Below are 57,671 nucleotides of genomic sequence, written 5' to 3' on the forward strand. Positions count from 1 at the left end.
AAAACAAATTAAATTTGGAATATATAGCCGTTACAACCCTACCTATATATATAAGGTGAGCATAAAACATCTTCACAAAAAGCAAAAAAGCGAAAAAACATCCTACAAAAAAACACTCCTATATATAAGAAGAGAATCTAACAACTTTACAAAAAAGCGAAAAAGCAAAAAAACATTCTACAAAAAATCCTTCCTATATATAAGGTGAGCATCAAACATCTTCAAAAAAAAAACAAAAAATCATCCCACAAAAAACCCTCCTATATATAAGGAGAGAATCAAACATCTTCATCAAAAACAAAAAAGTGAAAAAACTTCCCACAAAAAAAGGAGAGCAATGCTCTCCTTTTTTTATATGGAATACTATTAAAGTATTATTTTTTTACAATACGCTCTGTCTTGTCAAAGCCATTGCCTTTTATCTTCACAAAATAAGTACCTGAAGATAATCCTTTCATATCTACTTTCACTTCATTAGAAGAAAGCGTTGGTAAACTTTGTACCAAACGACCTGTCATATCAAATACTTGAATAGACATGCCTTTTACATTAACCTCTTCTGGAATCGTTACATGCAATTGATCCACTACCGGATTTGGCCAAACAGCAAAAGATAAATCTGTCAAATCAAACTCCTCTGTAGATAAATTATTGAAATCATCACTTGTTACAATAAGGGAATACTCTTGACTATCGGCATCTAAAGTTCCTTTATGAGATACTTTAATTGTATAAGTTCCTGCTTCTGCTCCTTCAATCTCAATTTTTTCGATATTATCCACATCATTATCTGCTTGTACCGCTACTAGATTATTGAAATCTTTATTTAATCTCCAAGGCAAATACTCTACTCCATCTTTAAACACTCGTAAATCTAAATCATTCACTAAAGAAGGGTTTCTCATTGCATAATCTTCATTGTAGTTATTTCTACTTACCTCAGCATATGGATCGGTCCAAGCTAAAGTAACAATAACTTTTCCTCCACTTTCTTTTACAATTAGCTCCTTTTCATACATTGCTCCTTGTACTAGTTCATTTTCTTCCAATAGTGCTAAACCTTCTTTTGCACCATATAAAACCTGAACTCCAGCTTTTGCATTGATTAATCCCCAACCAAAAATATGATCAGGCCCTGGTGCACTACCTGTTTCATCAGCAGTATGTGCCATCAACGCACGAACAGATGCAGATTTCAACGGCATTTCTCTATTTTCCACTGCCCATTGTTGCCACAAGGCAATCACTCCTGTCACTGCAGGGGCTGCCATGGATGTACCATCAAATGATGCATAAGCATCGGTTCTAGGTACTCCTGTCAATGGTGTAGGCAACACATAATTAGTTGAAAAAACGCTTACTCCTTTAGCCGAAATATCTGGCTTAATACGAAAATCATTTGTAGGTCCATTACTACTAAAGTTAGCAATGCGTACACTAGCTGGATTTGTATAGTTGGTTACTTGATTTACTGCAGCAACAACAATCACGTTTTTAGATACAGATCCTCCTAAAAGCATATCTACTCCATTTTTAGTAGGATTCAATCTCGTATAATACTGTTGATCATTTCCTGCTGCAACAACGGGTTGATAATATTTATTATTACTTGTCACCCAATCATAAACCTGAGCTGTTCCATCATAAGCACCAAAATAATTGGCTCTTACATATATTGTTCCATCATCGCCAATTGCGGCCATACCATAGGAATGATTTGAAACTAACAGAGCATTAGTAGCTGCCTCCTCATCCATCTCTTCATAATCATCATCCCAATCATAACTTACCACATGGGCTTCAGGTGCAATCCCTTTTGCATTAGGATTTATTCCTCTTGAAGCGATTGTTCCTGTTACGTGCGTAGCATGTGAACGTCCTCTTACAAATCTAGTTCGCTCTGCTTGACTCAATCGAGACAAATCAGGCAAATCATTTTTAAGTGCAATTCTTGAAACTCCATTTATACCTTGTAATTCTACATGGGTATCTAAAGCTGGAGCACCATCCCAAACACCAACTGTAACTCCTTTTCCATCTAAGTTTAAACCGAGACTTCCTCCTGGAGCAATATCATTCACTCTTGCTGTTACACGGCTTCCTGCATTACTTGTCACATAGTAAATATAAGTACCAAACTCATCTACTCGTTGTAACGAATAAGCTCTACCGTCTTTTGTAACTCCTGATATTGGTCTATTATTGGCTTTTGCTAGTTCATGAGCTTCTATTTTTTGCGCCGTAAGCTTTTTCGCAACATTTACGTAACCTTCTTGAGCAACACTTTCTTTATAGCTATTCACTATTTTTCTTTTTTGTTCTTGATTTTGTGCTTGCACACTAAAACTACACAAAGCAGCAAAGCTCAATACTAAAACAATATTTTTTTTCATGATATTTTGTTTAACTTCTATACGTATATTCATTCACGGGTGGAAAGGTAAAATTTTAATCTTACAAAAGTATACGGTTTGGTTAATTTTAACAGAAAAACAATATCTTACTAGCTAATTTTACTTACAACACCTGTAGAGGAGTTATGAATCCAAGGCTAATACGTCCAACACTACCATTTTCTTGACCTAATACCTCTTTTGCATAAGAAGAATACTGATACCAACGACCAACATAAGCAGCATAAAATCGCAAATTCAACTTTTTAAATGGACGATACTGTATCATCGGACTTACTCCATAACTTGTTCGAATATGATGATTTGCTGTTTCAGCTGCAACGTGATGTTGCGCATAAGCATTGCTTGTCATCAAGGTTAAAGAAAGATACAATTTAGTATATACCTGATAATCTATTCTTGTCCAATGATCCATATAAGAAACATCTTCTGCCATCACCGGTTTTTCCTCCTGAAACATAGAGCTAATTATTCCGCGTTTATCTAATGCATCATGACTATATTGGAAATCATACATCCACGTTATATTCTTATGCTGGTATTTATTTCCTAGTGCTATATAATACATTCCCTTATTCTTTGCTTGAGAAAAATAGCTATAACTATAGGACGTTTGAAATTGATCATTCCAAAAACTTCCTCTCCAATTTCCGACGAAAGCCAAAGGTGTTTTTGACTCTTCTAGCCCTTGAGGAATGGCAATTGCTCCTTCTTGTTGCAGTTTATTAGCACTCGTATTGAGTATTTGTACATTGAATCGATGCTTTTCATTGGCTTTATACCCTACTCCAAAACCAACCATATAGTTTTCAGCATGGTCTAAGATATCATTATAAACCAAGACCTCAATAGGATTTAAGTCATATTCATAACCTCCCCAATCCGATGAGAGCTTACCCACAGTAAGGTTTACCTTATCCGTAGCTTTTACATCGATAAAAGCAATGTCGACTGTTGAATTAACATGGTCCAAAGTACCTGTTGTTGGTACTGCAGTCATTCGATTTCTAAATCGAAAACCCACTCGATCATGCACTTTTGCACTTACATCAATACGCAATTCATTACCATTAAATTGACTTGTTGTAGGTTTTTCTTTTTCCACATAAGAATCAAGTCCATATCGCATAAGAAAAACTAAATCAAAATCTTTGAGTAGATTTTGTTTGTTAACGGGGATTAGAGGATTAAAAAGAGAATCACTTACACTCGTTTGCTGTCCAAAAACAAATGTTGACATTCCTACCAATACTAAACTCACAAGTCGTTTCATACCTTCATCATTATTTTAATTTTTAATTCATTTCCTTGTGTTTTTATTGAAACATAAACCGTTTTAAAACTGAATACCTCCAAAAAAAATCACAATTGATTAAAAATCAAATAACATGCCGTTTTTAATTTTTATTTCAAAAACGAATAAATCTTTAATGATTTATATGAATATCATAAAAACAACCACATAAAATGTGAGTTTATCGCTTTTATTTTATCTTTTCAAAAACTTTACTTGTTGTTTTTTCACGCCTCCTTTAAGGGTAAGAAAATACATTCCACTAGGTAAAAAAGACACATTCAAGCTTTGTCTATTTGTTGCTTGCATTGGCATTGTAGCTATATACTTTCCTGAGCGATCATAAATTATCGCTTCTATTGTCGAAAAGACAAATGCTTGTGGTATCTCTATATTCAGGATATCTCCCACTGGATTTGGCCAAGCAACGATTTCTTCTAGCTCTTTATGCTCTTCTACCGATTCTAAGACAACTCCAGAATAAGTGTTTCCGTTTACAATTAAGCTATAGTCTTGCACTTGATTTACAAGTTGCCCTTTATGTGATACCACAATCTCATACACTCCTAATTCAGGGTTGTCTATGTCTATTCGTTCAACATTGTCTACCTGGTTATCTCCTCGTACAGCTTTACTTACCGTATAACCATTCGTAAGTTTCCATGGAAAATGCTCAACTCCATCTTTATACACCCGTAGATCCAAATCATTCACTAGGTTTCTAACACCTTTGTCTTCTGAAAAATTCGCTTCACTATACGTTCCCGCAACATCAGTCCAACAAATTGTAAATGCAAGTTGTTCCATTTTTTCCACTACCTGTACACGCAGTGTATTGGATTTTTTATCCAACAACGTTTCCTCTCTAATAACCGCTTGTTCTTTATTTGCCGCATCTAACAGTTGAATTCCATTCCATGCATTAATCACTCCCCATCCTGTTCTTGCATTGGGACCTTTTTCAATAGCCATTGCATCTGCACTATTAATCATAATTCCCTTGATTGTGGCTGCTTTATACGGAAACTTCTTTTGATTCAGCGCCCATTGTTGCCACAATAATAAAATTCCAGCAACAGAAGGTGCTGCCATAGAAGTTCCACTTAACGTGGTATACAAATTATCCTTCTCAATTTCTCCATCAATAAAACGATATTGATAAGCAGAGGACAATACATCTTTCCCTATTGCAACAATATCTGGCTTAATTCGGAAATCATTCGTTGGTCCATTACTACTAAAATCAGTCTCATTCAAAAAACCTTCTCCATATATTCCTACAGCCCCAACTACAATTGCATTTTTCGCATTCGCATGTCCCAAAAGCAAATCCATTCCTTTCTTATCAGGATTCACAATATTCGCATATAATTTATCATTTCCTGCTGCTACAACAGGTTGTAAATAAGGATACAAATAAGTCAATTGATCCATATGCATCGCATCAATTGAGTAAGCTCCGAAATAATCACGTGGTAAAAGGGGTTGTTTATTTTCATCAATCGCTGCAATTCCATAGGAGTGATTAGATACCAAGATTCCTTGTTTTCCAAGATTTCCCAATTTAACCATATCATTTATCCATTGATAGCTAAACGCTTCTGCTTTGGGAGCCATCCCTTTAGCCTCTGTTTTCCTTCCTTCTGCTAGAATAGTTCCCACTACGTGTGTAGCATGATTTCTTCTTCGTTCTATAGCTGCAAAAACAGTATCGTTGTCTACGTTATTTTCATTCCAAGTATCTAACATTTTTACTCTTGATTGCGCTTGTCCTCCAAATTCTATATGTCGAGCAAAAGCCAAATCCCCATCAATAACCCCAACAACCATCTGTTGTCCCAAAAGAGTATTGAATGCTGGATTACTTGATTCATTCAATTGATTGACCTCACTAACCATTCTTGAAGTTACGTTGTGGGTCTTAAAGTATATTACCGCATTTCGCTCCACGCGTTGTGCCTGATAATAATTGACCTCATCTGTAAATTGAGCTTTAAAATGAACGTTGTCCTTTTGGTATTCACGTAACTTTTCACGTGCTACAGCCTCTTCAGTCGTTATCTTTTGCAGTGTCAACTTTGCCGCATCAGTTGTATATTGTTGTTGCAATTGTTGTCGAACAGCAATTGATTGAGCAGATAAACTCGCTCCTACTAAAAAGAAAAGCATACTCAAAAAGGGAGTCATTTTAATCATAGCCTATATTTACGAGAATCAAAGAACATCATTTTACTGTTTTCTTTGGTTCGAAAGTGAGGTTTAAATTTATAATAAATTAAGTCAATTACAATATATTTTTATCTTTGACATTCATTAAACCAAAAACTACTCTACCTTATGTATGTAAAGAAAGTGATTATGGGCGTTGCATTAGGCGCTGCTGTATTTTCCATCTCTTGTCAAAACCAGTCAAAATGGGATGAAACCAATGCTTTTTTTCACGAAAGCGAACTACCTTACCATACGGCTGATTTTTCAAAAATAAAGAACAAAGATTTTAAACCTGCTTTATTAGAGGGAATGCGTCAGCAAACGGAAGCTATTGAAAAGATAACCTCCAACAGTGAACCACCTACTTTCATCAATACGATTGAGGCTTTAGAACTCTCAGGATCCCTTTTTACTCGAGTAAGCAATGTTTTTAACCTGTTAACGGGGGCACATACTAACGATGAGTTAATTGCTATTAACAATGAACTTGCTCCAAAATTTGCTATCCATACTGATGGCATTTATTTAAATGACGCCCTATTTGAACGTGTAAAAAAACTACATGAAAATAGGACAAATCTAGGGCTTAATGAAGAGCAAATCAGACTTATTGATGTTTATTACGAACGTTTTTTACAAGCAGGAGCTAATTTAAATGCGGCGGATAAAGAACAATTAAAACAGCTCAATCAAGAAATTGCTACATTAACCAATGATTTTAGTGATAAACTTTTAGCGGCAACAAAATCAGGATCCATTTCTTTTACCAAAGAAGAACTAGAAGGATTATCTGAAAATGAACTAGCATCCCTCCCTCAAAAAGAGGGAAAATATACGATCGACCTAAATAATACAACGCAACAACCCGCTTTAAGTCAATTAAAACGAAAAGAAACACGTGATAAATTATTTCATGCTGCGTGGATTCGCGCAGAAAAAGGAGATAAAAACGATACGCGTTCAACGATTATCGCTTTAACGAAAAAAAGAGCAGCTAAAGCTAAATTATTAGGTTTTGATACGTATGCGGCTTGGAGTCTTCAAGGAACAATGGCACAAAATCCAGGCGATGTTTTTTCGATGTTGTCTAAATTAAGTCCCTATGCTATTCAAGCAGTGAAAGAAGAAACAACACTATTAGAAGAAGTTAATAAATCTGGTATTCCGTTAACTGCAGCAGACTGGGATTATTATGCAGAGCAAGTAAGACAAGAAAAATTCGCTTTGAATCAGGAGGAACTCAAACCTTACTTTGAATTAGAGAAAGTACTGAAAGATGGTGTTTTCTTTATGGCCAAATACTTGTATGATATTTCATACATTGAACGTACAGATTTACCTGTTTGGCACGAAGATGTCAAAGTTTATGAATTTTTCAATAAAGATGGAAGCCAATTAGGGTTATTCTATACGGATTATTTCCAACGCGACTCTAAACAAGGGGGTGCTTGGATGAGCAATATTGTAGATCAATCTCATCTAACGAAGCAGTTACCTGTTATCTATAATGTAGCGAATTTCCCTAAACCTGCAGAAGGACAAGCTACGCTATTGACCTTGGATCAAGTAGTTACACTCTTCCATGAATTTGGACATGCACTACACGGTTTATTTGCAGATCAGATGTATCCAACCCTATCAGGAACCAATGTATCTAGTGATTTTGTTGAATTTCCTTCTCAATTTCACGAACATTTTGCTTTCGATCCAATTATTTTAGACAATTACGCTAAACATTACCAAACGGGTTATGTGATGCCTCAAAAATATGCAGACAACATTAAAGCTGTTGCTGGTTTCAACAAAGGCTATAATTTAACTGAATTATTAGGAGCAACTATGTTAGACTTAGCTTGGCACAGTATTGATGCGTCAACTGAGATTACGGATGTAGATCAATTCGAAATTGAAGCTTTGCAAAAACACGGTATTTATTCTGAGCTAGTTCCTCCTAGATATCGTTCTTCCTATTTCAGTCATATTTTTGGTGGTGGATATGCTGCGGGATATTACTCTTATAAATGGTCAGAAATGATTGATTATGATGCATACGCTTGGTTAATGGAAAATGGAGGTATTTCACCAAGAAATGGAGAAATTCTACGCAAAATGCTATTCTCTAGAGGAAATACAATGCCATTAGATAAACTATATCGCGATTTCAGAGGGAAAGATCCCAATATAGATGCTTACTTGCACTATTCTGGTTTTGCTCAAGAATAATAAACGCTAGGACTAAATATAAGACAAGCTACTCCAAGGAGTAGCTTGTCTTATTTTATACGAATCTTTTTCGCGTAACTAGAAAATAGTACCTTTGCACGCAAATAATCCTTTTTCAGATGAATATAAAACTACTGGCTATCGGCAAAACAGATAATAAGGAACTACAAACCTTAATGAATGATTACATGAAGCGTTTGTCTTTTTACGTCAAATTTGACATGGAGATTATTGCCGATATCAAGAATGCTAAAAATTTATCTGAGGCTCAACAAAAACAAAAAGAAGGAGAATTAATTTTAAGCAAAATTAACCCTACTGATTTTTTAATTTTACTTGATGAAAAGGGAAAAGAATTTACGAGTGTAGGCTTTGCAGATGAATTACAAAAGAGAATGAATGCTGGGATTAAAACACTAGTATTTGTTATTGGGGGGCCTTATGGGTTTTCAGAAGAAGTATATCAAAATGCAAAAGGGAAAATATCACTTTCAAAAATGACATTTTCCCATCAAATGATTCGCTTATTTATTATTGAACAACTCTATCGCGGCTTTACTATTTTGCGCAATGAGCCTTATCATCATCAATAGTTTAATAGATTCTATCTTGGTCTACAAATTGATCTCTAATTTTCAATTCTTCTAGTAGCACTCGCATCTGCAAATATTTTTCAAAATCTAATTCCTTGCTAAATCCCAAAAGCAGGCTATCTCGTCCTTGTACTACTTCTGCTACTTGATCGCGCGTGATGGATTTTCCTTCAAAAAACACATCATTAGAGGCGTTAACATACAGTAAATTTGCGGTAGAACTTGGGCGTTCAAAAGCGTAATCTAGGCGTTTAAATGGGAAAAAAGACAAGTGTTTGTGAAGTGTATCTGCATAGCTATAAAAAACGCCTTTCTCATCGGGATGCATGCTATTGGGGTCGTATTTTTTATTTTTAAGTTGAACAACCATTTCCAATACTTCTTTTACATTAAGTTCTCTTTCAATGTGAAAAATAAAATTCGTCCCACCGATTTTATTATTATCATTTAAGTGAGGGTGAATTCCATCCTCTGCATATTCGATGTAAATAGGCGAATGGTCATCAATACCTTCTTCAACAATATAGGCTGCACGTGCTAATTTCATTTCTTTTTTATCACAGCTCATCAATAGGCAAAGGATAGGTAATACAAACAGTAATTTTCTCATATCATCAATTGGTTTAAAATTTTTCTAACTTCATTCGCTTCTTTCACATCGTGCACCCGTATAATTTGCGCTCCTTTTTGCAAGGCAATTGTATTTAAAACACTTGTTCCATTCAATGCCTCTTGTGGGGTACAATCTAAGAGTTTATAAAGCATCGATTTGCGGGATATCCCTACTAACAAAGGCAATTCAAAACAGTGAAAATGCTCTAATTTAGCCATCAACTCGTAATTTTGTTCCATTGTTTTAGCAAAACCAAAACCAGGATCTAAAATAACGTCATTAATTTTAGCAGCTCTAGCTTGTGCTAGTCGTTCTGAAAAATAATAACGCATATCCACTACTAAATCATCATAGGTTGTAAGACTTTGCATGGTCTTTGGGTTTCCTCTCATGTGCATCATAATGTAAGGTACCTGTAACTGTCCTACTACCTCAATCATTCGATCATCTAATAAACCCGCAGCAATATCATTTACTATCGCTCCCCCTGCCTCAATGGCCTCTTGAGCCACTTTAGCGCGAAAAGTATCAATAGACAATTTAATCCCTGGAAAATGATTGACCAATAAGGCTACTACACCAACCAAACGCTTGATTTCTTCCTCTTCACTTACAAATTCAGCACTAGGCTTAGAGGAATAGGCTCCTAAATCAATAAAATCTGCTCCATCCATGAGCATTTTTTCAACTTGATTTAGAAAATCAATATCTGTCTTGTATTTGCCGCCATCGTAGAAGGAATTGGGAGTTACATTTAAAATCCCCATGATTCTAGGCGTAGATAAATCAATTAATTCTCCTTTGCAATTTATTGTCATACAGCACAATTCAATATTTTATCTTATTTTTATTTATATTTAATTTTTCAAAAGGTGTAACATTATTTTCAACACCATAGTATTATTACTATTTTTGAACAATAATCCATTACAAATATAGTTTAAATGAGTACTACTTCTATACAATATGATCAGGTAATTGCTATTTGCAAATCGTTATTCCAAAAAAAGATGCACGATTATGGATGTGCTTGGCGCATCATGCGTTTAAGCTCCTTAACGGATCAAATTTATATCAAAGCACAACGCTTGAGAAGTATTCAAGAAAACACGGTACGCAAAGTTGACGAAGGGGAAATCCCTGAATTTATTGGCATCGTTAACTACTGTGTTATGGCTTTAATTAATGCGGAGATTGGCGTAGGAAAATATCCGGACTTAACAGCGGAAGAAGTGGAAAAACTTTACGACAAGCATGTATTGGAAACCAAAACCTTAATGGAAAATAAAAATCACGATTACGGAGAAGCGTGGCGTGATTTACGCGTTAGCTCGCTAACGGATTTAATTTTACAAAAGTTACTTCGCGTCAAGCAAATTGAAGACAACAAAGGAAAGACGTTAGCTTCTGAAGGCATTGAAGCGAATTATCAAGATATGTTGAATTATGCTGTATTTGCTTTGATTCACCTTGAACTAATAAACGAATAATTAACCATCAACCACTAATTATGAAGATTATCACGCAATTGTCGCGCATTTTTGTAGGCGTATTATTTATTTTATCCGGTTTAGTTAAACTGAATGATCCTACTGGTTTCTCTTTCAAACTAGAGGAATATTTTTCGGAAGCAGTTTTAAACTTGCCTTTTTTAACGCCTTATGCCCTATCCTTAGCAGTTGCATTAGTCATTGCAGAAGTGATTTTAGGTGTAGCCTTATTACTGGGCTTTATGCGTAAATTGACATTGACGTTATTATTTTTAATGATTGTATTTTTTACGTTCTTAACCTTTTATTCGGCTTATTTCAACAAAGTAACCGACTGTGGTTGTTTCGGAGATGCAGTACCTCTAACTCCTTGGGGGTCCTTCACCAAAGATATTGTGCTGTTGATTCTTATTTTGATTCTCATTAAATTCAAATCATTTATTCAACCAATATTTCAAGTAAAAACCAATAACCTCATCATGATGATTACGGTTGTTTTATGTTGTTTTATGGGGTATTGGGTATTGAATCACTTGCCTTTAAAAGATTTTAGAGCGTATAAAGTAGGAACCGATATTCAAAAGGGAATGGAAATTCCAGCCGATGCTCCTAAAGCAGAATACCAAATGACATTCTACTACAACGTAAATGGCAAAGAAGAAAAATTCACCGATAAAGAATTAGGAAATATTCCTGAAGGTGCTGAGTTTGTTCGTAGAGAAGATATTCAGTTGAGCGAAGGTTTCCAACCCGCTATTCACGATTTAACGATGGATTTGGATGGAGAAGAGCACTTAGAACAAATGCTACAAGAGCCTAAACTAATTTGGATTATTTCGTATGATTTAGAGCGTGCAGATGCAGAAGGTTTACAAGCAATGAAAGACTTTGCAAATAAAGCTATTGTCAAAGGCTATGTTGTAGCTGGATTAACTGCTTCGAGCAATGCTATTATTGATGACGTAATTAAGAAATACGAATTGCCTTTCATCTACTATACTTCTGATGCAACAACGTTGAAAACAATTGAACGTGCAAATCCAAGTATAGTTGTATTAGAAAAAGGAATTATTGTCGAAAAGAAACACTGGAAAGACCGCAATCAGGTTACCTTAAAATAAAAAATCTTGTTGACTTATTTCATCAAAAAAATGGGGTATGCCTTACTAACTCTATGGGGAGTTGTAAGTGTAGTTTTCTTTTTATTTACAATTTTACCTGGTGATCCAGCACGTATGATGTTGGATCAAAATGAAAATGCAGAACAGCTTTTGGCTATCAAAAAGAAGTATGGATTTGATCAACCCATTAGCAAACAATATGTGTTGTATTTGAATGATTTGTCTCCTATTTCCTTGCATAGTACACAAGCAGCAGACTATAGTTTTAGACATGAAAATAAGTACACGGGATTCGTCTTGCTTACTGTAGGACAAACTGAAGTGATGCTAAAAGCTCCTTATTTACGAGAGAGCTTCCAGAAAAATGGCAAAACCGTAAGTAGTATTTTAGCAGAAACACTGCCTAATACCGTACTACTTGCAACAGTAGCTATCGGGATTGCGCTTTGTATTGGTGTACTTTTAGGGGTTATTTCTGCCTTGTATGTCAATACGTGGTTGGACCGTCTAATTTCAGTGGTCAGTACCTTTGGAATGAGTATCCCCTCTTTCTTTAGTGCTATTTTATTTGCCTGGATTTTTGGTTACCTCCTACATCGTTATACCCAATTACCCATGACCGGTAGTTTGTACGAAGTAGATGATTATGGTGAGGGTCGTTATTTAGCCTTGCGCAATATCGTTCTCCCCGCTCTAGTTTTGGGTATTCGTCCATTATCTGTTGTAATTCAATTGATGCGTAATTCCCTATTAGAAGTATTGAGTTTGGATTATATCCGAACAGCCAAAGCCAAAGGAATGAGTACTACACAAGTCATCTACAAACACGCATTAAAAAATGCATTAAACCCTGTAGTAACTGCGCTATCTGGTTGGTTTGCCTCCATGTTAGCGGGTGCCGTTTTTGTCGAGTATATTTTCGGCTGGAATGGCTTAGGCAAAGAAATTGTAGAAGCCTTGAATACATTAGATCTCCCTATTATCATGGGAGCGGTACTTACTATTGCAACCGCTTTCGTAATCGTAACAATTTTAGTAGATTTGATCTATGCTTATTTAGATCCTAGAATAAAGCTAAACGAATAAATATTGATTATTATGAAGAAAATTTTTATCACCCTTTCTATACTTGCTTTAACAGCTACAGCTTGTAAGCAACAAACAGAGAAGTTAGAGGTTATCTCAACAGAGGAAGCTACAACAACTTCTACACCAGAAGAAACGCCAGTTGATACCAAACAATTCAAACAAGAAGCGTTATCACAAGTATTCCACAAATTAGATGGAAGTACAATTACTTTTCAAGAAATCCTTGCCCAATATACAGGGAAGAATATCTTAATTGATGTTTGGGCGGCTTGGTGTCCTGATTGTATTAAAGCACTACCTGAGATTAAAGCAATTAAAGCTGAATTTCCAGATGTAGTATTTGTCAATTTATCCTTAGATAAAACACCTGAAGCTTGGAAAGAAGCGATAGAGAAATACGGAATTGAAGGAGAGCAATTTCACCTCAACGATGAGAAACGCATGAAAGGAACTTTTGGACAAGCTATTGAATTGAACTGGATTCCGCGCTATATTGTGATAAACAAAGAAGGAAAAATTGAGCTTTTTAACGCGACAGAGAAAAACTTTGGAGAGATTAAAGCCTTATTAAATACATTACAATAATTATGAGACACCAAATTGTTGCTGGAAACTGGAAAATGCACAAGAATCTTTCAGAAACTCATGTGCTATTAGATGAATTAATTGAACTATTGCCTACAGGTAAAGAAGTGGAAGTTATTGTCGCTCCTGCTTTTACCAATTTAGCTAGTGCAGTAAATCACTTAGAAGGAACTAACATTCAAGTGGCCGCTCAAAATATGCATCAAGCTGAAGGTGGTGCTTTTACAGGAGAAATTTCGGCTCAAATGTTATTGAGCGTTGGTGTTGAAACAGTAATTATCGGGCACTCTGAACGCAGACATTACTTTAAAGAAACCGATGCTATTTTAGCAGATAAAGTAAATACGGCTTTAAGACATAATATGCGCGTAATTTACTGTATTGGTGAAGAGCTAAAAGACCGAGAAAGCAAACAGTATCTCAACATTATTTTCAACCAATTAAGAGATGGATTATTTCATTTATCTAAAGCGCAATGGGAGCATATTGTAATTGCTTATGAACCTGTATGGGCTATTGGAACTGGAGAAACAGCGACACCAGAACAAGCACAAGAAATCCACGCTTTTATTCGTCAAGAAATTGAGCGTCAATACGACAAATCGGTTGCAGAAAATACATCTATTTTATATGGAGGTAGTATGAAGCCGAACAATGCAAAAGAGATTTTCTCAAAACCCGATGTTGATGGTGGTTTAATTGGTGGAGCAGCACTTGTTGCAGCTGATTTCGCAGCTATTGTAACAGCAATCTAATCGAACATTTATTCTATTGATATACTAGCCTATCTCTTGTAGATGGGCTTTTTTTTGCGTCCTTTTTTGCTTATTTATAAAGATTCTAAATAATTTATTATCTTTGTCCTACAAAAGTAAACAACAACATGTCCTATAATCAAGAAATTATAACCTACAGTCAAGATAAATCAGTCAAAAATGGTGTGTTTTTGAAAGAATTGGCTCCTCAAACTTTAGAGGAAGATATACTAGGATTAACCCATCGAGATGATTACTATGTTTTCATTCTCGTATTGAATGGTACGTTCCGCATCAATTGCGAATTGCAAACACATGAACTAAAAACGAGAGATTTATTTCTAATTAAACCTTATCAGATTCACACCATAGAAGAATACAGTGAAGATTTTTTTGGTCATTTTTTAAGTATACAAGACTTTCGTATTCCTGATGATTTGACCTATCTCCTTTTTAATTTACCGAATACACAACAGTGCATTCCTTTAAAAACAGAAGCTTGTCAAACACTATTGGATACCATTCACCTCTTAACCAAATATGAAACAAAACAAGAAGAATACACCACAGAGATAACCAATGGTTTATTTCAGGCGATTATATACAAAATTGGTTCGCTATTTAAAGAAAAGACACGTGTACCTGAAGTTTCGGCTATCAATCAATCGAATGTAATTACGTCTAAATTTAAACGTTTAATTACTACGCAAACTCATTTACGACAGCCTTCCTATTTTGCCAATCTTTTGTTTATTACACCCGCACATTTGAATGATTGTGTCAAAAAAACAACAGGGCAAACCGTAAGTTATTGGTTGAAAAAGTCTATCATTGATGAAGCTAAACGCTTATTGTACTATACAACTAAGTCTGTAAAGGAAATTGCTTTTGAATTGGGATACGAGGATCATACTTATTTTTCTCGTTTATTTAAAAAGCACGTCAAACAAACGCCTTTACAGTTTCGTGGTGATTTTATTGCTATTGTCCATTAAAGCGATTATAAGTAAGTAAACTCTCATAAGGATCACCTATCAATCCTAATAATGTTGCAAATGCGGGTTCTGTTTTGAGTCCTGCGCGTTTAAGTGCGATCACTTGGGCTTTAAACTCGTCACCTTGTTCGAGTAAAATGGCGTGCTCAATCAGCATATGGCGATATCCATATTGTTCTGCTACGGGAATGGTTTGGGCAAAAATTTCGATTGGAACATGATCTAACACAAAATTTGCGACATACGTTTGTTCCGTTCGCAACGTAAAAACCAAATCTGTAAATCCAATATACTGTTTAAAATGAGCTCGGACTTTTGCCTGAAATGCGGCTATATCCTTGCAAGAGCAAGCAATATCGATATCACTTGTTTCAATAGCTATATCCAAAGGAAATGTTCCCACAACAACAGGATTATAATCTTGTAGGCCTTCTAAAATGTTATGGGTCGTTAAGATTTGATATACTTGTTGTTGAACAGTACTGCCAGTTTTTAAATACGCAATAGTAGTGAAATCAATTTCCATCTAATGTGCACTCATTTTAGAAAACAGGTTGATGATTACCACACCCAATACAATGAAGGCCATTCCGATTATTGCTGGTAAATCCGGCTTTTGTCCATAAACAAGAATTGCGACAACCGTCACCAATACGATTCCGATACCCGACCAAATGGCATAGGCAATTCCCACAGGAATGGGTGCGAAGTGTTAAGCTCAAGAAATAAAAGGCTACTGCATACATCACAACCGTTACTACACTCGGAATGATTTTGGTAAACTCATGGGATGCTTTTAACGCACTAGTAGCAATTACCTCACTAACAATAGCAATAAGTAAGAAAAGAAAATTTTTCACGGTCTACGTAATTAAAAGACAAAGGTAAACTAGATTCTTCAAATAGAAAGAATCGCCTTTGTATTTTATTTTCTTTACTCTCTCATATACCAATAGTGATCTACCCCATCTAAATCAAAGGTGTAAGCTGCATGAAAACCAATTTTACCTAACACGCGTTTTGAGCTTTCATTTTCTACTTCGGCAACGGCAAAAATAGGATGTTGTTGAAAGTGATTGGCAGCATAATCTAAACAGGCTAAGGCTGCTTCCGTTGCATACCCTTTTCCCCAGGCATCAAAGCGAAAACGATACGCCAAATCCAAATACTCACGTAATCCATTTAATCCATTTTCAACTAGTTTAAACCCACACCAACCGATAAACTCTTGGGTATCTTTTTTAATAATTGCCCAACGACCGATACCAAAATCGGCATATTGTTTTTGAATAAATTCAATAATTTCATTGGCTTCTTCCATGGAAGTAATTACCATACTTCCTACGTATTTTACCACGCGTTCATCGCTATCTAAGTTGTAAATTCCCTCGGCATCTTCTTTTGTTATTTGTCGAATAATCAAGCGATCTGTTTCAATAATTGTAGTCATAGTTGTTTTGTTTGTTACTAATTTAATAAAATTATTCTTATAAAATAACGAGTATACTAAAAACTACTTGGATATGGGGAGATTGGTGAGATGGTGAGGTTGGTGAGGTGGTGAAATCGGAACGCAGTGTAGATTCATTGAACACCAAAACCAATATAAAATAGGTGAGATAGATGGTGAGGTGGTGAAATCGGAACGCAGTGTAGATTCATTNACGCAGTGTAGATTCATTGAACACCAAAACCAATATAAAATAGGTGAGATAGATGGTGAGGTTGGTGAGGTGGTGAAATCGAAACGCAGTGAAGATTCATCGAACACCAAAACAAATATAAAATAGGTGAGATAGATGGTGAGGTTGGTGAGGGGGTATCGATCTCTTAGATCCTCACGAAGCACACCCCTCGAAAATTGACTTCTCTCTCTTTTCCATCTTGTATTTGCTTTCCTTGGAGATTGCTAGAACAATACTTGGACTTTCCTTCGACAAAACCATCTTTTTCCCTAGGAAACTCCAAGCATTCTCCAAGGAGTGTCGAAGGAAAGCTAAAGAAGAGTTGTTTTTGAAGTTGCAAAAATTTTCGATTAAAGAAAATTTGTTTTCAATCAGAAATTTCTGATCCCATAAATTCTTTTTGATTCACTCTTAATCAAGAAAATATCCAGTTACTTGACAAATTGCCATTTGCCACTATAGTTTTTCATCCTCTACCCCCTTACCAATTTCTCACCTCCTCACCTCACCCTAAAAAAGCACCTCACAATTTCACTCCCTCTCACCTCCTCACCTCCTCACCCCAAAAAAACAACCCACAATTTCACACCGCTAACCGCTTATTCAGCAAATCGCTTAAAAATCACACTTGAGGTATGTCCACCGAAACCAAAGGTATTATTCATAGCGACCTCTACTGTTTTATGTTGCGCTACCTGAGGAGTTAAATTTAATGCACTACTAATAGCAGGATCTAGGGAGGTCAGATTAATTGTTGGAGGTATAATTCCTTCTGTTATACTCTTGATACACAAGATAGATTCAATCGCTCCAGCTGCACCTAATAAATGTCCTGTCATGGATTTGGTTGCACTAATATTCAATTGAGCTAAGTTGTCCTTAAACAAGTGCTCAATAGCCTTGCATTCGCTAATATCTCCCACAGGTGTAGAAGTAGCATGAGCATTGATATAATCAACTGCGGCAGTTGTTAATTTAGCATCCTCCAAAGCTTGCTGCATCGCGGCAATCGCGCCTTCTCCTTCGGGATGTGTTGCAGCCACGTGATACGCGTCGGATGCAGATCCGTAGCCCACTAGTTCGCAATAAATTTTAGCGCCTCTCTTTTGAGCGTGTTCTAATTCTTCTAATAATAAAATACCTGCCCCTTCTCCTGCAACAAATCCTGTTCGATTGGCATCAAAAGGACGAGAAGCTTGAGCGGGATTTTCATTTGCTGTCGACAACGCCTTCATTGCATTAAATCCGGCAATCGCAGATTGACAGATACTCGCTTCCGTTCCTCCTGCTAAGATGGCATCCGCTCTTCCTAGGCGAATAGCATCAAAAGCACTACCTATTGCGTTATTCGCAGCCGCACAAGCTGAGGCAACCGCATAGCTAATTCCCTTTAAACCAAAGCGAATGGAAATTTGACCTGCAGCCATGTTGGAAATCATTTTAGTAATAAAAAAAGGATTGAATTTAGGTTGACTGGTCTCTTTTCCAAAATTCAAAATCTCTTCTTCTAAGGTTTCTAATCCTCCAATTCCCGTAGCAATAATTGCGCCTATGCGATGGCGATTCACGGTATCCCAATTCAATTGAGCATCTGCTAGACATTCCTCACTAGCTGCAATTGCATATTGAGTGAATAAATCCATCTTTCGGGCTTCGGGTTTTGTAAAGTAATCTAAAGGATCAAATCCTTTCACTTCACAAGCAAATTTAGTCTTGAAGTTGGCAGCATCAAAATGAGTAATAGCTGCGGCTCCACTCTGTCCTTGAATGGCATTATTCCAAAAAGTATCTACATTATTTCCTAAAGGGGTGATTGCACCTAGACCTGTTATAACAACTCTCTTCATATTTTTTGTTTTTTATACTTACTAATAAGTAAGTGGTAAGGTTAAAAAAAATTTATCTTATTTTTTAAATAAGGGAGTTCCTTATTTTAACTGTTCCAAAAGGGTATAGCAGTAGCCCTTATAATCCACGTATTTATTTACTCTGGTTAATTGTAAACTAGCAACTAAACTAGATAGAAATAAGAATGCACGTTGTTGTTCTTCCTCTTTAAAATGAAAAACGCCTTGCTCTTTTCCTTCTTTTAATACACTAGTTAGCCAGTTGACAATTAAATCTACAATCTTAGTTACTTCGACTTGTGTTGTAGGAAATAAGGTATCAATATCCGTAGATAAAGCTCCTACAATACAGAGTTTACGTTCTCTTTGGCTCTTAATATAAATCTTGATGAAGGTTTCAATTTTCTTGATTGGATCAAATTGCAAGGCTTCCATATTCGCTATCATTTCTTCAAAGCGCTGGATATTCGTTTTTACAATACTTGTTCCCAAATTCTCTTTACTCGCAAAATAATAGTGAATAGCCGCATTTTTAATTCCCAATGCAGTAGAAATATCTTGATAACTAAATCCGTTAAACCCTTTTGTCAAGATTAATTCTTCGCCTAATTCTAGTATACGTTCTCTTGTCCCCGACATACATATCTATTTAATATCAGGACAATATTACTTACTAATTAGTAAGTAAACAATTTTTTTAACTTTTTGTTTTTGAAGATGTCTCATCAAAAGAGATTCTCAATAAAGAAAATAACTTGTACCTACCCTTTGTTCAACTTTTCCTTATCACTATTAGAATTGAAGTACAGCAAGGGATTTCCTAGTGAAACGACAATCAACTCAAAGAACAAATAACCCCTTGTTCTCCTTTAACATAGCACAAAAAAAAACAATCCTTTAAAAAGGATTGTTTTTTTTTATTTTTACTAATCAACGATAAATAGTCACTGTCAATCGTTAACCATAAACTGTTAACCATAAACCGTTAACCGTTAACTGTAAACTACGACTCCTTCACATATTTTGGTGGAACTGTCGTGTGATTTCCATCTACGTTTCGGCTCACAATAAAATGAGGAGATGCCATTTCAATATTATTTTCTGCAAACACGTCTTGTGCATGCTGACGTAAATCTGAATATATTTTAGCCGTTAATTTTGCTTCTTTGATGTACACATTGAGTTGATAGTCGACATAAAAATCCCTGAATTGATCTTGTAAAATAAATGGTTTTTGACGTTTCAATACGTGTTCTGTACGATTTGCTACTTCATATAACATTTCATGTACTTTTTGCCAGGGTACATCATATCCTACAGCGATTGTAGTGTGTAAAATTAAGCCGTGTTCTTTAGCGGACTGAGAATAATTCACCGTATGAGCCGACATGATGTTGGAGTTAGGTATAGTGATAATCTCATTTTTAGGTGTTTTGATACGCGTCACCAAAGGTGTTTTTTCCAATACATCTCCTGTATACTCTCCTAATTTAATACGATCTCCTATTTTAAATGGACGCATATAAGTAATCACTAATCCTGCTACTAAATTTCCAATAACTGATGTCGATCCTAGTGAAACAACGATACCCGCAAATACCGAAACTCCTTTAAAAATCTCGGAATCTGAATTAGGCAAATAGGGGAATATCAAAATGAACATAAAGATAAACATCAACGCACTGACGATATTATACGTTGGAAATGCCCAATCTGGATAAAATCCTTTTAATGTAATTTTATTATTGGCTATTTTTTCTGCGAGTGAGCGAACAAACTTCTGTATATATCTAAAGATAAAAACAATCACTAAGATTGTGAATAACTTAGGCATATACGACTTAATACTTCTTCCTACCGATTTCAGTGGTGACATCACATAATCCAACAATTGATCAGAAATGTGTTTCGTAAATGGAAACAGCTTGAAGATAATCAGCAATCCAATGTACAAGAATATCAAGACAATAATGAATCGAATCACTTTAGCCATGGTAATTGTCGTAAGCATTGCACGATGATCGTCAATGATTCCAAACATTCCCTTAATCCTCTTCCCGCGTTGTTTCCATATCATTACCTTCGCTCTTCTATAGCAATAGTAGATGTACTTGATGATAAATATTTCGGCGACAATGATTCCAATTGTACCTGCTATTTGCAACAACAATTGTTGCCAGCTCATGCTGTGTTGTTGTACTTCTACCGTTTCAATAATTTGTTCTTTATAAAACTGAGCAGCTTGGATTTTGGTTTTATTCTCTTGTGTTGCCTGAATTGTATCTACGCTCATTAAAATCTCATTCTCATACATCAAATTGAGGTAGTTTCCAGTATCGACAAGTTTAATTGAATCTCCCTCGAACAAATAATTATCCACTAAGGCTGCAATCTTATTTTCAATCGATTTAGCCCGTTGTTTCGAGGTAAAAGAACCAATATTTCCGTATACATTAAACAGCGTATCGTGCATGACAATAACGGGAGTTTTTTCTAAAACGATAAATTCAGGTTGCACCGCTGCAACTTTTTCTGGTGTGGTTGGTTTTTTATTCTTAGCCCATGAAGCACATCCGAAGAGGATTGTAGCAATTAAAACAAGAAGGCGAATATGCGACACATAATATTTCATACGTAAAGAAGTTCTTAATATCCAAGCAAATTTAACTGAAAAATCCGAATATAAAACCTTATTTTACTTCTAAGGCGCAATACTTTTTTTATTTTTTAACAATTAAATCCCACCGTTTTATTTTGTTTCGATTGTATTCTAAAATTTCTATTTCCTCCTCATAGACAAGCATTTATAAAACCCCTATTTCTAGGGATGCTATGAAAAACGAAAATAAAGTACCTTCGTATCATCATTTCAATTGGGTTCTCATGCGTTTATCATTTCTATTACTTGGTATTTTTTCTTTTTTTAGTTGTTATTCAACCAAAGAAAAGACAGTTGATGCGCAAACGAAGCAACAACTCTACCCTTACCTAACCAAAAACCAAACCTATATTTACGTTGATCGCGACTATACCCCTATCATTTCAACAGCGTTTACCTCAGCAGGATTGTTTACTTCCACAGGTTATGCCGTTGTTGAAAACGACAAAGGAGAAACTGCTGTAATCAATACAGCGGGAAAACTAGTGGTTCCTTTTATGGCACGTTATGTTTCCCTACAAGTATTACAGGATCAATTAACTGTTGTATATACCCGAGAAACCTATACAAAAAACTCTCGCTTTTGGGAATGGGAATGGAATATCTTTTCAGGATTAAAAACAGAAGTACAGCGTCAGAAATTTGAGGTTTACATCTTAGAAACCAACCAGGTTCTATTTGCAGAACAATTGAGTGACAAGGCTTCCCTTCCCACTTATGTCGACACAATCGATTCGGAGCACTTTATCTTTAACCAAACCCTGTATAAACGAAAAGGGCAGCGTTTGACTAAACAAAAAAGCAACATCATCCATTGGTTTGATACAAATAAAATTTTACAGCGCAATGGTGATCAATTTTCCATCCTTACTTTGGAAAACAAACAACAGACGCTTTCGAATTTGGAAGCCACTCAACAGGTTGTTTTTGAAGTGAACGGAGAAGAACTGCTCCTTACAGAAGTCAATAAGAGTCGTTATTATTCTGAAATTCCCGAAATATTATACCATCCCAAAACAAAAGAGTACCGAATCGAACCTTTATTCGAAAAGGTACTACCTCGAAAAATAAAAATCCGAAATGAGGCAGATTTGGCCTACCTTCAAAAAGTAAGTTATATTAACTCGGTACCTGATTATCCTTATTTCATTCTTGGCGTGTTTGATTTTGGTCGTTGGGTATTTCAATGGAAATACCTGGCAGAAGATGGTACGTTACTAGATACGATTGATGCACCTGACTTTTTTGTTGTAGATGCGCTTTCAAGGGTACAACGCCCTTATGCAACCGAGTTAATTTCAACCAATCAAATTCCAGCTCCTTGGTCTTTAGGTGCCCTAATGAAATACAAGGGATTTAATCATTTATTTAAAATAACACTCAAACAAGAAGGACAAGACAATCGCTATGGTCTGTGGAACACCCAAACGAAACAATGGGAACTCCAGCCTGTTTATCGCGACTTTTATTGGCTAGATTCGGATCAAGGCTTATTAGCCTTAGCTCAAGAAGACAATCAATATGTGGTGTATAATTACTTAACCAAACAAAATACAATTCCTACTATATTTAAATCCATCGACCCTTCGGGTTGGGTTACACAAGTAGATACAGCTGGAAAAGAAACTTCGTTTTACCTCGATTTTGCAGCAGCCAAAGCTTATATGGAAAATCCAAAATAGAAAAAAAGCTTAAACATGATCTGTTTAAGCTCTTTTGGCTAACTAATTACAAATGAATAACAATAAATAAATTATTTATACGAGTTGATTTTTACTACATTACCAACTGTTCCATCACCTAAATCTTTAATTTCTAACCCTTTTGCAAAGGTTGCAGTCGTTCTATTCAACAAGTAGACGTAAGACTTCGCTGCTGCAGTAATAGGTACAAATACCTCATCTCCTTCTACATAAGGCGTTCCGATTTCAGCAATTAACGCTGGATCTTCTAAACCGTTAATCCATTGGAATTGTCCTGTTTTCGCATTAAATAAAGCTAGTTTATTTGCTGGTGCCATATTCCAAGATTGATCTGTATTCGCGAACATGTTCAAGATAAATTGGTCTTTCCCCACAGCATATACTTTGTATACTTTATGTCCTCCTGATTTTGCTTCTAAATCAAAATAGTATGAACGATCAAATTTCAACGTATTCTTGTCAAATTTCAATACAGCTGAAGGTTTTGTAGAGAAGGCTCCTTTTTCTTGGCTAATCATCGCTGAAGGCGAGAACACATAAATATCACCACTCGCTCCTTTACCAATTGTAGATACACGGCTTGATCTGTAACGTGCAACAGCAAAGCTCATGCGATCGTCTTTTACAACATCTTCTAAGACTACTCTGTTTTCTGGTGCTTGTGACATATCTAATTTAAAGATAGCCAACCAAGCTCTATCTCTAAAAGCAGAGGTATTATCTTGGTCGCTATTGGCAGTTATTTTAAATGGCTCAATAGCCATTACAAAACGGTCATTTCCAATATCTTCTAATCCTGCAAAGTTTGCATATTCTCCTTGCTCTGCAATATTTTCTACATTGACAAATGAAGTAAATTCAATAGCCCCTGTAACTCCGTTAATAAAGTTAAATGCTTGTCCTTTTTTACCATTTTCTAATTCAATTCCCCCTGTTGTAGAGATCATAAAACGTCCGAATGGCTGAATAAACTCCTCTCTATTTGGTAAATCTACTAAGGTATTTTCTTGTAAACGCAAGTCTTTGTTTAACATCCAACTTTGCATTCCAGAAGGATCTCCTTTTCTATATTCAAAGACATACGCGCGTAAATCTTTAAACATATAGATATTTTTACCTAAGGCAGTTTTTCCGTTTCCTCTTACACTGATAGATCCTTCTTTTAGGTTATCAACTTCCAGTAATAAATTTGTTTTTGAAGCACTTGCACCTAAGATATATTTCGTACCAATTAAATCTTCTGGACCTCTTTCTCCATCATCAATTATCTCATCATCATCTCCCCCTCCAGGTTTTGAATTATCATCACTTGAACAGCTTGTCAAAGTAAATGCACTAACTAAAAAAGCTAATACAACTGTAGATAGAACTCTTTTTTTCATTTTAATTTGATATTATAGATTATTATTTTAGTTATTTTTAGTAGCTATAGCGTATTTTAAACATGAAGCTTCTTCCTGGTTTTTGAAAACTATAATTGTCATACGCCAATTTGTCGAAAACATTATTCGCTTCAACAGTTGCGTGTAAACTGTTGTTGAAAAAACTATACGATGCACTAAGATCATGTACTACTTGAGAAGGGATCCAAATTGGGTTTTCTCCAATACTACTAAAATCATAGCTGTAATGATCAATATAGCGCAGGTTGTATCCTACGTTTAGATTGTTCCCTTTAACAATCACATCTTTGAATAGAAAACCTGCATCTAAAGATCCAAAGAAGTAAGGTTCATTGGGAACACGCTCATTGTAGTATGCATTGAGTTCATCGCTACCAATCGCATATTTTTGTTTACTTCGAATACTTTGCGTCGTTAAACTTCCTCCCAGTTGTAAGAAATCATTGTATACATAACGAGCTTCAACATTTAGTCCTACACTTTCTACTCCTCCAATATTCACACTAGATGCTCGTGAACCTGATCCATAGGGGTTGCTACGGATATAATCTTCTGTTTTACGGTATACAAAACCTGCGTCAGCAAAAACAGCGTGTACTTTATCTAACACAGTAGAATAACTTAAATTGAAGTTGTAGTTATTTCCTGCTTCTGGTTTCAAATCGGTATTTCCCCACACCATATCACCATCACCAAATAGTTCACTATCTGTAGGTAGACGATACGTTTTTTCAAAAGAAGATTTCACTTGAAAATCCTTCCATAAATAAGTTGCTGCAATTCCATACCCACTCTTATCTACACTCGTGCTTTCACTTAAATAGGTATGTTTGATGGAATAGTGTTTTCCAAATACAGAGACATTCAAATTGTCTAGAATGTTGTATCGGTATGATAAAGCCGTAATATTTTTTAAACTTCTACGTGTCGTTTCACTTTTCTTCTCACTTTCTGTTTCTTTTACAGCTAGTGGATCTTCGGTTTTTCTATTGAAGTAATAAATCACATTATTCAAACTAAGGGAATGCTTGTCATTTATTTTATAACTTACATTCGCTGTAGTCGATCCGTTGTGGTCAAAAAACTTCACTAAAGAAGGACCTCCTCCAGATTCACCTCTCTTCATCGTTTTGATGCGTTCACCTGCCCAATTGTATTTGTATCGAGAAGTATCTATATTTTGATTATATCCTGCGTTGTAATTTGAAGTCAAGGCAACATCCAGTCCTTCGACAAATAAATTGCGTTTACTATATTCTAAGGAAGGCATAATCGTTACGGAGCGACGTTTTTTCTGACCGAATACTTTTTCCATAATCGTACCAGTTTGAACGCCTTTTTTCCCTTCTCCATAGGTAAAGCCAATCAATAAACGATCCGCATAAGATTTATCTAATACCCCTACTTTCGCCACTACCGTTGCTGTTTGAAAACGATCATTGAATCGTTTTACCCATTTTTTTTCTTTGGAATACACTCCTGTTTTTAAATTGGCAACGGGCACATATACTTTGTAATTATTGTCTGAGTAATTTTGAAACGCATTTACTTGGAAAGTCATGCCATTATCGAATACTTTACTAACATTCAAGTGACTTTTGTATGTATTAAAAGATCCTGTTGTAAAAGAAGCATCAATCTTCGTTTCTTTGGATTTATTGGTAATGATATTGACTGCACCACCTAAAGCATCTGAACCAAATTCTACTGGAACAACCCCTTTGTAAACTTCAATACGATCTACCATCGTAATGGGCAGGTTATTGATTTTAAATTCACTTCCAAATCCTTCCATTGGTACTCCATCCATAAAGAAGCGAATATGACGTCCACTGAAACCGTTCATTGAAAACGTATAATCTGAACCTTCTGCACCATCTCGTCTCACCTTCACTCCTGATACACGATCTAATGCTCCCGAAACGTCTAAAGAAGAATTGTACAAAGGCTTGGCATCAATAGCAATCACATTATAGGCCGATTCTCTTACTTTCTCAATTGGCTTCTTCACTTGGAGTACAACATCATCTAAAATAGCTTCCTTTGCGCTTAAAACAATGTTCTGCTTCACATGCCCTCCATCTTCCACTTTGACAGTCATCTCTTTAGTTTCATAACTTACGTGCTGAACCACAAGCTTATACGTTCCGCCAGAACCTAATTTCAGCCTAAACGCACCTTGCTCATCCGTCAAATCATTTTTCTTGGTATCCATCAAAATAATGGTAGCAAAATCAATAGGTTTTCCTTTTTCATCTTGGACAATCCCAGATATTAGGGTTGGTTTATGTTGCGCTTGAACAGCAAGTATTTGACCAAGTATACAGACTGTTAATAGTAGAAATTTTCTCATTACTAAGAAATTGAAATAGATTATTAAATACGTTTATTTAGACTTATTATAAACAGTAGCAAATATATAGACTTTTTTAACATATCTAAAAATAAATTAGACTAAATTTAAATAAGGTGGTTTTAGCTACAAAAATATTCGGACAGTATTGTCCAAGGAGGTCAAAATAATAAGGAAAAGGGAGGGAAATAATAAAGATGTAACAGCAAAAAACAAAAAAAGAGAATTAAAAATTAATTCTCTCTTCGTCTTGAAATTCGTTCATTTCGCAATGTTGGGCCCGCTTTTTTTGAATTATTTCGCTCTCTGTCGAACTTCTTTTTGGGTCTTCTTTCGCCTTGTTGGCTTGTATTTTCAGTTGAATAAGTATTCGGTTGATCTGTTACTTGTTGTGTAAAGCTCGCTTCTTCTGTTTTACTTGATGGTTCAATTAAGCGATTTAATTCTGCTAATTCCGCAGCAGTAATTTCGCGATATTGTCCTACGGGAACATCCAAACTAATATTGATAATACGGATGCGTTTAAGCGCAACTACATCATAATCAAAGTATTCACACATACGTCGAATTTGTCGATTCAACCCTTGTGTTAAGAAGATTCGAAATACAAATCGACTGATGCGTTCTACTCGACATTCTTTGGTGATGGTGTCCAAGATAGGCACTCCTTGTCCCATGCGTTGAATAAAGCGATCCGTAATGGGTTTATTCACGGTAACAATGTATTCTTTTTCGTGGTTGTTTTTTTGGCGTAGGATTTTATTTACAATATCACCATCATTCGTCATGATAATTAATCCTTCACTGTCTTTATCCAAACGTCCTACTGGAAAAATACGCTTCGGATAATTGATATAATCCACGATATTATCTCTTACCTTCTTGTTGGTCGTACATTCAATCCCTACTGGTTTATTAAAAGCTAAATAAACGAAGTCTTCATCCGTTTGACGAATTAGTTTTCCATTCACGCGAATTTCATCTGCATCGGTAACCTTCAAGCCCAATTCAGGTGTTTTTCCATTCACTGTAATGCGTCCTTCTTCGATTAATCGGTCCGCTTCTCTTCTTGAGCAAAAGCCAACTTCTGATAAATATTTATTTAAACGCGTTTCTTGATTTTCCATAGCGCAAAAGTAAATAATAAATTTCGTTACTTATAAAAAGAAATACATTCTAGCTAAAAAACGCTTGAATTGTTTTAAAAACGGCCTCATCTTGCAGGCTATGCCCTAAGTTTGTCGTTGAAACGACTAGGTTTTTCTTGTGTACTAATGCTTGATGAAAACTTACTGCTTCTTCATAGGATACTTGAGGATCTGCTTTATCGTGGATACACAAAACAGGTACCTCAACAGATTGTACAGCTTCAGCACTACAATAAGAAGCTAAAGGTTTATTAATTAAGTGTTCTATATAATTATGATAGGCTTCTCTTACTCGTCTAGAATAGCCTAAAAGAGCATAATAATGCGAAAGAATAACTTCAAAGCGATCAAAGGCTCCCATGATAACCACTTTTTGAATCCAGGGATACTGACCTTCACTTATTTGTTGAAAGAGGGCAAACGCTCCTAAAGAATGTCCAACTACAAACTGAGGTTGGAATCTTTCCAAAGCTAGATCAATAACTTCTTGATAATTTTTGACGCTCAAATTTTTGCCATAGCTCATACCTAAACTAGGGGCATCAACCGCTACAAAACGAAATCGATTGCCCAAGTAGGTGCATAAGGCTTCCCATCGAGCGCTATTACTTTCCCATCCGTGAATAAGCAAAATTAGCGGCTTCTCTGTCGTTTCTTCGTTCCACTGATAGGTGTAGACCTTTTCATTTTTATACCAGAAGAAACTTCCCTTGGCTTGTTTTAAAAATGGAGGTAGGTGTTTGGGGTTCAGTTTTCCTTTTCGCGGAGTAGCAAAAAGTTTGTGTACCCAATGCAAGGCTGTTTGCATAGAGCATAAGCTAATAACATTTACTAGGGCACCTACTACTTTTTCCATATAAAAAAAGAAAAGCCTCTAAAAAGAGGCTTATACTATTATTTTAAACTTGCAATGATTGCATCAATTTTATCTCTTTCTTCTTCAGCTAAAGCGCTATCAACAAGAATACGTCCACTGTGCTCATCTGTGATGATTTTTTTACGTGCCGCAATTTCTACTTGCGTTTGTGGAGGAATAGTAAAGTAAGATCCTACAGAAGCACCTCTTTCAATTGAAACAACTGCTAATCCGTTTTTCACTCCACCTCTAATTCTCATGTAAGCATTTAATAAACGATCTTCAATATCTTCTTTGAACTCGTCTGATTTAGCCAACAACGTTTGCTCTTCACGCTCTGTTTCTGACATAATGTTTTTCAACTCAGCCTCAATATGAGTTAAGTGTTCATTACGTGCAGCTAAACGCTCGTCTGTTTGTGCAATGTTGCTCTTTTTATTTTCGATACTTACTTTCATTTCACGGATGTGTTTTTCAGCAAGTTCGATTTCTAACTTTTGAAATTCAATCTCTTTTTCTAAAGAGTTGAACTCTCTGTTATTTTTCACTTCGTTTTGTTGCTCAGTGTACTTTTTAATTGCTTCTTTAAACTCTTCAATGGCATTCTTTTTTTCTTTGATACCACTTTCGATGCTATTTAAATCTGCATGAAGTTTTTCTAAGCGTTTGTTAAGTCCAGCAACTTCGTCTTTTAGGTCTTCAACTTCAAGAGGTAGCTCTCCTCTCATATTTCTGATTTCATCGATTCTTGAGTCAATCAATTGTAAGTCGTAAAGCGCTCTTAATTTCTCTTCAACCGTTAATTCTTTTTTCTTTGTCATCGTTATAAGTAGTTAACTGGATTCGTATTTACTGTTGATAAAATAACTGCAAAATTAGGCATTTTTTTTGAAAGAAACTCAACTATATAATTTTTTGTATATCTTTCACTCTCAAAATGACCAATATCAGCTAAAACTAACTGATTTTCAGCCTCATAAAATTGATGGTATTTTAAATCTGCCGTGATAAAGGCATCTGCTTTTTGTTGTAAGGCTGCTTTTATGGCAAAACTTCCTGAACCACCCAACACAGCAACTTTTTGAATGGGTTTGTTTAATAAGGCACTATGGCGAATTCCGCCTGTACCTGTTTTTTCTTTTACCATTTGCAAAAAGGCGATTTCATCCATCGGTTCTTTCAATTCACCAATCATTCCCATTCCAACATTTTGCAAGGTATTGGCTAGATTATAAACCTCATAGGCAACCTCTTCATAAGGGTGTGCCTGAAACAAGGCACTTAGCACTTTTCCTTGTAGGTGTTTTTCATAGGTCACCTCAACCTTGTGCTCTTCCACTATCTCCTCTACTCCTACTTGTCCAATAACGGGATTGCTGTGCTCATTGCCTCTAAAACTGCCTTTTCCTTCTGATATAAAACTACAATGATCATAGTTACCAATAGCTCCTGCTCCCGCAGCAAACAACGCTTGGCGTACCTTTTCTGTGTGTTGTATAGGCACATACGTCACTACTTTCTGAATGTACTGCTCTTTGGGTATCAAGATTCGGGTTTGCTCTAAACCTAAGGTCGTACAAAATATTTTATTCACCCCTTCTTGGTGATTGTCTAAAGCAGTGTGAATGGCGTAAATAGCAATATCGTTTTTTATTGCTTTAATCACCGCGCGTTCAACGTAATTCTTCCCTGTGATCTTCTTTAATCCTGAAAAAAGAATCGGATGAAAACAAACGATGAAGTTACAGCTTTGTGCTATTGCTTCCTCAACCACGGTTTCCAATGCATCGTGACACACGAGAATGCCGCTCACTTCTTGTTCAGGACTACCAACCAAGAGTCCAACGTTATCAAAATCCTCTGCGTAGCCCAAAGGGGCTAATTCTTCTAAAATCGGAATAATATTTTTTACTTTCATATTCAATGACAAGCTGTCTCGTTGTTTATTCTTTTCAAAGATACAAAACCCTTGTTCAAGTTAAAAACAACAAGAAGATCCTTTTTCTATTGAATAAATATTCTACACTTATCTAGTTTACTGTTCATCTCCCTTGAATATAAGAAAAAAACAATACATCAGGAGAATAAAGAAGTAAAACAAAAAATACAACAATGGCTTTATCCTCTATTTATCGCTTACCTATTCATAAAAGGAAGACGAGGTAATCGCGGTATTTCTTTCTAAAAGCTAAAAAAATTGATACTTTCGTAGGATGAAAATACTCCGTCTTATTCTTTTTCCTTTTGCTATCCTCTATGGGGGCATTACCAGCTTGCGCACTTGGTTTTATACGATTGGTCTATTCAAGCGTACTTCCTTTGCTATTCCGACGATTGTAGTTGGAAACCTCAGTGTGGGTGGAACGGGAAAAACCCCCATGGTAGAATACATCATTCGCCTATTGAAAGATCAATACCAAACAACCACGTTGAGTAGAGGGTATAAAAGAAAGAGTGAAGGATTTTTCTTGGCTGATGCGCAAACAACCATGGAGCAAATTGGCGATGAACCTTTTCAGTATCACTGTAAATTTGATAACATCGATGTTGCTGTGGATGCCAAGCGCGTCAATGGGGTTCGTCGTATCTTAGAAGAAAAACCACAAACGGAAGTGATTGTCTTAGACGATGCCTTTCAACACCTCGCTTTTCAAGGTGGGCTTTATGTATTACTCACCACGTATGACGATCCGTATTTCCACGATGTTATGTTACCCACAGGAAATCTACGCGAATCGAGAAAAGGAGCAAAACGCGCCGATATTATTGTGATTACCAAATGTCCAAAAGACCTCAGTGTGGCACAACAAAAAAGCATAACACAAGAATTACATCTAAAGCAAGGACAATTGTCTTTTTTTACGTATATTGATTTTAGTAAAATTGCATATTCAAAGTCTGATTCAGTGGAGGTTACTCAATTAATTCAGGACGACTTTATTTTAGTGGCAGGTATTGCAAAACCGCAATCCTTTTTTGATCATTTGAAAAAGGAGACAACGACATGTTTAACTTTTCCTGACCATCATCATTTTTCGTCTGCTGATATTGACTTAATTTTGAATAAAGCACAAGGAAAGAAAATCATTACAACGGAAAAGGATTACGTTCGACTCCAAGGTCTTCTTCCTGAACGCCAATTATTTTATTTACCCATTCAAACAGCTTTCTTAACGAATAGCGAAGCGTTTGATGCTAAAATTTTAAACTATGTGGGAGAAAGTACAAGAAACCGTTCAATTCATCATTGAAAAAACGAATTTTAAACCCGAAATTGGTATCGTTTTAGGTTCTGGATTAGGTAATCTAACAGCGGATATCGCTATTGAGCATGAGATTTCTTATGCGGATATTCCCAATTTTCCAGTATCTACTGTTCAAGGGCACAAAGGTGCTTTAATTTTTGGTACACTGGGTGGAAAAAAGATTGTTGCCATGCAAGGTCGTTTTCACTATTACGAAGGATATGATATCAAAACAACGGTATTTCCTATTCGCGTGATGAAATACTTAGGTGTAGAAACTTTAATTGTATCAAACGCTTCTGGAGGAGTAAATCCTTCCTTCAAAGTGGGAGATATTATGATTATCAAAGATCACATCAATGCTTTTCCAGATCATCCTCTACGCGGTCACAATGACGAGCGTTTTGGTCCTCGTTTTGTCAACATGAATGAGGTCTATACCAAAAGTATTATTGAACAAGCGAAAGCAATTGCTCAAGCGAAAAACTACGACATCAAAGAAGGAGTTTATTACGGTTTACAAGGTCCTACTTTCGAAACACTAGCGGAATATAAAATGGTCCGTGTAGTTGGTGGAGATTGTGTGGGGATGTCCACCGTTCCAGAAGTAATTGTAGCCCGTCATATGGATATGAAAATCTTCGGTATTTCTGTGATTTCCGATATGGGTAATGAAGATGGTATTGCCGATGTAAATCACGAGGAAGTGCTAAAAGCAGTACAAGCAGCAGAACCTATTGCTCGTGATCTAATCAACGAACTAGTTTCTAAGTTATAATAAAAAAAGGCTATCAATTTGTAATTGATAGCCTTTTTTGGTTTACGGTGTACGGTGAACTGTTTACGGTGAACTGTTCACTGTAAACCGTAAACTAATCAATAATTTGCATTTTCTTCATAATGAAGGTTGCGTTTTTATTCTGACAAATACCCTCTCTAATTTTGTAATCGAAATGTAAGTCGTCATTTTTAATTTCTACTTCAAAGCACTTGTTCATTAAAATCGCTGGATAATCATTCGTTGTATTACACACTTCTAAATCGTGGGTTGCAATCATCCCATACGTTTGTTCGCGAATTAATTTGAGAATAACCCCAATGGTTCCACTTTGTTTATCATCGGAATTCGTACCTCGTAAAATTTCATCCAATAAGACAAAACAAGATTCACTTTGTACTTGTTCGATAATCATCTTCAGGCGTTTAACCTCTGCATAGAAGTAAGACTCACTATCTTCTAAGGAATCCGTTAATCGCATCGAAACCAATAACGGCAAAGGAAAGAATGTTGCTTTTGTTGCGCAAATAGGTGCTCCTATTCCCGCTAAAACGAGATTCACTCCTATTGTTCTCAAGAAAGTACTCTTTCCTGACATATTGGATCCTGTTAGAATAACAAAACGCTGATTCGAAAAATCAATATCATTGGTTACGCGTTTCTTTGCATGTAATAAAGGATGTCCCAAATTTTGGAAAGACATTTGTTTGGTCTCATTCAACACAGGAAATGTATAACTTCTGTTGTTATAAGAATAATTCCCTAATGAGTTAAAAGCTTCTACTTCACCTACAATATCAATAACAGTTAATACTAGTCCTCCTTTTTCTTTCTTCCATTTCAGGAATTTATGCAGAACGTGTACATGAAATTGAAATAAACCATTGAACAAAATGGATACAAACAAATTAGCTACCGTTTCCAACTGTTCAAATAGACGCGATAGTTTTTTCAATTCTGTACTCGCTTTGAAAGAATCTCTTTTGATTTCTTTCAAATACTCCTTCATACGTACTGTAGCGAATTCTTCCTTTTCAATACGTTTGATAATCGAACTATAACTCTCAATGGTTTCGTGTATTTTTTCAACACCACCCAATTCAATTTGAATGGCGCGTACTTTTGAAAGTGCACAAATCAAGTTGAATGAAAAAACAGTGGAAGCAATATACCCCCAAACAATATGGGTTGAATCAAAAAAGAATCCAATCGACGATATAACAAAAATCAAGGGCAGTACATAGGCCAAAACGAGAGAAACCTTACTCAATTCATTGACTTTGGATTCGCTCCATGATTTTAAGCGTTCATAAGCTTCCTTACTTAAGTTAGATAACTTGCTATAGGCATAAATCTCATGTCTCCACTCTATCTTTTGTGATAACTCTTTGATTACTTCTTGATTTTTCAGGATATCTGCTTTGGTGCTTCTACTTTTTAAAAGTGTTGCTAAATACTCTTTTCCTTTATAAGAAGCGGTTCGATTGAGGTATTGGTAGATGGATCGAGGACCAAAAATATCTAAATCATAGGCATAGGGGTGATCTGGAGTATGAAAGGTTGCTCCATCTTCAAATGCCCATTGATCTTCTTTTAGAAACTGATCTTCTTCTTGGTTGATTTGCATTAATGCCTCAGCATAACGCATCTTCCAGGAATAAGAAGCGTGGATACGCAAGAAAATAATAAATACGACAACTAGACCTCCTGTTGCATATAAATACTGGTAATCTGCTCGAGATACCGATAAATAGAAACAATATACAATACCTAAAAAAGCAAGCAAACGCAAAGCGCCTACTAATTTGTATTTTTTTCTAATCTCATTGTATTTATCTTGAAAAAGGGAGTGTCTCTTGGCGTAAATTTCCATTGCTAAAGGGTTTATTTTAAAAAAGGGTTTTTCGTATTGGTGTTAACAAATATACATAATAATGCAAGTGGACTTAGTACAGATGAAAAAGAATCACAAACAATTTTACAGCTTACAGAAATAATGTATTTTTAACTCTTACTGAATCCAATACCTATGAATCCACTCAATCTATATACGACGGAGGGTTATGTTTATCTTCCACAATTTTTTCAACCGAACGAATTACAACCAATTGAACCTATTCTCTACAAGTTTCATCAACAATGGTTAATTGATCATCAAGAAGATTATCAAACGAGATTAATTAATAGTCACAGTTTAACGTCAAGTACCTCCTTAACAAAAGAAGAACGTTTACTTTTATTTCAGTTTATAGTAGGAGATCGCTTTCAACCGCTTCTTTCTGCTCTATTTCCTGACCAAGCCCTTTTTTTAAATACTCAATTATTTTTTGATCCTTTCAACAAGGAACAAAAAAATTACTGGCATCGCGATATTCAGTATACGGGTATGTCTATAGAAGATCAACAGAAAAGCATACTCACCCAAAATGTACTTCACTTCCGCATTCCGTTCCAAGAGGAAGAAGGCATTGAGTTAATTCCAGGGACGCATCGCAGTTGGGATTTAGCAGAAGAACAAGATACCCGTTTGGGTCAACATGGAAAACAACCGAGTGATGCTTTAGCTCGAGGAAAACAAATTCGCCTACAACGTGGGGATTTGTTGATTTTTTCGGCGAATATGATTCATCGTGGGTTGTATGGAAACAATCGTTTTTCCTTTGACCTCATCTTTTTAGATGATACTCCTCAGCTTCGTCCTTTTATTGATCCAAACAATCATCCGACAGAAGCAGAAAAACAACAACTCAACTCCTCTTTATTTCTATAAAAAAAAGCTTCTATCTAGAAGCTTTTTCTTTAATCCCATTGATTTGCTGTGGATAGGGCATATTTTCCACCACCTGTAAAAAATAAACTGACACCTCCTAAAGCATATAAAATCAAGAGTTCAATTTGCCATCCTCCATTTTCATTCAGGCTAAAAATAGCCGCACTTTGAACCAATAAAATAGCGGTTACGCAATTAATTGCAAATACGGCACCTGCTAAGCGGGTTCTCCATCCTAGGAGCAATAAAAGAGGGGCAAGTACTTCTCCTACATATACACCATAGCCCAAGAAACCAGGTAATCCTTTATCGATCAAGGTTTGTTGGATAAATCCAATACCGTGTATGAGTTTGCCGATTCCATAAAACAACATGGGAAATCCAATGGCAATTCTACTAATTAACAATCCGGTGTCTACTTTTCTATTCATCATTATTTCTGGTTATAAAGTTACTTTTACAAAAACGCCATAATTCTCGAAGTGATCCCAACTCATCGCAAACTGTTCTAAATTAGCTGCTACTCCTATTGTTATCTTATCTTTCTTCATTCCTATTCGGATGTGTTGAAAGCCTCGGGTATATTCATGTCGATTGACATTTCCAACAGCAGAAATTCGAAACAATCCCTGCCATTCTTGTGTTATTTGTGGCGTATATTCCACTAAAAGCGATTGTTCTAAAGTGAATCCTTTTTGATAGGTTGTTCCTACTCCGTAAATGAGTTGAAAGTCTTTTCTCTTTACCTGATATTGGAGGTAAACACTAGCAAATTTCCCTGGATTCTTTACCCCAAATCCTGCATTTAAAATGAAGTTTTTTGGTAGTTTATAGGCAATCGTATTGCGGATGAAAAAAATAGTATGGGTGTCTTCTTCATATTCCGCATCGAATAAAACAAGATTTTGAAGGGTGAGTTTATCTGACAGTTTATGGCTGATGGTATGAGTATAGCCATACGCTCGATGTCCTACCATCATATCGGGGGTATAGGTTGTTGATTGCCCCAAAACTGGAAGTGTAAGAAGTCCAAATAGGACCATAAAAAAACGAGCTAATTTCATCTGTCTATGCTTATTTATTTTCATAGGACAAATGTATTAGCTCGCTCTAAGGTGGTTCTTAAGATAACTTAAGAAAGACGATGTGATTATTTTTCGTGCTGTTTTTTCTTGAGGTAACTCAAAAATTCAGGTGTCACGCCTAAATATGAGGCAATCATATATTGAGGTACTCGTTGTTCGATATTGCGGTATTCTTTAATGAATCGCTGATAACGCGTAAAGACATCTGCACTCATGTGCTCAATCGTTCGCTCTTGTAAAGCGACATAAGCACTTTGTATTTTTAATCGAAAGAACGTCGAAATTGCTGGAATCTCAGCATAGAGTTGCTCGAGATTTTCTCTGCTAATTTGAACAATAGTAGCAGGTTCAATGGATTGAATAAACAGCTTGGATTCTTTTTGAGTCAAAAAACTGTATAAATCATTGATCCACCATTCTTCAATCCCGATTTGCAAGGTATGTTCTTGTGTATTTTCATCCAGGTAATAACAACGCGCACTTCCTTGAGCAATAAATCGCATATGCTGTGATAATTGCCCTGGTTGTAGTAAAAGTTCCTTTCGCTTGAGTAAAACAATTTCGGCAACTTCACTTATTCGCTGTATTTCCTTCTCATTTAAAGCAATTGTTTGCTGTAAATGCTGTATCAACACCTCAATGGGATTTACATCCATATTCTTTCTTTTTCTTTTTTATATTACCATCTCCACACTTGTGGTTCTTCTTTCCAAATCAATAGACGGAACTGTTCATACAACTGGCTCGTTCCAATTGTATGGGTATCGCGTATATCTTTTCCTACTTCTAATTTGTGTAAAGCCCCTGAATACGTTCCTACCCAAAGTACTTTTTCATCATCAGATACTGCAATTCCACTAATAGTTCCACCAACAAAAAACTGTCCTACATCTTCTCCTGCTTTATTAATCAAGCGAATGTAACCATAAGCATCTCCTAAAACGTAATAGTCCTGCATAGCAACCCCTTGGTATACGCGCATTCCTTCATCCATATAAATAAAGTCATCACTTTCTTCATACGCTTCTACTTCCATGCCTTCTAATTTCGTTGCATCTACTCCAATCGTTACTCCATTGTAGAAGTGACAAGAATTAGTAATTAACTGTTGATCATCTTTCGAAAATAAACAAAAATGCGGATAAGACGACTGTGGTCCTACGCTTCCTACTTCTTTTCCATCCACATGTAAAATACGGTGATCTCTATCTTGATCTCCTACAACAATATAGGTATTATCCTGTGATAACGCTGCATTTTCCATATCAATATAGAAATCATATCCTTCTGCTGCAGCCTCTTGTTTTTCTTCTTCTGTCAACACAGGGTGAATCAATTGTTTCTTCTGCTCCTCTAAAAGGTAAACTCCTTCTGATGAAACAAATAAAATGCGTTTTCCATCATTGAAAGGAATCAATTTTGAGATTCCTACAGTAGCAAGCTCTCCCAGTTCAACTGTAGCAATCACTGGACCATTCCACCCTTGATGCGTGATAATTTTATCTGCATAAGCAATCGCAAATACGTTGTTGCGCATTGATTTTCCCAATCCTTTGATGGTATCATCTAACAAATTTACGTTGGTACCTGATACCAAATAGGCTGTACGAGGCTCGTACGAAGTTCCTGCTAAGAATGCAACTATATCGGTATCGATAACAACAATATCGCCAATATATTGAGACTTCTCTTCCAAGATAGGAATTAAAGGAGGATAAGCTGGTGGAAACGAAGCTCTAAAAGCATCTACACTTCCTTCCGCATTCGCTTGTTTCAGCAATTCAAATACCGCTGGACCTAAATGATCTCGCTTATCTTCTGGTTCTTCTCCTTTCCAATTTTCCCAACCGTGCTCTTTACCAAAAGCAACCATTTCATTGATCGCTTTGGCATAGCGTTCTCCTTTTGTAAACCATTCTTGTTGAAGGGCTGTTGTATTATTTTCTTCTGATTTCATCTTACTTTTTTTATGGCTTAAAGATACTTCGAATTCTCATTTCTTTTTATCCCTACAATTGTGGATATTCCATAAAAAAACGAGAGTTCCTAAAATAGAAACTCTCGTATATGTTATACTTGCTCGCCTTTCATCATTTTTGACCAATACAAATAAGGCAGGAGATGTTTTTTTAGCATCCACAAACGCCAATGTTCCTTATGACTGGAAAACACCAACATTTGCTTCAATTTAGGATCAGGAATAAATTCATTTTTATAATTAAATTCAGCCAATACCATTTTGCCATAGCCCGTTACCAGTGGACATGAAGAATATCCGTTGTAGTCAGTATTGTTTGCTTCTTGATTATGTAGTAAACGCATGAGATTGTCTACCACAACAGGAACTTGCTTGCGAATAGCGGCTCCTGTTTTCGCCGTTGGTAATCCTGCCACATCGCCTAAACCAAAGATATTCTTATACTTGTTATGTTGTAAGCTATGATGATTCACATCCAACCAACCTGCCACATTGACTAAATTGGAGGTTTGGATAAATTTTGGAGCTGTTTGAGGTGGTGCCAAATGCAAAAAATCAAAAGGCATGGCTACTACCCCATCTGCTAATACTTGGGTTTGTTGGTCATCAGAGGTAACAAAGCAATGATTATCTTGTGCATTGGTCGGTTTAAAGTAAGCCATTTTTTTAGCTGCATCAATGCGAATTGGATTATGCAATGGCATAAAATCAATCTGATAACGATCAATGACTTTCAATAAGGTATCGGCTATTTGCTTTACGCCAAAAATCACACTTCCTGGCATTGGAAAATAGACCTTTGTTTTTTTATCTAATCCTTTCTTTCGAAAATAATCGCAAGCAAGGTACATGATTTTTTGAGGGGCACCTCCACATTTAATCGGCGTACTGGGTTGCGTAAAAATAGCAGTTCCTCCTTGAAAAGCTTGGAGTTGTTTCCACGTATACTCGGGATCAATATAATTACTACATACAACTCCTTGTTCTACTGCTTCCGCTAAGCCTTCAATGAGTGAATAATCATTCACCAAACCAGGGCAGACCACTAAATAATCATAGGTTAATGTTCCGGCTTGCGTTGTTATTGCTTGGTGTTCTGGATCGAATCCCGTAACAGCTTCTTGAATCCACATTACTCCTGGAGGAATCAAAGAAGCCATCGGTTTTATTGTTTTTTTCTTGTCATAAGCACCTGCACCAACCAATGTCCAAGCCGGTTGATAATAATGATCCGTTGCGGGATCCACAAGTGCAATATCTAAACTTGAATCTTTCTTTTTCAACTGAGCAGCAGTCATAATACCTGCTGTTCCAGCTCCTATTATGAGAATTTGATAATGCGTTTTCATGTTGTTCGTTTTTGGTTTGACTCTCCAAAATAGGAATTAATATCGGAGTAACGTGTAACAATTGTTACCGTTTTTTTTAGACTGATCCTTTTTACTGCTGTCACAAGGATACACAACGAATTGTATACGAATAATTTAGCAGGTTTTTTTATTGATACATTTGAATCACCGCTTCTAATTGCTCTTGAATACCCTCATCCAAAACCCCTCCGTGATAACAGATGATTTTTGTTGGTTGCAACTGTTTTATTTTCTTTACTGAGGCAACTGCTTGTCGCATATCCAATGTGAATTGTGGATTGGCAATATTGAGTCTACCTTCTTCAATGACCAAAGCATCATTGGCTATTAGCGTCTTCGTTTGGTGATCAAATAGCGAGAGATGACCTTTGGTATGCCCTGGTGTGTGAATTACTTGAATCTCATCCACTACATAATCTCCATCTTCTAGCGTATGATGTACAGGTATGCGTTTGATGTTGTTTAGTTGACTAATAAAATTTTCCGCCCAAGAACGATATTCCACAGGCATCTGTTTCAACGAAGCTTCCGCTTGTTCCAAACGCTCAGATTTTATCGCTCCTGTAACTGCATCTTGCTCAATAGCACTGCAATACACCTGAATAGTAGGATTTTCTTCTACAAACAATGGCAGTGCTCCCAAATGATCAATATCATCATGACTAATCACTATTTTGGTAATCGCAGCCAATGGCATACCTAATTTCGCCAATTCTACTTTAAATTGAGTGAACGTTTCTTCATACCCACAATCCACTAACAAGACTTCATCTGCTGTTTTAATGACAGTTGGACCTAGCGAAATGATTTGTCCAGCGACTTCTTGCTCGATTGTGAAATTGACTATTTGCATTTTTTATGGGCTTTTTTATGTGAAATATTTTTTGTAGCGCGTTGTTTTGTTCAGTAAAAATACCCTTTTACAAAAACAAAAAGGCAAATAAACGAAATATTACTCTGCCTTTCGTTCGCCTAAGTCTTCGATCAAACGCACTAAATATCCATCGGGATCTTGTACGAGAAATTGTTTTTGTCCGAATTCAATCGTATCAGCTCTATACCAACGTTCTTCTACTGGAAGAAACACCGTATAGTTTGCTTGCTCTAATCGAGTTAAAATAGGGGCTATTGCCTCTACTTCTATTTGGAAATTAATCCCTCTGCCGAATGGTTTCTCCATCGAACCTGTTTGCCAGCTTTGATCCATTGTATCTTCTTGTTCTAACATGAGTTGAGCACCGTCTAATTCCAAATAAGCAAAAAATTCTTCTTTGCGTTCATATAAAATAGAAAATCCGATATACTCACACCAAAAGTGCAAACTAGTGGTTAAATTGGTTACCACGAGTTCAGGAACTAAAGTTGCCCATTTGATTTGCTCACTTCTCATCTATTTTCATTTAAAAGATAAAGGTACAACCTACTTTATTAAAGCACAAAAAAAGGCGTATCATCGATACGCCTTTCTATTCTTATTCTCCTTTTTTTGCTCTTCTTGAACGAGCTAAAAGTGTATTTTTTAGTAACATTGCGATGGTCATCGGACCTACTCCACCAGGTACGGGAGTAATGAATGCTGCTTTTTTGCTTACTTCATCAAAGTCAACGTCTCCAGCAATCACATATCCTCTTGGTGCATTGGCATCTGGAACACGTGTGATCCCAACATCAACTACCGTTACTCCGTCTTTTACCATGTCTGCTTTTAAGAAGTAAGGTACTCCCAATGCAGAGATGATGATATCGGCTTCTTTTGTAATAGCAGCAATATCTTTAGTACGGCTATGCGTTAATGTTACGGTTGCGTCTCCAGGATATCCTTTTCTACTCAACAAAATACTCATCGGGCGACCTACAATATGAGAACGACCAATTACCACGACATTTTTACCTGCTGTTTCTACTTTGTAACGCTCTAGTAATTCCATAATTCCGTAAGGCGTAGCGGGTAAGAACGTTTCCATTTCTAAAGCCATTTTTCCAAAGTTTGTCGGATGAAATCCATCCACATCTTTGTCTGCATCAACAGCCATCAAAATTTTTTGTTCGTCTATGTGTTTCGGTAAAGGCAATTGTACAATATATCCATCAATTGCTGGATTTTCGTTCAATTCTTTAATTTTTGCCAATAGCTCTACTTCTGTTGTTTCTTCAGGTAAAGCGACTAAAGTAGATTCAAATCCAATTTGTTCGCATGATTTTACCTTACTTCCAACGTAAGTTAAACTTGCTCCATTGCTTCCCACAAGCACTGCTGCCAAATGGGGAACCTTTTCACCGCGAGCTTTCATTTGTTGAACCTCAGCAGCAATTTCATTTTTGATATCTTCCGATACCTTTTTTCCGTCTAGTAGTTGCATTAAATCGTAATAATTAGTGTGTTGTTGTATGTAAAATAAAGAAGGTTTAAACTTCATTTTGAACCTTAAACCTTCTTTGTATTCTTATTGCATTCCTTTCATTTGTCCCATCATTCGCATCAAGTTCTTTCCTTTTGCTCCCTGCATCATCTTCATCATCTTGCTCATTTGATCGAACTGTTTCAACAATTGATTTACCTGTTGAATATCTGTCCCTGATCCTTTGGCAATACGTTGTTTTCGCTTTGCATCAAGAACCGAAGGAGTTGCTCTTTCTTTGGGTGTCATCGAGTGAATAATCGCTTCGATGTGTTTGAACGCGTCGTCTTCGATTTCCACATCTTTCAATGCTTTTCCAACGCCTGGTAACATCCCGACTAAGTCTTTCATGCTACCCATTTTTTTCACTTGTTGAATTTGCGTCAAGAAATCGTCAAATCCGAATTCGTTTTTCGCAATTTTCTTCTGGATTTTACGCGCTTCCTCTTCGTCGTATTGTGCTTGTGCACGTTCTACTAAGGAAATAACGTCTCCCATTCCCAAAATACGGTCAGCCATACGCTCTGGGTAGAAAACGTCAATTGCGTCCATTTTCTCACCTGTACCAATAAATTTAATTGGTTTGTTTACTACTGACTTAATTGAAATGGCAGCTCCACCACGTGTATCCCCGTCTAACTTTGTTAGGATTACTCCATCAAAATTTAAACGATCGTTAAATGCTTTTGCTGTATTTACGGCATCTTGTCCTGTCATGGAATCCACAACGAATAATGTTTCGTGTGGAGTAATTGCTTTGTGAATATTAGCAATCTCCGTCATCATCTCTTCATCCACAGCCAAACGACCTGCAGTATCGACAATAACTACGTTGAATCCTTTTGCTTTTGCGTGTTTAATCGCGTTTTCAGCAATTTGAACAGGGTTGTTATTTCCTTCTTCTGAATATACCTCAACACCTAATTGTTCTCCAACTACGTGTAACTGATTAATAGCCGCAGGACGGTATACGTCACACGCTACTAACAACGGTTTTTTATTCTTTTTTGTTTGCAAGAAGTTTGCCAATTTACCAGAAAAGGTTGTTTTACCAGATCCTTGTAAACCAGACATCAAAATAACAGATGGATTACCCGATAGATTAATTCCAGCTGCTTCACCTCCCATTAATTGAGTAAGTTCATCTTTGACAATCTTAATCATCAATTGGCCTGGTTGAAGCGTAGTCAATACATCTTGTCCTAAGGCTTTATCTTTTACTTTATTCGTAAAATCTTTGGCAATCTTAAAGTTAACGTCGGCATCTAAAAGGGCTCTACGCACCTCTTTTAAGGTATCTGCAACGTTTACCTCGGTAATTTTACCATGTCCCTTAAGAATATGAAAGGCTTTATCTAATTTATCGCTTAAATTATCAAACATATCGGTATTATTTAATACTTTGAAGCGCCAAAGATACTATATAACTCGTTAAGTCACAAAAAGCAAAAGCAGGAAAATGGTCTTTTTTGAAAATAATATCCCAAATCAATTTTTCCCTTCTGTTGTTTGTTTTGTAATTTCCTTTGTTTTCCTAGGCTTAAAATGTCTTTAAGCCAATTCAAACCCCACAATTGTTTGTCGCTGTCCTGATGAATGAATAACGTCAATTCCAAAAAAATCAAATCCATTGCTTTTCAATTCTTCTGGTGTAATTCGTTCACCCGAAAGCAAGGTGATGTCCCCGTCCTCATTCAAAAACTCCTCCATTTCTTCCTCGTAATCAATATTGTGATACGCATAGACGATAACTTCAAACTCTGTTTCTCCTTGTAAACACAACAATTGTAGTTCATCCTGACGTTGCTCCAGTAATTCCTCTTCGTATTCATCACAAAACATTGCATCATAGCCGTGTTTGGCATAATCAAAAAGTAAAATACGTTCTTTGGTTTCCACATCTTCGGCATAGACCATAACAGGAAAATCATCCTGATCCACCAATAGCTTAATATCTTCTGCATAGGTTCCACAATAATAGAAGTTAAACGTTCGTCCTGCTGTAGCAGATTGAATTTGTCCACGCCATTCAATGTCAATCCTCTCTTGAAAATACGATGGAGTATCATAAGTAACAACAGAAGCTAAATACGTAGGAGCCTCATAAGTAGATGGATTTTTCATGCCTTTTTATTTAAAGCAACAAGGTAACTTGTTTTTTACAACTGTCTTTCCATTCGTCCTACTTTTTTCTTCTTTTTCTTCTTTGATGTGCCTCAGTTTATATAACGGTGCTTTAATATTCGCTTAATATTAGAATAGACTACAAGCTTTACTTTAGCCTAAAATAACTTGTTCGTATGAATACAGCAAAAGACAAATGGATTACCACTTATTACAATTTACATTGGGATGTGCTTTATCAATATTCGTATAATATTTTAAGGGATCAAACCTTAGCTTCGGATGTTGTTCAGGATGTTTTTATTTCAATTTGGGACAACTATGACAGCTTAGCCATTGACAATGCTAAAGCGTATCTAATTACAGCCGTAAAAAACAAAAGTCTCTATTACCTCAAGAAAGTTCCATTCAATACCATACAATTAGAGTCTGTGTATCATGTTTTAACTGAACACGAATTACTCACCAATGAAGAGGAAAGCCTGTTTAAGGAGCAATTGCTGCAATTAATTTACAACAAAGCCCAAGAAGTACTACCTAAACGATGTTTGGAAATTTTTAATCTTCGCTTTTACAGCCATCAAAGCTATAAAGAGATAGCCTCTAAACTAGCAATCTCAGAAAGTACAGTGGAGAATCAAATTTCCAAAGCATTAAAAACACTAAAATCAACCCTACCTTATTCGTTAGATTTTTATTTTTTATTATTCTACCTCTTCCCTATTTCGGATTATTACCAAATTGTAATGTAATTTAAGAAAACGTTAGTATTGTTTGGTTACGTGGGGGCATGCTCCTGTTTTGTGCTCTTTCCTATATAAGACCAAAACAATGGAAAAAAAGTTCAAAACCATTTTACAACAATACTTACAAGATTCAGCTTCATCTAAAGAAAATGAAGCCATTGAATCATTTGTACACAAAATGCAAGAGGATGGTATTTCTTTGGAAGAAGTACAGCAAAATCTTCCACTCAAAAACACCTTATATCGCTCCATTCTCACTCAATCTTCTGCCAAGAAGAGACGTTTAAAAAAGAGACGAAACCTAGGGGTTATTGGTGTTTTTTTAATCCTACTGCTGGGCCCCCTAGGATACTATCTGCAAACGGAGTTTCCTCAAACCTATACGTCAGCTGAGGATACTCGACTAATTACCTTAGCCGATCAATCTAAAATCACCCTATACCCCCATAGTGAATTGACCATTTCTAGCTCGTATAATCAAACGGATCGTCAAGTTCAACTGAAAGGAAAAGCTTTTTTTTCGATTAGTAAAAACAAACTACTCGCTTTTACGGTGCAAACGAAAGATTTAGAAACCTCCGTTTTAGGTACATCCTTTCTTATAGCAGAAAACAAAACTTCTACCGCTATTGAGGTTCGCACGGGAAAAGTAAAAGTGCAAACGAAAACCCCTACAGATTACGTCATTCTTCTCCCTCAAGAATCTGCTCATTTTGAAAATCAACACCTTCAAAAGTACAATGCACAAAACGATCGCATCTCTTCTTGGAATCCATCGTTAAACATGGTCAATGCCTCTTTTGCGCATTGGAAATCGAGTATTGAACGCGAATTTGACATCATCATTTTATCTGAGAGCAAAGCCATTCAACACATCAAGATAACTGGAGATTATCGCAACAGTAATTTACAGGATATCCTGGATAGTTTTTGCTTTATCAACAACTTAAGCTATAACAATCAAAACAATTTAATAACTATAAACGAAACAAACACACATGATTCACAACGCTAAATTGAGCAGGCGAATACGCTTGTATATCGCTTGTTTTATTTTCTTAAGTGCTCAATACAACTATGCTTTTAGTCAAGATCGCATGGACAGTGCAAAAACAATGAATATCGTATTGGCTACAAAGAAAACCAATGTCGGATATGTTTTTAAAGCTATTGAAGAGCAAACCTCATATAAGATTGTTTTCTCTTCTGAAATGATCGACACAAATATGATTATTTCATTTGCAAACACCTCAACAGAACTCAACCGTTTATTGGATGTCATTGCCAAAGAAACAACAACAGCTTATCGCATCAACAACAATTTAATTTCTTTTAAACGCGAAGCTCAACGCACACAAGTGACAGAGCAAGTGGCACAAACCATTAGAGGAAAAGTCATTGATACAACTGGAGAAGCTTTACCAGGTGCAATTATTCAGGTGCAAGACGGAACCGCGAGCACGTTGAGTGATGTCGATGGAAACTTCAGCATCAAAGCAGTTCCTGGTCAAGATTATTTACAAGTCTCTTTTGTGGGTTTTACATCACAAGTCGTAGCAGCAAAAAACAACCTAACCATCCAATTAGGAGAAAGCACCAATGATTTAGATGAGATCATTATTGTGGGATACGGTACCCAACAGAAAAGATTGGTCACCACTGCTATTGATAAGATGAGTGTTACCCAAGAAAATATGCGTACCGTAGCTTCTCCCGTTGAATTGCTACAAGGCAAAATGGCCGGTGTAAATGTCAATACTAGTTCTGGAAACTTAGGAACAGGCGAGCGCGTTTCGATCCGTGGAATTTCTTCAATTAGCGCGAGTAATGAACCCTTGTATGTGGTTGACGGTATTCCGCTATATAATCCTTCTGCCGAATTGTTTAATATGGGAGAAGGGATGAGTTCACTGAATACCATCAACATGAAAGACATCGAGTCAATTGAGGTACTAAAGGACGCTGCCGCTGCTGCCATCTATGGTTCTCGTGCAAATAATGGAGTTATTATAATTACAACAAAATCAGGAAAGAAAAACAGCAGTGCTGTTCGTTTTAATATCAATACTGGAATCTCTGAATTTGCTAATAAAAACAAGTTAAAAATCACGAATTCAGAAAAATATATTGCGCAATACAACGAAGGAGTATCCAACTACAACAAGCAATACAACTTACAAGTTGGCGATAAAGACTACAAGAGTCCAATTAGCAATCCCTTCGGCAATCTACCAGATACCAATTGGCTAAACGTTATTACACAACGCGGAACATTTACGGATGTAGATTTATCTTTTTCTGGAGGTTCCGAAAAGACCACCTACTATCTTGGTGCTTCTTACTTACAACAAGATGGAGTAATCAAGACTAACAGCATGAAACGCTATAACTTAAATACAAAGCTTCAAACTGAAGTTACTCCTTGGTTGACTATTGGTACGAATAACAACCTATCCTATGTACGCAATAATCAGGTTCCTGGGCCTAATTTAGGAACTACAATTATAGCCCGAGCTATTGAACAACGTCCTTTTGACCGCCCTTACAAACCTAATGGAGACTACTACATCGGAGGTACAGAGGAGTTACTTCGACACAATCCCATTCAAATCCTCAACGAGCAAAAAACCTATTTAGACTTGTTTCGCTACATTGGAAATGTCTATGCAGATATCAAAATTCTACCTAATCTGACATTCCGCAATAGCATCAATACAGACTTTAATTACACCTATGATTATTTGTACTACAATGAAAAACATCCCTATGGTACAGGAGTAGGTCGTTTGGTTGACTCCAAACGAACGATTTTGAATCTAGAGACAGAAAATATTTTAACGTATAACCAAAATTTCAATGATTTTGGATTAACGGCTATGGCTGGTCATACGTTCCAAAAAGTAACAAATAATACAACGGGAATTGATGGACGTGGTTTCCCATCTCCTTCGTTTGACGTAATCAATGTAGCTTCTGAAATTACTGGTGCAACGGGATATGTAACAGAATACGCGATGGAATCTTATTTTTCTAGGGTTACGTTAGACTACCAGAGCAAGTATATTCTGAATGCTTCCATTCGTACAGATGGTTCTTCCAAATTTGCTCCTGATACGCGTTGGGGATGGTTTCCCTCGGTATCCTTAGGTTGGAATATTGACCAAGAGGATTTCATGCAAGAAGTAGGGATTGATGCAAAACTAAGATTGAGCTACGGAAGTACCGGAAATCAAGAGGGCATCAACAATTATGGGTATTTATCGTTACTCTCTGGAGGCAATGATTATGGATTAGAAAGTGGTATTTCCGTTTCTAGTTTTGGGAATAATACCTTGACTTGGGAAAAGGCCAACCAAACGAACTTTGGAATGGATGTCGCTTTTTTCAATAGACAGCTGACCTTTAGCCTGGATATGTATAAAAAGAAAACCAACAATTTACTTTACTCTATGCCTATTCACGCCACTTCTGGAATGTCGAGTATCTTAACGAATATTGGTTCTATGGAAAACAAAGGAATTGAAATTGCTCTAGGTACAGATTTGACATTCGGAGATTTTCAATGGCAATCTAACTTCAATATTGCTACGAATAAAAACAAAATCACCCAATTGATTGACAACAAAGGAGAACCTTTATCCATTGGTGGAAATCGCGCTTTACAAGTAGGCAAAGACATTGGAGCCTTTTATTTATTTGTCCAAGAAGGAATCTATCAATATGACGGAGAAGTCCCGCAAGAACAATATGAACGCGGTGTTCGCGCTGGTGATGTAAAATGGCGAGATAAAGATGGCAACAACATCATCAACGACAATGATCGAGAAGTGATAGGCAGTTCAAATCCCGATTTCTTTGGTGGTTGGAACAACAGTTTCCGATACAAGAATTTCCAATTCGATATCCTCACGACTTTCTCCTATGGCAATGATGTATATGCAGGATGGAAACCAGGTGTACTAGGTAAACTAGGAGATCGTTTTCCTATTTTGGAAGAATACTATGACAACCGTTGGACTGGCCCTGGTTCTACTGATCGCTATCCAAGAGCATTAATGGGCGATACCAACAACAATAGAAATTCAGATCGTTGGTTGGAAGATGGTTCTTATTTCAAAATCCAAGCGGCAACACTGAGTTACAATTTTGATCAAAAAATCTTGGATCGCCTTAAAATCAAAGGGCTTCGCGTTTACGTTCAAGGAACGAACCTACTGCTATTGACGAAGTATTCGGGATGGGATCCTAGTGTAAGTCCAAGTTTAGATGCTCGTTTTTATGGAAATGATGCCTTAGGCGTTCCTCCTACGCGTAACTTCTCTATTGGTTTAAATGTCAACTTTTAATCGAACAACAAAATGAAAAAAATACTATTATTCTGCCTCAGTCTCACTCTTTTTTCTTGTAGCAAAGAGTTAGACCTATACCCAAGAACGGGAATTTCTCCAGAAGCCGTTACACCAAATGATCTCAAAGCATTAGAAAATGGGATGTATAACAATGTACAAAACGATCCCAAAAGAGAATCGTGGATTATGTATGATATTATTGGTGGCAACGTACAAGGATCTAGCACAACAAGCAAAGATGTCATCAACAATACTTTAAACCCACTCAACAGCATCATTGTAAGCAGTTGGAAAGGCTATTATAGTGCACTTTATCAAGTAAATAATGTCATTGCTATTGCCGAAGATCTTCCATTAGATGAAAACACCCGTCGAGTTAGAGGTACCGCACATTACTTTAGAGCCTATATCAATTATAGTCTCGTAACAAGATGGGGGGATGTTCCTTTACTCACTCAAAACACCCTAGAAAAACCAGTGCGTAGTCCGAAAGCCTTAGTTTGGGAACAAATCGAGAAAGATTTAGTGGCTGCCAAAGAATTTTTAGCGACTTCCAAAAGTTACTATTACGTTTCACAAGATGCCGTAACAGCACTACAAGCAAGGGTGATGCTTTCACAAAACAAAATGCAAGAAGCGTCTACCTTAGCAGAAAGTCTCATCACCAATGGCAAATACGCTTTGGATACTTTTGAAAAGATTTTTCGCAAAGAAGCAAATACTGAAATTATTTTTGCTTTTGAAAACCTAACTCCTGAATCATCAAATACCATAAGTACGCTTTTTTACAACTATGGTCATCCAAATAAAGGAAGTTATGTATATGCTCCTTCCAAAGAAATTTTAGAACTCATCACCGCTACAGATAAACGAAGAGCTATTTCTTTTGGTGTTTTTGGTGGTCAAGATTGCATCAACAAATACCCAAGTGGACAAACGGGTACAGATCCGGTAATTATCTCGAGAATAGCCGAGATGTATTTGATCAGTGCGGAAGCTTCTTCTCTTACTTTAGGTGCGGAACGACTTAATGCCGTTCGAACTGCAAGAGGTTTACCTGAAGTACATCCCACCTCTTCAGCAGAAATGCAAACGCTTGTACTTGAAGAAAGACGAAAAGAATTCTTAGCGGAAGGGTTTGCGTATTACGATTATGTACGCACCAATACAGCTACAAAATACTTAGGTCTTTTGAACTACCAACATCTCCTACCTATTCCTGGTGGTGAACTACAATTAAATGATAAATTAACTCCTAATCCTGGTTACTAATGAAATCTCTAAAACTATTATTATTCGGTCTATTCATCCATTTTCAAGTATCATGTCAAACAAAATCGGATGATAACTTTACTATCTATAAGGCAGTTCCTAAAACAGAAATGGGAACCCAATTGGTTCAAAACAGCAATTTAATCGCACAAATATTTAAGGATTCAACCTATACCCTAACGAATGGAGTTCAAGTCAATGAATTATCCTATTTGGCTACAAAAGGATATTCCATGAAAACCTATGTTTACACCCTTGATTTAAACAATCCTCAAATATCTGTCGTGGCTTCTATGCCCCACAATAAACCTGAATTTGCGATGCAACCCATGACAGGACAAGCAACAGCATTACTAAATCCCAACTATGAGGTTGTAGGGGGTGTTAATGGCGATTTTTACGATATGACTACTGGTGTTCCTAGAGGTATATTCGTTTTTAATGGAATGATTTTAAGAGCTTCCTATACCGCTAGAAATGAAGGATATTTAGCAGTAAACAAACAAAACAAAGTAAGTTTAGAAGAAATAACAAACTTTGATCAGCAAGCCAATCAGCTTCAGCAAGCTGTATCTGGTGGTGTTTGGTTGGTTAAAAATGGACAGACCGTTGTACAAACTGACAAGGAAATTCACCCGCGTACTGCAGTTGGTATGACGAATAAGAATCAACTGCTGTTGATGGTTGTAGATGGTCGAAACTACACTTGGTCTAATGGGATGAATTACGAAGATCTAGGTGATTTTATGCGCAGCATTGGAGCCGAAAAAGCTTTAAATCTTGATGGTGGAGGAAGTTCAACTTTCTTCATCAATCCTAATTTTGCTGTTAATAAATTCCTTATCCGCAATCTACCTTCTGACAATGGAGGAATTGAACGAGCAGTTGGAAACGGAATCATCATTACAAAAACAAAATAAACATGAAGACACAGCCAATCAAACCTACCTTTCTGTTAGGATTTCTCTCCGCGATTTTGTTTTGCTTCTTCGGGTGTAGTGCTGATGATAATCGCTATGGTTTTACCCCAACGAATCCCAATTTAGCGCTGGCACAACAGGATTTTGAAGTAAGCAAAGAAAAGGGAGAACTAACCGTGAGTTTTGAGTCCAACTTACCTTGGCGCATAGAATCTAATGACAATTGGATCGCTTCCAACCTCCTTCGAGGTGATGCTGGAAAGCATACCATAACAATTACCTACGACAAGAATTTAGCTTTAGCAGATCGCGTAGGATCATTGACCCTTAAAATTACGGATGACAGCAAAGAAAAAATTACGATTAAACAGGATAAAGCAAGTCTTGATGATACTTATACTCATTACTATGTAAAAGAAAATGGTACAGGTGATGGAAGTAGTTGGGAACAAGCGACAACCTTAAATCAAGCGTTGCAACTTGCTCTAAACAATAATGATATCATTCATATTGCAGAGGGAATACATTATCCTGGCAAACATGAGCTAATTCTCGATACAGCTGATAAGGACAAAACGTTCTTGATTCAGGCCAACATCAAGCTTATTGGTGGTTATCCCAAAGATGCTACAGCGGGAAGTAAACCGAATCCTCAAGCACAGACGATTCTTTCTGGAGCGAACCAAAGTGTACATGTTTTGACGATTTTGGCTCAAAAAATAACTGGTTTAACGGTAACTTTAGAAAATTTAACTGTCACAGAAGGAAATGGAGATGCAGGAGCGAGTAATTTAACAGTAAAAGGGTTTAGCGTTCCTCGAGACCATGGAGCAGGTATCATCATCATGGAATCTGCGGTAACAATGAACAATTGTAAAGTAATTAAAAACCAATCTGGACGTCATGCAGCGGGAATTTTCGCAACACAAAAAAGTACAGTAACAATTACGCATAGTGTTATCAACGAAAATGTGGGACTAAACAGCAACTCCAATGGGGGTGGAATTTTCGTCAACAATTCCATGATGCAGCTATCTTTCACTGACGTTTCTTTCAACAAAGCAGGTGGTGTATCTGGCGGAATCCAAACCTTGAATAATTCGGAAATCAACCTCACCAATGTAACGGTTACAAATAACCAAGCCAATAGCAATGCTGGAGGATTTTATCACAGAGGAAATTCGAAATCGGTGGTCATCAATTCCTATTTTTACAACAACACCGCAACAGAAGGAGGAGGAATTTCTACACATGATGGTGCGGTATTGCATTTGATTAACAGCACTTTGTACAGAAATGAATCCAAAAAATTATATGGTGCCATTAACAATCAAGCAAACAATACAGTTTATCTCTATAACAGTTTGTTGTTTGACAATCCTAGTACAGCCAATAACAATGGAATCAATCCTGCAGGTACTTTAACTGTTACTCAATCAGCTATACAACCTCAACTCTTTGGGGAGGAAAATGTAGTGTCTGGATCTTTTACTACTCAAGATCTCCAAACTGCCAATCCTTTACAACTCATGCCGAGTAGTGCAGCTAGTCCGATTGCAACGAAAGGAATGAATGAAACCGAATTAATGGAACTGCGCAATAGATTAGGTATTACTATCCCAATTGATGTATTTACTTCTGATTTAAATAACAAATCAAGAGCAGGTAGCAATACCATGGGCGCTTATCGCTTATAACCGATTATTTTTTCTATCACTTATATCATGTAAAGCCATCCTAACTATAGGATGGCTTTACTTTTATGGTTTACTAGATTTTCCCTTGATTACAAAAAAAGGATACAACTCAAGGCTCTTCTTGGTATCACCGTTTTCGTACCTCCAAATATTCCAATTGCTCCTCTGTAATTTATATGTAATTTTGTGCGACATACAAATTCAAAATCATGTCGACTCTTGATGTAGCTTTTAAACGATTTCAAGCTGATATTTCACGAATTACTAGACCCGAGAAATTTACTTTTCCATTTTACTATGAGCCTCATCCTTTGAGTATCATGGCAAGTGAGGAGTTACAACGCGAACTGGAATCCCATGCTTTGCTTGCTCCTTTGTTTGACCCAGTGAATTCCGAATGTTTACCTGCTGGTAAAATGTTTGGTGTACTAGTCGTTGAAAACCAAGCGGGGGAATTGGGTTATTTACGTGGGTTTTCAGGAAAATTGGGCTCGTTTACGCATCTGGAAGGATTTGTTCCGCCAGTCTTTGACTTGTGGAATAAAGACAGTTTCTTCACAAAAGAAGAAGCGGTCTTAAACGCCATCAATGCACAAATTGAAGCGCTACAAAAAGACAGCATCTATCAACACACAAAAGAATTACTTCAACAACAAATTGCCTCGGAGAAAAAAGCGATAACGGATAAAAAACAGTTGCTCAAACAATTGAAAAACGAGCGTAAAGTACTTCGTGAACAACAAGAAAGCCAACTTAATCCGCTTGAATTTGAAGCGTTTAATGCGGATTTAATCAAGCAAAGTTTACGCGATAAACATGAATTACGTGTATTAACGGCCTATTGGCAGGAACAAATCGAAGCAACTCAACAGCTTATTTGCGATTTTGACCTGCATATTAACAGTCTAAAAGAAGAGCGCAAGCAAAAATCGAATGCCTTACAGCGTCAGCTTTTTCAACAGTATCGCTTCCTCAATTACAACCAAGAGGAACAAGATTTACTCGATATTTTCGAAAAAACAACGCTTCAACAGCCTCCTGCAGCAGCGGGTGATTGTGCGGCGCCAAAATTATTGCAATATGCTTACCTCAACGGATATAAACCGCTGGCTATGGCTGAATTCTGGTGGGGAGAATCTCCTAAATCGGAAATTCGCAAACACCTCCATTACTACCCTGCTTGTCGCGGTAAATGTGAACCCATCTTAGGACATATGTTACAAGGATTAGCAGTGGATGACAATCCACTGCTTGTCAACCCAGAACTGCAACGTCCAATTGAAATTGTCTATGAAGATGAGGACCTCGCAATTGTCAATAAACCAGAGGAATTTCTCAGTGTTCCGGGGATTTATATTCAAGATTCCGTTTACGAACGCATGAAAATACGCTACCCAAAAGCAACAGGCCCTATTATTGTACATCGTTTGGATATGGCGACTTCTGGTATTTTAATTATTGCCAAAAATAAAGAAGCACACAAAGCCTTGCAGAGTCAGTTTATCAAGAAAACAGTGACCAAGCGCTATGTGGCTTTACTAGATGGAATTGTAGAAGGGAATGAAGGGTACATCGATCTACCTTTACGCGTCGATTTAGAAGATCGCCCGCGTCAAATGGTGTGCTTTGAACATGGTAAACCCGCTAAAACCAAATGGGTAGTCATTGAACGAAAAGACGGAAAAACCAAAGTGTACTTTTATCCGATTACAGGTAGAACCCATCAATTGCGTATGCATGCTTCTCATCCGATGGGATTAAACACACCTATTGTAGGGGATGATTTATATGGTACAAAGGGTACCCGCTTGTTTTTACATGCTGAATCTATTACGTTCAAACACCCTAGAACGCAAGAAACAGTTAGCTTCCAAGTGAAAGAGGGATTTTGATAGGAAATGATTTGTGAGGTTTGTGCTTTGTGAGGTTTGTTGTAAAAGTTTTTTTTGCTTTTTTGCGAGAGGTTTTTTTGCAAATCGTCTTCAATCGATAAATCCGATTTTACCCTCTCACCTTCTATCTCATGGGTTTATTTCGTATTCGATGAATATATCTCACCTATTTTATATTGGTTTTGGCATTCGATGAATCTACACTTCGCTTCGATTTTCACTGCGTTCCGATTTCACCTTCTCACCTTCTCACCACCTCACTTTCTCATCACCTCACCCTCTCGCTACCTCATCACCTCACCCTCTCGCTACCTCATCCCAAAAAATTCCCTATCTTTAACTAAAAACGAGGGTATGCCAGATAAAAAAGCACAACTACGGTTACACAAACGAATTGCAACGGGATTATTTCTAATCATGGCTATTGTTTACTTGGTCATGGTGTATCTGCTAAAATATAGTCCAGCGAATTGGATGGGCTATGTCAAGGCATTTGCTGAAGCCGCTATGGTGGGAGCTTTAGCGGATTGGTTTGCGGTAACGGCTTTGTTTCGTCATCCCATGGGATTAAAAATTCCACATACCAATTTAATTGAAAACAAGAAAAATGACATTGGTGATAATCTAGGCAACTTCGTTAGGGAGAATTTTCTCACGCCGACAACGATACGCCCTTATATTGATAAGCTTCAAGTGGCTCATTTTTTATCTACTTGGCTCAATCAACCTAAAAGCCAACAGCTCGTAGAACGAGAGCTGGTTTTCTTGATGCAATCCATTATTGAGGATCTCAATGAAAAACAAATCATTGATTTCTTGACTAAAAAAGCACAACAAGGCATCGAACAAATCAACCTGCAACAGTTTGTTGCTCAAGGGGTACGCTATGCTATCGATCAAAATGAACACAACCGTTTGATTACTTTGGTTTTACCTAAAATTCAGAGCTATGTGGAAGAACATCGAACAGAAATATACAATCAAATTATAGCGAAAAAACCTCTTTTGGGGTTAGTAGGTGGAAAAACGGTTACGAATCAATTAATTAAAGGGCTACACGCATTCTTGGAGGATATTCAGACCAATGAGCAGCATAAAATGAGAGAAGAAATCACCTTACAATTAACCCAACTCGCCACGGATCTTGAAACATCACCTACCTGGAAAGAGAAATTACACGACCTTTTACATCAATTTGTTACGGAAGAGGTCATCCATCAATACTTGACCGATTTTTGGCAGACCTCAAAACAGACATTGCTTACTCAGCTTCAAGACGAAGGTTCGACTGTGCGTACTTATATGAAACAAACGATTCAATCCATCGCGCAGAACATTACACAAGATCTCGATTTACAACAGCGACTCAACCATTGGACGCAAGTAACCTTATATCGATTAGCTTTGCGCAATACCCAAGAAGTAAGCACCTTGATTCGCAATACAGTGGATCAATGGGATGGTCGTGAACTCAGTGATAAGCTAGAACTTGAAGTAGGTAAAGATTTGCAATTTATCCGAATCAACGGAACCCTCGTTGGTGGATTGGTAGGTTTACTGATTTACTGTTTAACTCAATTCTTGTAAGCTCACAAAACGACTGCGAATATGATCCGTCAACATTTTCTGTACTTGAGGATCGGATTCTGTTTGTTTTAAGAAATCAAAATACGACAGCATTTCATTAGTTCGCTCTAGCGAAAGTTGAATATTGGCTGTACTTAAAAACGTATCAAAAGAGATATGCGCTGCACATACATAGTCAAAGAGGTATTCTTTCCCTCCTCTTTCCAAGAGTTCTTGGGCTAAAATATGGTAGTTTTGAAAAACGGAAAAACTCACTTGAGCGACTTTGCCCAATTCTATAAATAAATCGCGAATTAGGTCAATATGAACCGTGTGAATCTGATCGCAAACAATACTTGCAATTTGTTGCCTAAAGATATAATTCTCATCTTTGAACTTCGCGCCAAATTTTCCGTTCCATTTTAATTCCAACCATTCGCGAT

At 36.6% G+C, this 57,671-nt stretch carries 48 protein-coding genes and 1 pseudogene (1 of these 49 running past the window's edge); 20 read left to right on the forward strand and 29 right to left on the reverse strand.

The features are described 5' to 3' along the window. Positions 1–374: 374 nt before the first annotated feature. From AWV75_RS15395 to AWV75_RS15405, 3 genes are all read right to left on the reverse strand, one after another. A complete protein-coding gene (locus AWV75_RS15395; protein ID WP_231738171.1) occupies positions 375–2,393 on the reverse strand; it encodes a S8 family serine peptidase in 2,019 nt (672 codons plus the stop codon). Between the two features lie 124 nt (positions 2,394–2,517). Further along, on the reverse strand, positions 2,518–3,687 hold the full coding sequence (locus tag AWV75_RS15400) for a porin (protein ID WP_060875209.1): 1,170 nt from the start codon (positions 3,685–3,687) through the stop codon (positions 2,518–2,520). A 216-nt stretch (positions 3,688–3,903) separates the two neighbouring features. Next, on the reverse strand, positions 3,904–5,904 hold the full coding sequence (locus AWV75_RS15405; protein WP_231738172.1) for a S8 family serine peptidase: 2,001 nt from the start codon (positions 5,902–5,904) through the stop codon (positions 3,904–3,906). A 141-nt stretch (positions 5,905–6,045) separates the two neighbouring features. Between AWV75_RS15405 and AWV75_RS15410 the strand changes: the two genes are divergently transcribed. Then, positions 6,046–8,142 (forward strand): M3 family metallopeptidase, encoded by a 2,097-nt coding sequence (locus AWV75_RS15410; protein WP_060875210.1) that lies wholly within the window; start codon positions 6,046–6,048, stop codon positions 8,140–8,142. 119 nt (positions 8,143–8,261) lie between these two features. Then, positions 8,262–8,735: a 23S rRNA (pseudouridine(1915)-N(3))-methyltransferase RlmH gene (rlmH, locus tag AWV75_RS15415; RefSeq protein WP_002990723.1), complete on the forward strand. Its 474-nt coding sequence runs from the start codon at positions 8,262–8,264 to the stop codon at positions 8,733–8,735. 1 nt (position 8,736) lies between these two features. Here rlmH and AWV75_RS15420 read toward each other — a convergent pair whose 3' ends face one another. Further along, positions 8,737–9,345: a hypothetical protein gene (locus tag AWV75_RS15420; RefSeq protein ID WP_060875211.1), complete on the reverse strand. Its 609-nt coding sequence runs from the start codon at positions 9,343–9,345 to the stop codon at positions 8,737–8,739. Further along, entirely contained in the window at positions 9,342–10,166 is an 825-nt protein-coding gene (gene folP, locus AWV75_RS15425) for a dihydropteroate synthase (RefSeq protein ID WP_060875212.1), read from the reverse strand. The genes AWV75_RS15420 and folP overlap by 4 nt, the downstream gene beginning before the upstream one ends. A gap of 126 nt (positions 10,167–10,292) precedes the next feature. On the opposite strand from folP, the gene AWV75_RS15430 reads away from it, so the two are divergent. From AWV75_RS15430 to AWV75_RS15455, 6 genes are all read left to right on the forward strand, one after another. Beyond that, complete coding sequence (locus AWV75_RS15430) at positions 10,293–10,838, forward strand: DUF1599 domain-containing protein (protein ID WP_060875213.1); 546 nt, start codon at positions 10,293–10,295, stop codon at positions 10,836–10,838. Between the two features lie 20 nt (positions 10,839–10,858). Further along, positions 10,859–11,959, forward strand: coding sequence for a BT_3928 family protein (locus AWV75_RS15435; protein ID WP_060875214.1), 1,101 nt, complete (start codon positions 10,859–10,861; stop codon positions 11,957–11,959). A 6-nt stretch (positions 11,960–11,965) separates the two neighbouring features. Next, positions 11,966–13,045 (forward strand): ABC transporter permease, encoded by a 1,080-nt coding sequence (locus AWV75_RS15440; RefSeq protein ID WP_197429594.1) that lies wholly within the window; start codon positions 11,966–11,968, stop codon positions 13,043–13,045. Positions 13,046–13,057: 12 nt separating this feature from the next. Next, positions 13,058–13,633 (forward strand): TlpA family protein disulfide reductase, encoded by a 576-nt coding sequence (locus tag AWV75_RS15445; RefSeq protein WP_060875216.1) that lies wholly within the window; start codon positions 13,058–13,060, stop codon positions 13,631–13,633. A 2-nt stretch (positions 13,634–13,635) separates the two neighbouring features. Then, positions 13,636–14,388, forward strand: a complete 753-nt coding sequence (gene tpiA, locus AWV75_RS15450) for a triose-phosphate isomerase (RefSeq protein WP_060875217.1) — start codon at positions 13,636–13,638, stop codon at positions 14,386–14,388. 128 nt (positions 14,389–14,516) lie between these two features. Continuing rightward, complete coding sequence (locus tag AWV75_RS15455; protein ID WP_060875218.1) at positions 14,517–15,383, forward strand: helix-turn-helix domain-containing protein; 867 nt, start codon at positions 14,517–14,519, stop codon at positions 15,381–15,383. On the opposite strand, the gene AWV75_RS15460 is transcribed toward AWV75_RS15455, so the two are convergent. The 6 genes and pseudogenes from AWV75_RS15460 to AWV75_RS15485 form a co-directional block, all read right to left on the reverse strand. Further along, the gene (locus AWV75_RS15460; protein WP_060875219.1) at positions 15,370–15,909 is read right to left on the reverse strand and encodes a DUF4269 domain-containing protein; all 540 of its coding nucleotides are present in this window, start codon (positions 15,907–15,909) and stop codon (positions 15,370–15,372) included. The two genes, AWV75_RS15455 and AWV75_RS15460, sit on opposite strands and share 14 nt — an antisense overlap. Further along, positions 15,910–16,243, reverse strand: a pseudogene (locus tag AWV75_RS15465) (DMT family transporter). A gap of 74 nt (positions 16,244–16,317) precedes the next feature. Further along, positions 16,318–16,833, reverse strand: coding sequence for a GNAT family N-acetyltransferase (locus AWV75_RS15470; RefSeq protein ID WP_060875220.1), 516 nt, complete (start codon positions 16,831–16,833; stop codon positions 16,318–16,320). Between the two features lie 834 nt (positions 16,834–17,667). Beyond that, a complete protein-coding gene (gene fabF / locus AWV75_RS15475; protein WP_060875221.1) occupies positions 17,668–18,915 on the reverse strand; it encodes a beta-ketoacyl-ACP synthase II in 1,248 nt (415 codons plus the stop codon). 81 nt (positions 18,916–18,996) lie between these two features. Further along, positions 18,997–19,554 carry a TetR/AcrR family transcriptional regulator gene (locus tag AWV75_RS15480; RefSeq protein ID WP_002990689.1) on the reverse strand — a complete coding sequence of 186 codons (558 nt, stop codon included), beginning with the start codon at positions 19,552–19,554 and terminating at the stop codon, positions 18,997–18,999. Between the two features lie 364 nt (positions 19,555–19,918). After that, complete coding sequence (locus AWV75_RS15485; RefSeq protein WP_060875222.1) at positions 19,919–21,547, reverse strand: mechanosensitive ion channel family protein; 1,629 nt, start codon at positions 21,545–21,547, stop codon at positions 19,919–19,921. 200 nt (positions 21,548–21,747) lie between these two features. Here AWV75_RS15485 and AWV75_RS15490 point away from each other — a divergent pair, with 200 nt between their 5' ends. After that, complete coding sequence (locus tag AWV75_RS15490; protein ID WP_231738173.1) at positions 21,748–23,256, forward strand: hypothetical protein; 1,509 nt, start codon at positions 21,748–21,750, stop codon at positions 23,254–23,256. A gap of 71 nt (positions 23,257–23,327) precedes the next feature. Here AWV75_RS15490 and AWV75_RS15495 read toward each other — a convergent pair whose 3' ends face one another. The 6 genes from AWV75_RS15495 to AWV75_RS15520 form a co-directional block, all read right to left on the reverse strand. Next, positions 23,328–24,659: a DUF4374 domain-containing protein gene (locus AWV75_RS15495; protein WP_060875223.1), complete on the reverse strand. Its 1,332-nt coding sequence runs from the start codon at positions 24,657–24,659 to the stop codon at positions 23,328–23,330. Between the two features lie 37 nt (positions 24,660–24,696). After that, positions 24,697–27,033, reverse strand: coding sequence for a TonB-dependent receptor (locus tag AWV75_RS15500; RefSeq protein ID WP_060875224.1), 2,337 nt, complete (start codon positions 27,031–27,033; stop codon positions 24,697–24,699). 233 nt (positions 27,034–27,266) lie between these two features. Next, complete coding sequence (gene rluF, locus AWV75_RS15505; RefSeq protein WP_060875225.1) at positions 27,267–28,160, reverse strand: 23S rRNA pseudouridine(2604) synthase RluF; 894 nt, start codon at positions 28,158–28,160, stop codon at positions 27,267–27,269. 49 nt (positions 28,161–28,209) lie between these two features. Further along, positions 28,210–29,037 (reverse strand): alpha/beta hydrolase, encoded by an 828-nt coding sequence (locus tag AWV75_RS15510; RefSeq protein ID WP_060875226.1) that lies wholly within the window; start codon positions 29,035–29,037, stop codon positions 28,210–28,212. A gap of 38 nt (positions 29,038–29,075) precedes the next feature. Beyond that, a complete protein-coding gene (locus tag AWV75_RS15515; protein WP_060875227.1) occupies positions 29,076–29,858 on the reverse strand; it encodes a zinc ribbon domain-containing protein in 783 nt (260 codons plus the stop codon). A gap of 2 nt (positions 29,859–29,860) precedes the next feature. Beyond that, positions 29,861–30,955 carry a Nif3-like dinuclear metal center hexameric protein gene (locus AWV75_RS15520; RefSeq protein WP_060875228.1) on the reverse strand — a complete coding sequence of 365 codons (1,095 nt, stop codon included), beginning with the start codon at positions 30,953–30,955 and terminating at the stop codon, positions 29,861–29,863. Positions 30,956–31,250: 295 nt separating this feature from the next. On the opposite strand from AWV75_RS15520, the gene lpxK reads away from it, so the two are divergent. Together lpxK and AWV75_RS15530 are read left to right on the forward strand one after the other, a co-directional pair. Next, positions 31,251–32,288 carry a tetraacyldisaccharide 4'-kinase gene (gene lpxK, locus AWV75_RS15525; RefSeq protein ID WP_060875229.1) on the forward strand — a complete coding sequence of 346 codons (1,038 nt, stop codon included), beginning with the start codon at positions 31,251–31,253 and terminating at the stop codon, positions 32,286–32,288. Further along, positions 32,248–33,060: a purine-nucleoside phosphorylase gene (locus AWV75_RS15530; protein WP_060875230.1), complete on the forward strand. Its 813-nt coding sequence runs from the start codon at positions 32,248–32,250 to the stop codon at positions 33,058–33,060. The genes lpxK and AWV75_RS15530 overlap by 41 nt, the downstream gene beginning before the upstream one ends. Positions 33,061–33,154: 94 nt before the next feature. On the opposite strand, the gene AWV75_RS15535 is transcribed toward AWV75_RS15530, so the two are convergent. Then, complete coding sequence (locus tag AWV75_RS15535; RefSeq protein WP_060875231.1) at positions 33,155–34,933, reverse strand: MutS-related protein; 1,779 nt, start codon at positions 34,931–34,933, stop codon at positions 33,155–33,157. Between the two features lie 156 nt (positions 34,934–35,089). Here AWV75_RS15535 and AWV75_RS15540 point away from each other — a divergent pair, with 156 nt between their 5' ends. Further along, positions 35,090–35,830, forward strand: a complete 741-nt coding sequence (locus AWV75_RS15540; RefSeq protein ID WP_060875232.1) for a phytanoyl-CoA dioxygenase family protein — start codon at positions 35,090–35,092, stop codon at positions 35,828–35,830. A gap of 29 nt (positions 35,831–35,859) precedes the next feature. On the opposite strand, the gene AWV75_RS15545 is transcribed toward AWV75_RS15540, so the two are convergent. From AWV75_RS15545 to AWV75_RS15590, 10 genes are all read right to left on the reverse strand, one after another. Then, complete coding sequence (locus AWV75_RS15545) at positions 35,860–36,261, reverse strand: DoxX family protein (protein WP_060875275.1); 402 nt, start codon at positions 36,259–36,261, stop codon at positions 35,860–35,862. A gap of 12 nt (positions 36,262–36,273) precedes the next feature. After that, positions 36,274–36,918 (reverse strand): hypothetical protein, encoded by a 645-nt coding sequence (locus AWV75_RS15550; RefSeq protein WP_231738174.1) that lies wholly within the window; start codon positions 36,916–36,918, stop codon positions 36,274–36,276. A 62-nt stretch (positions 36,919–36,980) separates the two neighbouring features. Then, positions 36,981–37,571, reverse strand: coding sequence for a Crp/Fnr family transcriptional regulator (locus AWV75_RS15555; RefSeq protein ID WP_060875234.1), 591 nt, complete (start codon positions 37,569–37,571; stop codon positions 36,981–36,983). A gap of 23 nt (positions 37,572–37,594) precedes the next feature. Then, a complete protein-coding gene (locus AWV75_RS15560; protein ID WP_060875235.1) occupies positions 37,595–38,872 on the reverse strand; it encodes a YncE family protein in 1,278 nt (425 codons plus the stop codon). Between the two features lie 113 nt (positions 38,873–38,985). Then, positions 38,986–40,242, reverse strand: a complete 1,257-nt coding sequence (locus AWV75_RS15565) for an NAD(P)/FAD-dependent oxidoreductase (RefSeq protein ID WP_060875236.1) — start codon at positions 40,240–40,242, stop codon at positions 38,986–38,988. 148 nt (positions 40,243–40,390) lie between these two features. Continuing rightward, positions 40,391–41,116: an MBL fold metallo-hydrolase gene (locus tag AWV75_RS15570; protein ID WP_060875237.1), complete on the reverse strand. Its 726-nt coding sequence runs from the start codon at positions 41,114–41,116 to the stop codon at positions 40,391–40,393. Positions 41,117–41,215: 99 nt separating this feature from the next. Continuing rightward, positions 41,216–41,653: a bleomycin resistance protein gene (locus AWV75_RS15575; protein WP_060875238.1), complete on the reverse strand. Its 438-nt coding sequence runs from the start codon at positions 41,651–41,653 to the stop codon at positions 41,216–41,218. An 82-nt stretch (positions 41,654–41,735) separates the two neighbouring features. After that, the gene (locus tag AWV75_RS15580; RefSeq protein WP_060875239.1) at positions 41,736–42,623 is read right to left on the reverse strand and encodes a bifunctional 5,10-methylenetetrahydrofolate dehydrogenase/5,10-methenyltetrahydrofolate cyclohydrolase; all 888 of its coding nucleotides are present in this window, start codon (positions 42,621–42,623) and stop codon (positions 41,736–41,738) included. Between the two features lie 84 nt (positions 42,624–42,707). After that, the gene (gene ffh, locus AWV75_RS15585; protein ID WP_060875240.1) at positions 42,708–44,045 is read right to left on the reverse strand and encodes a signal recognition particle protein; all 1,338 of its coding nucleotides are present in this window, start codon (positions 44,043–44,045) and stop codon (positions 42,708–42,710) included. A 168-nt stretch (positions 44,046–44,213) separates the two neighbouring features. After that, positions 44,214–44,786: a hypothetical protein gene (locus tag AWV75_RS15590; protein ID WP_060875241.1), complete on the reverse strand. Its 573-nt coding sequence runs from the start codon at positions 44,784–44,786 to the stop codon at positions 44,214–44,216. Positions 44,787–44,962: 176 nt separating this feature from the next. On the opposite strand from AWV75_RS15590, the gene AWV75_RS15595 reads away from it, so the two are divergent. The 8 genes from AWV75_RS15595 to AWV75_RS15630 all read left to right on the forward strand — a co-directional run bounded on the left by AWV75_RS15595 (position 44,963) and on the right by AWV75_RS15630 (position 57,249). Next, the gene (locus AWV75_RS15595; protein ID WP_060875242.1) at positions 44,963–45,538 is read left to right on the forward strand and encodes a sigma-70 family RNA polymerase sigma factor; all 576 of its coding nucleotides are present in this window, start codon (positions 44,963–44,965) and stop codon (positions 45,536–45,538) included. A gap of 79 nt (positions 45,539–45,617) precedes the next feature. Next, positions 45,618–46,547 (forward strand): FecR family protein, encoded by a 930-nt coding sequence (locus AWV75_RS15600; protein WP_060875243.1) that lies wholly within the window; start codon positions 45,618–45,620, stop codon positions 46,545–46,547. Beyond that, entirely contained in the window at positions 46,531–49,878 is a 3,348-nt protein-coding gene (locus AWV75_RS15605) for a SusC/RagA family TonB-linked outer membrane protein (RefSeq protein ID WP_060875244.1), read from the forward strand. The genes AWV75_RS15600 and AWV75_RS15605 overlap by 17 nt, the downstream gene beginning before the upstream one ends. A 12-nt stretch (positions 49,879–49,890) precedes the next feature. Beyond that, complete coding sequence (locus AWV75_RS15610; protein WP_060875245.1) at positions 49,891–51,153, forward strand: RagB/SusD family nutrient uptake outer membrane protein; 1,263 nt, start codon at positions 49,891–49,893, stop codon at positions 51,151–51,153. Continuing rightward, positions 51,153–52,073: a phosphodiester glycosidase family protein gene (locus tag AWV75_RS15615; RefSeq protein WP_060875246.1), complete on the forward strand. Its 921-nt coding sequence runs from the start codon at positions 51,153–51,155 to the stop codon at positions 52,071–52,073. Before AWV75_RS15610 ends, AWV75_RS15615 begins: the two co-directional genes overlap by 1 nt. Before the next feature lie 2 nt (positions 52,074–52,075). After that, positions 52,076–53,770, forward strand: coding sequence for a BACON domain-containing protein (locus AWV75_RS15620; protein ID WP_060875247.1), 1,695 nt, complete (start codon positions 52,076–52,078; stop codon positions 53,768–53,770). 209 nt (positions 53,771–53,979) lie between these two features. Next, the gene (locus tag AWV75_RS15625) at positions 53,980–55,662 is read left to right on the forward strand and encodes an RluA family pseudouridine synthase (RefSeq protein WP_060875248.1); all 1,683 of its coding nucleotides are present in this window, start codon (positions 53,980–53,982) and stop codon (positions 55,660–55,662) included. A gap of 354 nt (positions 55,663–56,016) precedes the next feature. Beyond that, positions 56,017–57,249: a DUF445 domain-containing protein gene (locus AWV75_RS15630; RefSeq protein ID WP_060875249.1), complete on the forward strand. Its 1,233-nt coding sequence runs from the start codon at positions 56,017–56,019 to the stop codon at positions 57,247–57,249. On the opposite strand, the gene AWV75_RS15635 is transcribed toward AWV75_RS15630, so the two are convergent. Continuing rightward, positions 57,232–57,671 carry the 3' portion of a hypothetical protein gene (locus AWV75_RS15635; RefSeq protein WP_060875250.1) on the reverse strand. Its footprint extends 55 nt past the window's final position, so 440 of the gene's 495 nt are visible here — the last part of the coding sequence; its start codon lies off the right edge, out of view — the gene reads right to left on this strand; the stop codon is at positions 57,232–57,234. The two genes, AWV75_RS15630 and AWV75_RS15635, sit on opposite strands and share 18 nt — an antisense overlap.

Origin of the sequence: Myroides odoratus (assembly GCF_001549985.1) — a bacterium.
Lineage (GTDB): Bacteria > Bacteroidota > Bacteroidia > Flavobacteriales > Flavobacteriaceae > Flavobacterium > Flavobacterium odoratum_A.

What these genes read in the sequence shown, in the direction of transcription:
- AWV75_RS15395 (WP_231738171.1), bottom strand. Translation starts at nt 2,393, where the DNA reads ATGAAAAAAAATATTGTTTTAGTATTGAGCTTTGCTGCTTTGTGTAGT.
- AWV75_RS15400 (WP_060875209.1), bottom strand. Translation starts at nt 3,687, where the DNA reads ATGAAACGACTTGTGAGTTTAGTATTGGTAGGAATGTCAACATTTGTT.
- AWV75_RS15405 (WP_231738172.1), bottom strand. Translation starts at nt 5,904, where the DNA reads ATGATTAAAATGACTCCCTTTTTGAGTATGCTTTTCTTTTTAGTAGGA.
- AWV75_RS15410 (WP_060875210.1), top strand. Translation starts at nt 6,046, where the DNA reads ATGTATGTAAAGAAAGTGATTATGGGCGTTGCATTAGGCGCTGCTGTA.
- rlmH (WP_002990723.1), top strand. Translation starts at nt 8,262, where the DNA reads ATGAATATAAAACTACTGGCTATCGGCAAAACAGATAATAAGGAACTA.
- AWV75_RS15420 (WP_060875211.1), bottom strand. Translation starts at nt 9,345, where the DNA reads ATGAGAAAATTACTGTTTGTATTACCTATCCTTTGCCTATTGATGAGC.
- folP (WP_060875212.1), bottom strand. Translation starts at nt 10,166, where the DNA reads ATGACAATAAATTGCAAAGGAGAATTAATTGATTTATCTACGCCTAGA.
- AWV75_RS15430 (WP_060875213.1), top strand. Translation starts at nt 10,293, where the DNA reads ATGAGTACTACTTCTATACAATATGATCAGGTAATTGCTATTTGCAAA.
- AWV75_RS15435 (WP_060875214.1), top strand. Translation starts at nt 10,859, where the DNA reads ATGAAGATTATCACGCAATTGTCGCGCATTTTTGTAGGCGTATTATTT.
- AWV75_RS15445 (WP_060875216.1), top strand. Translation starts at nt 13,058, where the DNA reads ATGAAGAAAATTTTTATCACCCTTTCTATACTTGCTTTAACAGCTACA.
- tpiA (WP_060875217.1), top strand. Translation starts at nt 13,636, where the DNA reads ATGAGACACCAAATTGTTGCTGGAAACTGGAAAATGCACAAGAATCTT.
- AWV75_RS15455 (WP_060875218.1), top strand. Translation starts at nt 14,517, where the DNA reads ATGTCCTATAATCAAGAAATTATAACCTACAGTCAAGATAAATCAGTC.
- AWV75_RS15460 (WP_060875219.1), bottom strand. Translation starts at nt 15,909, where the DNA reads ATGGAAATTGATTTCACTACTATTGCGTATTTAAAAACTGGCAGTACT.
- AWV75_RS15470 (WP_060875220.1), bottom strand. Translation starts at nt 16,833, where the DNA reads ATGACTACAATTATTGAAACAGATCGCTTGATTATTCGACAAATAACA.
- fabF (WP_060875221.1), bottom strand. Translation starts at nt 18,915, where the DNA reads ATGAAGAGAGTTGTTATAACAGGTCTAGGTGCAATCACCCCTTTAGGA.
- AWV75_RS15480 (WP_002990689.1), bottom strand. Translation starts at nt 19,554, where the DNA reads ATGTCGGGGACAAGAGAACGTATACTAGAATTAGGCGAAGAATTAATC.
- AWV75_RS15485 (WP_060875222.1), bottom strand. Translation starts at nt 21,547, where the DNA reads ATGAAATATTATGTGTCGCATATTCGCCTTCTTGTTTTAATTGCTACA.
- AWV75_RS15490 (WP_231738173.1), top strand. Translation starts at nt 21,748, where the DNA reads ATGAAAAACGAAAATAAAGTACCTTCGTATCATCATTTCAATTGGGTT.
- AWV75_RS15495 (WP_060875223.1), bottom strand. Translation starts at nt 24,659, where the DNA reads ATGAAAAAAAGAGTTCTATCTACAGTTGTATTAGCTTTTTTAGTTAGT.
- AWV75_RS15500 (WP_060875224.1), bottom strand. Translation starts at nt 27,033, where the DNA reads ATGAGAAAATTTCTACTATTAACAGTCTGTATACTTGGTCAAATACTT.
- rluF (WP_060875225.1), bottom strand. Translation starts at nt 28,160, where the DNA reads ATGGAAAATCAAGAAACGCGTTTAAATAAATATTTATCAGAAGTTGGC.
- AWV75_RS15510 (WP_060875226.1), bottom strand. Translation starts at nt 29,037, where the DNA reads ATGGAAAAAGTAGTAGGTGCCCTAGTAAATGTTATTAGCTTATGCTCT.
- AWV75_RS15515 (WP_060875227.1), bottom strand. Translation starts at nt 29,858, where the DNA reads ATGACAAAGAAAAAAGAATTAACGGTTGAAGAGAAATTAAGAGCGCTT.
- AWV75_RS15520 (WP_060875228.1), bottom strand. Translation starts at nt 30,955, where the DNA reads ATGAAAGTAAAAAATATTATTCCGATTTTAGAAGAATTAGCCCCTTTG.
- lpxK (WP_060875229.1), top strand. Translation starts at nt 31,251, where the DNA reads ATGAAAATACTCCGTCTTATTCTTTTTCCTTTTGCTATCCTCTATGGG.
- AWV75_RS15530 (WP_060875230.1), top strand. Translation starts at nt 32,248, where the DNA reads ATGTGGGAGAAAGTACAAGAAACCGTTCAATTCATCATTGAAAAAACG.
- AWV75_RS15535 (WP_060875231.1), bottom strand. Translation starts at nt 34,933, where the DNA reads ATGGAAATTTACGCCAAGAGACACTCCCTTTTTCAAGATAAATACAAT.
- AWV75_RS15540 (WP_060875232.1), top strand. Translation starts at nt 35,090, where the DNA reads ATGAATCCACTCAATCTATATACGACGGAGGGTTATGTTTATCTTCCA.
- AWV75_RS15545 (WP_060875275.1), bottom strand. Translation starts at nt 36,261, where the DNA reads ATGAATAGAAAAGTAGACACCGGATTGTTAATTAGTAGAATTGCCATT.
- AWV75_RS15550 (WP_231738174.1), bottom strand. Translation starts at nt 36,918, where the DNA reads ATGAAAATAAATAAGCATAGACAGATGAAATTAGCTCGTTTTTTTATG.
- AWV75_RS15555 (WP_060875234.1), bottom strand. Translation starts at nt 37,571, where the DNA reads ATGGATGTAAATCCCATTGAGGTGTTGATACAGCATTTACAGCAAACA.
- AWV75_RS15560 (WP_060875235.1), bottom strand. Translation starts at nt 38,872, where the DNA reads ATGAAATCAGAAGAAAATAATACAACAGCCCTTCAACAAGAATGGTTT.
- AWV75_RS15565 (WP_060875236.1), bottom strand. Translation starts at nt 40,242, where the DNA reads ATGAAAACGCATTATCAAATTCTCATAATAGGAGCTGGAACAGCAGGT.
- AWV75_RS15570 (WP_060875237.1), bottom strand. Translation starts at nt 41,116, where the DNA reads ATGCAAATAGTCAATTTCACAATCGAGCAAGAAGTCGCTGGACAAATC.
- AWV75_RS15575 (WP_060875238.1), bottom strand. Translation starts at nt 41,653, where the DNA reads ATGAGAAGTGAGCAAATCAAATGGGCAACTTTAGTTCCTGAACTCGTG.
- AWV75_RS15580 (WP_060875239.1), bottom strand. Translation starts at nt 42,623, where the DNA reads ATGCAACTACTAGACGGAAAAAAGGTATCGGAAGATATCAAAAATGAA.
- ffh (WP_060875240.1), bottom strand. Translation starts at nt 44,045, where the DNA reads ATGTTTGATAATTTAAGCGATAAATTAGATAAAGCCTTTCATATTCTT.
- AWV75_RS15590 (WP_060875241.1), bottom strand. Translation starts at nt 44,786, where the DNA reads ATGAAAAATCCATCTACTTATGAGGCTCCTACGTATTTAGCTTCTGTT.
- AWV75_RS15595 (WP_060875242.1), top strand. Translation starts at nt 44,963, where the DNA reads ATGAATACAGCAAAAGACAAATGGATTACCACTTATTACAATTTACAT.
- AWV75_RS15600 (WP_060875243.1), top strand. Translation starts at nt 45,618, where the DNA reads ATGGAAAAAAAGTTCAAAACCATTTTACAACAATACTTACAAGATTCA.
- AWV75_RS15605 (WP_060875244.1), top strand. Translation starts at nt 46,531, where the DNA reads ATGATTCACAACGCTAAATTGAGCAGGCGAATACGCTTGTATATCGCT.
- AWV75_RS15610 (WP_060875245.1), top strand. Translation starts at nt 49,891, where the DNA reads ATGAAAAAAATACTATTATTCTGCCTCAGTCTCACTCTTTTTTCTTGT.
- AWV75_RS15615 (WP_060875246.1), top strand. Translation starts at nt 51,153, where the DNA reads ATGAAATCTCTAAAACTATTATTATTCGGTCTATTCATCCATTTTCAA.
- AWV75_RS15620 (WP_060875247.1), top strand. Translation starts at nt 52,076, where the DNA reads ATGAAGACACAGCCAATCAAACCTACCTTTCTGTTAGGATTTCTCTCC.
- AWV75_RS15625 (WP_060875248.1), top strand. Translation starts at nt 53,980, where the DNA reads ATGTCGACTCTTGATGTAGCTTTTAAACGATTTCAAGCTGATATTTCA.
- AWV75_RS15630 (WP_060875249.1), top strand. Translation starts at nt 56,017, where the DNA reads ATGCCAGATAAAAAAGCACAACTACGGTTACACAAACGAATTGCAACG.